The 57,671-nt window shown below is 61.1% G+C and carries 44 protein-coding genes (2 of these 44 cut by a window edge); 7 read left to right on the top strand and 37 right to left on the bottom strand.

Features of this window, described 5'->3' with window-relative positions; translation table 11 throughout:
• A protein-coding gene (argS, locus tag CRI94_RS05350) for an arginine--tRNA ligase (RefSeq protein WP_098074629.1) crosses the window boundary here: on the top strand, positions 1-1,372 show its 3' portion. 317 nt of this gene lie to the left of the window's left edge; 1,372 of the gene's 1,689 nt are visible here — the last part of the coding sequence; its start codon lies off the left edge, out of view; it ends in the stop codon at positions 1,370-1,372.
• 306 nt (positions 1,373-1,678) lie between these two features.
• Here argS and CRI94_RS05345 read toward each other — a convergent pair whose 3' ends face one another.
• A complete protein-coding gene (locus tag CRI94_RS05345) occupies positions 1,679-2,032 on the bottom strand; it encodes a citrate synthase (RefSeq protein WP_098074628.1) in 354 nt (117 codons plus the stop codon).
• Between the two features lie 207 nt (positions 2,033-2,239).
• Between CRI94_RS05345 and lgt the strand changes: the two genes are divergently transcribed.
• Positions 2,240-3,070 carry a prolipoprotein diacylglyceryl transferase gene (lgt, locus tag CRI94_RS05340; RefSeq protein WP_098074627.1) on the top strand — a complete coding sequence of 277 codons (831 nt, stop codon included), beginning with the start codon at positions 2,240-2,242 and terminating at the stop codon, positions 3,068-3,070.
• A gap of 32 nt (positions 3,071-3,102) precedes the next feature.
• On the opposite strand, the gene CRI94_RS05335 is transcribed toward lgt, so the two are convergent.
• Together CRI94_RS05335 and CRI94_RS17625 are read right to left on the bottom strand one after the other, a co-directional pair.
• Entirely contained in the window at positions 3,103-6,453 is a 3,351-nt protein-coding gene (locus CRI94_RS05335) for a right-handed parallel beta-helix repeat-containing protein (protein WP_098074626.1), read from the bottom strand.
• A gap of 347 nt (positions 6,454-6,800) precedes the next feature.
• Positions 6,801-7,022: a hypothetical protein gene (locus CRI94_RS17625; protein ID WP_098074625.1), complete on the bottom strand. Its 222-nt coding sequence runs from the start codon at positions 7,020-7,022 to the stop codon at positions 6,801-6,803.
• Between the two features lie 315 nt (positions 7,023-7,337).
• Here CRI94_RS17625 and CRI94_RS05325 point away from each other — a divergent pair, with 315 nt between their 5' ends.
• Complete coding sequence (locus CRI94_RS05325; RefSeq protein WP_143815309.1) at positions 7,338-7,721, top strand: hypothetical protein; 384 nt, start codon at positions 7,338-7,340, stop codon at positions 7,719-7,721.
• A 159-nt stretch (positions 7,722-7,880) separates the two neighbouring features.
• On the top strand, positions 7,881-10,307 hold the full coding sequence (locus CRI94_RS05320; protein WP_098074623.1) for a TonB-dependent receptor: 2,427 nt from the start codon (positions 7,881-7,883) through the stop codon (positions 10,305-10,307).
• A 160-nt stretch (positions 10,308-10,467) separates the two neighbouring features.
• On the opposite strand, the gene CRI94_RS05315 is transcribed toward CRI94_RS05320, so the two are convergent.
• The 6 genes from CRI94_RS05315 to CRI94_RS05290 form a co-directional block, all read right to left on the bottom strand.
• Positions 10,468-11,235, bottom strand: a complete 768-nt coding sequence (locus CRI94_RS05315) for a cupin domain-containing protein (protein ID WP_143815308.1) — start codon at positions 11,233-11,235, stop codon at positions 10,468-10,470.
• 291 nt (positions 11,236-11,526) lie between these two features.
• Entirely contained in the window at positions 11,527-13,950 is a 2,424-nt protein-coding gene (locus tag CRI94_RS05310; protein ID WP_098074621.1) for a TonB-dependent receptor, read from the bottom strand.
• A gap of 207 nt (positions 13,951-14,157) precedes the next feature.
• Positions 14,158-14,778, bottom strand: coding sequence for a hypothetical protein (locus CRI94_RS05305; protein WP_098074620.1), 621 nt, complete (start codon positions 14,776-14,778; stop codon positions 14,158-14,160).
• A 169-nt stretch (positions 14,779-14,947) separates the two neighbouring features.
• Positions 14,948-17,317 carry a TonB-dependent receptor gene (locus CRI94_RS05300; RefSeq protein WP_098074619.1) on the bottom strand — a complete coding sequence of 790 codons (2,370 nt, stop codon included), beginning with the start codon at positions 17,315-17,317 and terminating at the stop codon, positions 14,948-14,950.
• Between the two features lie 323 nt (positions 17,318-17,640).
• A complete protein-coding gene (locus CRI94_RS05295) occupies positions 17,641-18,012 on the bottom strand; it encodes a hypothetical protein (protein ID WP_098074618.1) in 372 nt (123 codons plus the stop codon).
• A 216-nt stretch (positions 18,013-18,228) separates the two neighbouring features.
• Positions 18,229-19,008 carry an alpha/beta fold hydrolase gene (locus tag CRI94_RS05290; RefSeq protein ID WP_098074617.1) on the bottom strand — a complete coding sequence of 260 codons (780 nt, stop codon included), beginning with the start codon at positions 19,006-19,008 and terminating at the stop codon, positions 18,229-18,231.
• A gap of 355 nt (positions 19,009-19,363) precedes the next feature.
• Between CRI94_RS05290 and CRI94_RS05285 the strand changes: the two genes are divergently transcribed.
• Positions 19,364-22,018 carry a S9 family peptidase gene (locus CRI94_RS05285; protein ID WP_179862172.1) on the top strand — a complete coding sequence of 885 codons (2,655 nt, stop codon included), beginning with the start codon at positions 19,364-19,366 and terminating at the stop codon, positions 22,016-22,018.
• Positions 22,019-22,078: 60 nt separating this feature from the next.
• Here the strand turns inward: CRI94_RS05285 and CRI94_RS05280 are convergent, their stop codons facing one another.
• The 28 genes from CRI94_RS05280 to CRI94_RS05145 all read right to left on the bottom strand — a co-directional run bounded on the left by CRI94_RS05280 (position 22,079) and on the right by CRI94_RS05145 (position 54,810).
• Positions 22,079-24,181, bottom strand: coding sequence for a heavy metal translocating P-type ATPase (locus tag CRI94_RS05280; protein ID WP_098074615.1), 2,103 nt, complete (start codon positions 24,179-24,181; stop codon positions 22,079-22,081).
• Positions 24,182-24,257: 76 nt separating this feature from the next.
• A complete protein-coding gene (locus CRI94_RS05275; protein WP_218919352.1) occupies positions 24,258-25,058 on the bottom strand; it encodes a metal ABC transporter permease in 801 nt (266 codons plus the stop codon).
• Positions 25,051-25,803 carry a metal ABC transporter ATP-binding protein gene (locus CRI94_RS05270; protein ID WP_098074614.1) on the bottom strand — a complete coding sequence of 251 codons (753 nt, stop codon included), beginning with the start codon at positions 25,801-25,803 and terminating at the stop codon, positions 25,051-25,053. The genes CRI94_RS05275 and CRI94_RS05270 overlap by 8 nt, the downstream gene beginning before the upstream one ends.
• Before the next feature lie 60 nt (positions 25,804-25,863).
• The gene (locus CRI94_RS05265; RefSeq protein ID WP_098074613.1) at positions 25,864-26,841 is read right to left on the bottom strand and encodes a metal ABC transporter substrate-binding protein; all 978 of its coding nucleotides are present in this window, start codon (positions 26,839-26,841) and stop codon (positions 25,864-25,866) included.
• 30 nt (positions 26,842-26,871) lie between these two features.
• Positions 26,872-27,531 (bottom strand): class I SAM-dependent methyltransferase, encoded by a 660-nt coding sequence (locus CRI94_RS05260; protein ID WP_098074612.1) that lies wholly within the window; start codon positions 27,529-27,531, stop codon positions 26,872-26,874.
• Positions 27,532-27,567: 36 nt separating this feature from the next.
• Positions 27,568-28,146: a peptide deformylase gene (gene def, locus CRI94_RS05255; protein ID WP_098074611.1), complete on the bottom strand. Its 579-nt coding sequence runs from the start codon at positions 28,144-28,146 to the stop codon at positions 27,568-27,570.
• Between the two features lie 203 nt (positions 28,147-28,349).
• Positions 28,350-28,697: a phosphomannose isomerase type II C-terminal cupin domain gene (locus CRI94_RS05250; protein WP_098074610.1), complete on the bottom strand. Its 348-nt coding sequence runs from the start codon at positions 28,695-28,697 to the stop codon at positions 28,350-28,352.
• 284 nt (positions 28,698-28,981) lie between these two features.
• The gene (locus tag CRI94_RS05245) at positions 28,982-29,503 is read right to left on the bottom strand and encodes a hypothetical protein (protein ID WP_098074609.1); all 522 of its coding nucleotides are present in this window, start codon (positions 29,501-29,503) and stop codon (positions 28,982-28,984) included.
• Positions 29,504-29,673: 170 nt separating this feature from the next.
• On the bottom strand, positions 29,674-31,632 hold the full coding sequence (locus CRI94_RS05240) for a Na+/H+ antiporter NhaC family protein (RefSeq protein WP_098074608.1): 1,959 nt from the start codon (positions 31,630-31,632) through the stop codon (positions 29,674-29,676).
• A 160-nt stretch (positions 31,633-31,792) separates the two neighbouring features.
• Entirely contained in the window at positions 31,793-32,422 is a 630-nt protein-coding gene (gene upp / locus CRI94_RS05235; protein ID WP_098074607.1) for a uracil phosphoribosyltransferase, read from the bottom strand.
• A 116-nt stretch (positions 32,423-32,538) separates the two neighbouring features.
• A complete protein-coding gene (locus tag CRI94_RS05230) occupies positions 32,539-34,359 on the bottom strand; it encodes an alanine/glycine:cation symporter family protein (protein ID WP_245846081.1) in 1,821 nt (606 codons plus the stop codon).
• A 596-nt stretch (positions 34,360-34,955) separates the two neighbouring features.
• Positions 34,956-35,990: a hypothetical protein gene (locus CRI94_RS05225; RefSeq protein WP_179862171.1), complete on the bottom strand. Its 1,035-nt coding sequence runs from the start codon at positions 35,988-35,990 to the stop codon at positions 34,956-34,958.
• 155 nt (positions 35,991-36,145) lie between these two features.
• On the bottom strand, positions 36,146-36,829 hold the full coding sequence (locus CRI94_RS05220) for a cell division ATP-binding protein FtsE (protein WP_098074606.1): 684 nt from the start codon (positions 36,827-36,829) through the stop codon (positions 36,146-36,148).
• Positions 36,830-37,029: 200 nt separating this feature from the next.
• The gene (locus tag CRI94_RS05215) at positions 37,030-37,785 is read right to left on the bottom strand and encodes a class I SAM-dependent DNA methyltransferase (RefSeq protein ID WP_098074605.1); all 756 of its coding nucleotides are present in this window, start codon (positions 37,783-37,785) and stop codon (positions 37,030-37,032) included.
• Positions 37,786-37,859: 74 nt separating this feature from the next.
• The gene (locus CRI94_RS05210; RefSeq protein ID WP_098074604.1) at positions 37,860-38,390 is read right to left on the bottom strand and encodes a hypothetical protein; all 531 of its coding nucleotides are present in this window, start codon (positions 38,388-38,390) and stop codon (positions 37,860-37,862) included.
• A 309-nt stretch (positions 38,391-38,699) separates the two neighbouring features.
• A complete protein-coding gene (gene pdxA / locus CRI94_RS05205; protein ID WP_098074845.1) occupies positions 38,700-39,767 on the bottom strand; it encodes a 4-hydroxythreonine-4-phosphate dehydrogenase PdxA in 1,068 nt (355 codons plus the stop codon).
• 207 nt (positions 39,768-39,974) lie between these two features.
• Positions 39,975-41,504 carry a leucyl aminopeptidase gene (locus CRI94_RS05200; RefSeq protein ID WP_098074603.1) on the bottom strand — a complete coding sequence of 510 codons (1,530 nt, stop codon included), beginning with the start codon at positions 41,502-41,504 and terminating at the stop codon, positions 39,975-39,977.
• Between the two features lie 42 nt (positions 41,505-41,546).
• Positions 41,547-42,620 carry a DHH family phosphoesterase gene (locus CRI94_RS05195; protein WP_098074602.1) on the bottom strand — a complete coding sequence of 358 codons (1,074 nt, stop codon included), beginning with the start codon at positions 42,618-42,620 and terminating at the stop codon, positions 41,547-41,549.
• Between the two features lie 363 nt (positions 42,621-42,983).
• Positions 42,984-44,330, bottom strand: a complete 1,347-nt coding sequence (argH, locus tag CRI94_RS05190) for an argininosuccinate lyase (protein WP_098074601.1) — start codon at positions 44,328-44,330, stop codon at positions 42,984-42,986.
• A 51-nt stretch (positions 44,331-44,381) separates the two neighbouring features.
• Positions 44,382-45,515 (bottom strand): M20/M25/M40 family metallo-hydrolase, encoded by a 1,134-nt coding sequence (locus CRI94_RS05185; protein WP_098074600.1) that lies wholly within the window; start codon positions 45,513-45,515, stop codon positions 44,382-44,384.
• A 47-nt stretch (positions 45,516-45,562) separates the two neighbouring features.
• A complete protein-coding gene (gene argB / locus CRI94_RS05180) occupies positions 45,563-46,381 on the bottom strand; it encodes an acetylglutamate kinase (protein ID WP_098074599.1) in 819 nt (272 codons plus the stop codon).
• A 51-nt stretch (positions 46,382-46,432) separates the two neighbouring features.
• Complete coding sequence (locus tag CRI94_RS05175) at positions 46,433-47,527, bottom strand: N-acetylornithine carbamoyltransferase (protein ID WP_098074598.1); 1,095 nt, start codon at positions 47,525-47,527, stop codon at positions 46,433-46,435.
• Positions 47,528-47,581: 54 nt separating this feature from the next.
• A complete protein-coding gene (locus CRI94_RS05170; protein ID WP_098074844.1) occupies positions 47,582-48,766 on the bottom strand; it encodes an aspartate aminotransferase family protein in 1,185 nt (394 codons plus the stop codon).
• 50 nt (positions 48,767-48,816) lie between these two features.
• Entirely contained in the window at positions 48,817-49,866 is a 1,050-nt protein-coding gene (gene argC / locus CRI94_RS05165; protein WP_245846080.1) for an N-acetyl-gamma-glutamyl-phosphate reductase, read from the bottom strand.
• A 53-nt stretch (positions 49,867-49,919) separates the two neighbouring features.
• Positions 49,920-51,044 carry a hypothetical protein gene (locus CRI94_RS05160; RefSeq protein ID WP_098074597.1) on the bottom strand — a complete coding sequence of 375 codons (1,125 nt, stop codon included), beginning with the start codon at positions 51,042-51,044 and terminating at the stop codon, positions 49,920-49,922.
• A 54-nt stretch (positions 51,045-51,098) separates the two neighbouring features.
• The gene (argG, locus tag CRI94_RS05155; RefSeq protein ID WP_098074596.1) at positions 51,099-52,367 is read right to left on the bottom strand and encodes an argininosuccinate synthase; all 1,269 of its coding nucleotides are present in this window, start codon (positions 52,365-52,367) and stop codon (positions 51,099-51,101) included.
• Positions 52,368-52,743: 376 nt separating this feature from the next.
• Positions 52,744-53,268: a hypothetical protein gene (locus CRI94_RS05150; RefSeq protein ID WP_098074595.1), complete on the bottom strand. Its 525-nt coding sequence runs from the start codon at positions 53,266-53,268 to the stop codon at positions 52,744-52,746.
• Between the two features lie 132 nt (positions 53,269-53,400).
• A complete protein-coding gene (locus tag CRI94_RS05145; RefSeq protein WP_098074594.1) occupies positions 53,401-54,810 on the bottom strand; it encodes an NAD(P)/FAD-dependent oxidoreductase in 1,410 nt (469 codons plus the stop codon).
• Positions 54,811-55,196: 386 nt separating this feature from the next.
• Here CRI94_RS05145 and CRI94_RS05140 point away from each other — a divergent pair, with 386 nt between their 5' ends.
• Positions 55,197-56,807 carry an alpha-amylase family glycosyl hydrolase gene (locus CRI94_RS05140; protein ID WP_098074593.1) on the top strand — a complete coding sequence of 537 codons (1,611 nt, stop codon included), beginning with the start codon at positions 55,197-55,199 and terminating at the stop codon, positions 56,805-56,807.
• A 46-nt stretch (positions 56,808-56,853) separates the two neighbouring features.
• Positions 56,854-57,671 carry the 5' portion of a serine/threonine protein kinase gene (locus tag CRI94_RS05135; protein WP_143815307.1) on the top strand. Its footprint extends 649 nt past the window's final position, so only the first 818 of its 1,467 coding nucleotides appear in the window; the start codon lies at positions 56,854-56,856; its stop codon lies beyond the right edge, outside the window.

Raw genomic sequence — 57,671 nt, 5'->3', positions numbered from 1 at the left:
CAACTACGGACGCACAGATCTTGGAGCCGGCGAATCGGCACTTGTTGAGTACGTCAGCGCCAACCCCACCGGACCGCTCACGGTCGGCCACGGCCGCAACGCGGTGCTCGGGGATACGATCGCCAACCTGCTCGACTGGGCCGGCTACGAGGTCGATCGCGAGTACTACTTTAATGACGCCGGTCGGCAGATGCGCGTCCTGGCGCAGTCGGTCCGCGCCCGCTACGAAGAGGTCGCCGGCGATGTCGACATGAAGACGCTGGACCTGGGCGACGGCGAAACGGCGGACGTGCCGGTGAGCTTTCCCGACGACGGCTACCTCGGCGAGTACATCAAGAACGTTGCGGAGGCGCTGTACGAGGAGCACGGCGACGCGCTTCTCGACGAGGAAAGCCTCGACCCGTTCCAGGCCAAGGCGGAGGAGATTATCTTCGCCGATATCGAGTCGACACTGGAACGCATCAACGTCCACATGGAGACGTTCTTCAATGAGAAGAAGCTCTACGAGGACGACAGGGTCGAGAAAACGGTCGATGCCCTCAAGGACGCCGGCGTCACGTACGAGAAGGACGACGCCCTCTGGTTTAAGACGACCGACTTTGGCAAAGACAAGGACACGGTCCTGATCAAAAGCAGCGGCGAGCCCACCTACCGGACGCCCGACATGGCGTACCACGTGGACAAGTTCGAGCGCGGCTACGACGTCATCATCGACGTGCTCGGTGCCGACCACATCGCGACCTATCCCGACGTCTTGAGCGCTCTCGATGTCCTTGGCTACGACAGCAAAAAGGTCGAGATCATCCTCTACCAGTTCGTCACGCTCGTCCGCGGCGGTGAACCGGTGAAGATGAGCACGCGGCGCGCCAACTACGTCACCCTCGACGACCTGATCGACGAGGTCGGTGCCGACGTGACGCGCTTTTTCTTCCTCATGCGCTCCGCCGACACGCATCTCAACTTTGACCTTGAGCTCGCCAAGGAGGCCAGCGACAAAAATCCGGTCTTCTACCTGCAGTACGCCCACGCGCGCATCTGCTCGATCGTCGACAAGGCAGAAGACGTCGGCTTCACCTTCGAGGACGAGGTCGACCTCTCGCTCCTCACGCACGAGGACGAAACCTCACTCATCAAGGAGCTGCTCCGCTTCCCGACCGTCATTGACCAGGCCGCGAAAGCCCGTGCCCCGCACTTCATCCCGACGTACCTCCGCGAGGTCGCGTCGGCGTTCTCCCAGTTCTACGGATCGTGCCGGATCATCGGCGAAGACAAGGAGCTCGCCACCGCCCGAATGAATCTCGCTCGCGCCACGCAAACGGTCATCCACAACGGACTCACCGTTCTCGGCATCGACGCCCCGCGTGAAATGTAGATGCTGGTCCCCGTACGCGGAGTAGGGATGGAGTTGGGAAACTTCGGCCGCCACGTAGCTTCGCCGTGCCCGTCCTGATCGTTCTGCCAGCGCGTCCGCATCCACGGGGCACGTCTATCGACAACGGCAACCCTCGGACCGGAATGCCCCAAGTCCCCGCGGCGCGGTACGCTGCACGAAATACAGGGTGCCAAACCCGCGTACCAAAGCATTGAGACAAAGGAAAAGCGTCGCTGCCATCCGGACGCGACGCTTTTTCTAATCTGCCAACGTGGACCGCGAAAGAACCTACGCGACCGACGGGCTCTACCTGACGTCGATCGCTGTCTCCTCCAGAATCGCGTTCAGTTCCATCATCGCACTCGCGCCGGACACGAGGTCGTCGAGGGCCAGCACATCCTCAGACGTAAGCACGATGACCATTCGCTGATCTGCCTGAGGCACCCGTAATTGCCACCGGCAGTCCGACCCGCACCGGCGAACATCCGCCGCGAGCGACCGAGCCGAGTCTCGCAACTCGTTGATGGCAGGCGTCGGTAGGGTGATCGCCAGGTCATTAAAAGTCAACGTCACGCGATCATCATCTCGCTGCACCGCCGATCCGGCCCCCGTCGAGTATAGCACGACGGCGTCTGAGGAGGCAGAAGGGGACGTAATCATTGTTTCCGGTCGCTTCCAGATGGTCGTGAGCCGCTGTCACAGCGTCGAGGCACACTATTTAGATCGAATACAAACAACACGGTTTCACTCGGACGCCCCCTCCGTGTTAAGGTTAAACGAAGCCCGAACGGTATCCACTCGCATTGCGTGCCTGCATGTCGAAGGTTCGTTGCACCATCGGATTCTCGACTCTACAAACACTCGCCCATGAGCCCCAGCCTGTCCCTCGTCGCCTCCGGCCTCGCCGTGATCCGGTGGAACGTCGACCCCGTGATGTTTCGGCTTGGTTCGCTCGCCCCAAGGTGGTACGGCCTTCTGTTCGGGATCGGCTTCCTCCTGAGCTTCTACGCGATGCGGTCCATCTTTTTGCGCGAGGGGAAGCCCGAGCACGATGTGGACACCCTACTCTACTGGATTCTCGGCGGCACGGTGATCGGCGCTCGGCTCGGGCACGTCCTGTTCTACGACCCCGGCTACTACCTCACGCATCCGGGCCAAATCCTACAGGTCTGGGAGGGCGGACTTGCGAGCCACGGCGGGTTCATCGGCGTCCTCACCGCGCTGTACCTCTACGCCCGTTCGCGCCCCGGCCAGCCGTTCCTGTGGCTCCTCGACCGCATCGCGATGCCCGCGGCCCTCACGGGCGGACTCATCCGCCTCGGCAACCTGTTTAACTCGGAGATTCTCGGCACCCCGACCGACGTGCCATGGGCGTTCATCTTCGAGCTTCGCGATATGACGCCGCGTCACCCAGCGCAACTCTACGAATCGCTGTCCTACTTTGCCATCTGCGGTATCCTGGTGTGGCTCTACCGCCGCTCCGACTCGTCCCCGCGCTTCGGCACGCTCTCCGGCGCATTTATGGTGCTCGTGTTTGGGTCCCGCTTCATGATCGAGTTCGTCAAGGCCCAACAGGCCCACTTCGAACTCGGGCTCTCGCTCACGATGGGACAGCTGCTGAGCATCCCCGTCGTAGCGTTTGGCATCTGGCTTCTGTGGTCGAGCCGGTCGCGCCCGTCCCAGCCGCCGGAAGCGTAAGAACGGGGGTGTCGGCCCTGCACTCGCCGGTTCTACCGGACGACCGCGATGCGCTGCGTGTCGACGAATGTCTCTCCGCTGACACGAACCACGTATGTCCCGCTCGCGAGGTCGAGTTCTCCTGCATCAATCTCGACTTGCTGCGGTCGGCTTCCATCCATCGAGTCGCGGAACAGCGTGACAATGCGGCGACCGAGTACGTCGAAGAGCTCAACGCGCACCTCCTGCGGATCCCGAACGGTGACGGTCATCGTCGACCTTTGCGATACGGGATTCGGTGCCACGGGCTCGATTCGAACGGCCTCGGACATCGTGATGTCGACCGTAACCACTTCGCTGTACGCGACCGTACCCTCTACATCCGCCTTCAGCCGAAACTCGTGGCGGCCGGGCTCCAGATCAGAGAGAACGACGCGCAACCGATTGGAACCGGCTTCACCTTCCGGGCGCGTCTCGATCGTCGTCCACGGGCTCTCCTCATGGGACTGTTCGATGACGATGTTCGCGGGTAGGTCGTCGGGCCAGGACAGGATCGCCCGACCACCTTCCGCTCGCGCCTGAATGCCCCACGCTCCACGCCCGGATTCTCCCGGGGCGATCACGAGCACGAAATCGCTGCTTGTCAGCGATCCACCGTCCCTCCCCCGCTTTAACTCACGAGGGGTGCGCACGACGGCCGGTAGTCCCACAGACCCGTGCGCTCCGGCCTCCTTCGCATCCTCGTTGTCCACTTCAAAGGTATAGCCGCCCCCGTCTGGCTCAAGCTCCGTCTCAACATCATCGTCCTGCGACGGCGTCCCTTTCGTGTCAATCAACCGCACGGTCCAGGCCTTAGGTATATTCGTCCACCTCGGCGCATCGATTCGCATCGTCCCGCTCCAGCCCATGGGTCGGACGGAGAGCGGAATGCGAACGCCGTAGCGAAGCGGAAGAGGTCGGCTTTCGTGGGCTTTTTCCACCCAGCGATCTGCGCGCTCTCCTTTGAACGCAAGAAGAGGCCGCGCCCGTTCTCCAGAGGGTCCGATCGGTCGCGTTGCATCCCAAACGTCCCAGTCGTTTTGCGCATCCCGTCGAAAACTGACTTCCGGAAGATCGTCACTGAACACAACGGAGTCTTCCTCGACCGCCTGCAGGCGCAATCCAATGCGCGCGATCTCACCTGTGCGTCCCCGTTTTCCGACGAACGGAACCTCCGAAATGCGTCCACTCGCGTTGAAGGTGACCGAGGTCGCCGAACTGCCGACGCTCCGCTCGATGAAAAAGCCCTGCCACGAAGCCACCTCATCTCCAGCGGTCCCCTGCTCGCGACGGATGTAGGACTCCGTCGCGGGATCCCAGACCCAGACGAACGCCTGAAAGCCACTGGTCCCGCCGATCGTCAATCCGCTGACATCAAACGCCTGCGGATAGGGATTTCCGATGAGGTGATAGAGGGCTGTCGTACTCAGATTTTCCACTACCACGTCCTGGATCGGTCGCTCACCCGGCACATCAAATTCGAGCGGCGAGGACGGGCGAATGGGGTCGCGGTCATCATCGAAGAAGTACAGGATGAATCCTTCTCCGGATGCGATCGGCGTACTCAGGGAGGAAAGTCCATCCCAGACGCCTGTGTACTCGGAGGTGTCATTCTCGACGGAATCGTTCCACTTGTAGATCATCGCCGTTGGTGGCGAGCCCGAGAGACCAAAGGGCCCGAAGAAGATGTCGTCATCGATGTCTCCCACGGTCGACGGAGCCGGCATCGCCATCATTCGCCATCCGCTATCCTCGCCCCGATCGCTATCCTCGGGCGGATCGTCCGCCGTGCCCGGAATGACAAGAATGGTCGGCGTCTCATACGCGCCGAGATCCGGGCCACCGCTGTCCCCGTCCGCCAGGTGACTGTCCTCCACACGAGCGGTCTCGTCAAGGTCAAGCGGCAGAAATTCCGTCGTGTTTCCATCCTCGTCCAGGTCGCTATCATCGGGCGGAAGCGCGCTGAAGAGCCCGTACCCGACGGCGGGAGAGGCCTCTGAAAGCCGCACGTCGTCGTCAAGCGTTCCCTGCACACCGTCCGATCCACCAGCATCCGTGTAATCGGGGTTCGCGTCCAATACGGGCGGCGCGCCATCAATTAACGTCGCAGCCGTCGGCAGGCCACCATCGATTAACGCGGCTCCCACCGAAACGGTACCGGACAGAGTTGTGGCGATGACTGGACCCGTCTGCGGCCAGAGGATGATGTTTTGAAGAGTGGCCGTACCTCCATCCCCCGCATGTACTGCACTCCCGTCTGGCGAATCGTTCGAAAGCGCCGTGATGTGCGTCGCGGTGAGGTCAGCCCCCTCGAGGAAGATGGCACCTCCGCGAGCCTCGGTAGCCGCATTTCCGGTAAAAACGCTGTTGAAGATTGACGCCGAACTTCCCTCCGCTGCGTGGATCGCTCCGCCGGGGACCGTACCCGTCGTCGTATTTCCAGCGAACACTGTATTGGTAATGCGAGACGACCCCGTTACCTGATAAATTGCGCCACCACCGCCCGTCGTCCCCGATGTCGTATTCTGGTCGAAGATCGACCGCGTGATGGTGAGGTCTCCCGTGTCAGCGAAGATTGCGCCGCCTCCGTCGGCCGACGTGTTCTGAGTAAACTCCGAGTTGTCGATGTCGACCGTGCCGGCACTGATATTCAGCGCGCCTCCGGATAGCCCCTGGTTGCCAACAAAGGTACTCTGGCGGATCGTCAAGGGGTCTGCCTCGATCACATACACAGCTCCGCCTCCGACCGTGGCTGTCGCTGTGTTCTGATCGAACACAACCGATTCAAAGGTCGGACTGCCTCCCTGGATGAGCACGGCACCTCCCCCAACGATCGCCTGATTGTTGCGGAACGTGACATTACGGACAGTAGGCGACGATTGGTCGACGAACAGTCCGGCTCCTGCATCACTTCCACCCAGCTGTGAGGCATTGCCCCCGCTGATGACCAGTCCGTCCAGCGTAGCGGAACTCGCGAGAGTTGAGGGAGAGACGACGACGCGATACGTGTTTCCGCTGGACGTGCCATCCTGGTCAATGTCGCCGCCCAGCACCGTAATGAAGGTCGATGGATCGCGCGTGCTGAAGTCCGACGCATATCCTCCCAAGATCGTGACACCGTCCGTAAGCACGAACGAGGCCGATTGATCGGAGGAGGACGGAACGTACGTACCCTCCGCGACACGGATTTCGTTGCTCGACCCGTCAGCCAGCGCGTCTTGCAACGAGCCATAGGGGTCGCTGGCGGTCCCCGTGCCGGATGCCCCCTCACGAACAAAGATCTGGGCCTGAGCCGGGGCGACGGCAAGGGCTGCGACAACAGCCAGAGCGAGGACGAACGAAGCGCTACATAACAATCGATTCATGGCGCAGGGGCTGAAGCGGACAGAGCACGATCGCCGGCGACGATCATGTTCTCGACCTCCAACCAGAACGCTACTCAAGCTAAACCGTCTCCCGATCGGTGGCGTCCATGAAGTCTACGTCCCCAGGCGATAAATTTCGACGCTCACCGGTTCTATTGTTTCCGGGCTCGACGGCCGTTTTTCGCCCGAAGCCAGTGTTTGATCCATCGGCGCATAGTCGACCACGCTTTACGCTCTGCACCCGTCCGTCGACTCAGAATCAACTGAGAGGGCATAAAACAGAAACAGCGGGGGCCGCCATTCGACCCCCGCCGTGCAACGAGACAAAATCGTTGTACTACATCCGCCTAGTCTTCCTCGTCTTCATCGAAGAAGTCTTCTTCGAAGTCGTCAAAGACGCTCTCGTCATCCCACGGGGCTTCGTCCTCCCACTCGTCGTAATCGTCATATTCGTCGTCTTCGTCGAGGAGCTCCTCCTCATCCTCGTCGTCAATGTCCCAGTCGTCGTCATACTCGATCTCCTCGTCTTCGGGATCGAGCTCAGCATGGAGACCAAAATCTTCGGGCATAGGGGAGAAAATATCGAATGTAGAAAAACGGTCTAACATCACGAAAGCGCGAGATGCCACCGGACCATATTGGGCTGATCCGATGCCTATATCATCAACGCTGTCGGCGGGTACCGGTGCAAGCGTCTACCCAATTCGGAGTTCCTTTTTGCAGGCAATGGATTTGTAAAGACGAGATCGGTATCCAGATCGATTATCAAACACAGAGCCGTCCCGAGGCCACTGTCTTTGTCATTTGTTCGTGCATTCGTGCAACAAGCGCGAATCCTAGATACTGCGACAGAGTTGTTACATGGACTAATGTCGCACGGTGCCATGATGCCTCGACTTCGAAAGCTTATCCGAATCAGTCTTATCCTGGTCGTCTGTGCCGGGATGCAGGGGACGATTCTGGTTGAGGCACTTTTCCTGATTCATCAGGACCATATCGCAGAGCACCACTGCGTCAACCGGAATAACCCGGATGTACAGTGCGACGGGATGTGCTTTCTCGTGAAGCGCATCGAAGATGCTCACGGGTCGCATGATCACGCGTCTCTATCGATGCGCGCCGCAGATGTCGACATTCGCGCGATCGCGTTCAGCTATACGATGATACCGGTCGCCGCGTCCACGTCCAACGAGTACGGGCCGTACCACACAGGTCCCGTCCCGGACCCTCCCCCGGTAGACATTTTCCGACCACCCTGGATGTCGTGATCCATCACGCGTGTAGCGTACCCCTCGTTTTTTGCGGTATGTCGCTACCTCGCGGTGAACACGATAGCATCTGCACGACAGGCCAATGACTGTATCCACGTGGTCGAAGAGCCTACACGTGCCTGCATTTCCCCGTCTTCTTCCAGGGTTTCATGTCCCATGTCTACACATACAATTTCCCCAACCGATCGAAGCGGTCCATCTGCCTCGGTCCGACGTCTAATCAGCCTCTTCCTCTTACTTGCAGCCGCGATATCCACTGCGACCTCCCCCGCTTACGCCCAGTCGACCGGAACGCTCATAGCGACGGTTACGGACGGCGCGAATGAGTCCCCATTGCCCGGAGCCAACGTGTTCGTCGAGCAGACGAGACGGGGCACAGCGACCAACCTGGACGGAATCGCCCGTCTTACGAAGATCTCGACCGGCACACAGACGATCATCACCAAGCACATCGGCTACTCCACGGACAGGCGAACGGTCGAGATCGTCGCCGGAGACACGATTCGCATCAATATCACGCTCCACCCCTCGACGATCGGGCTGGACGGTGTCGAAGTGTCCGCGCTTTCGCCGGGCCTCAACCCATCGGCCGGTATCGACGCCACACGTGTTCGCGAAATTGAAGCCGACGATAGCGGACAATACCTTCGATCTGTTCCTGGCATCAACGTCGCCCGGCGTGGCCCGATCGGATTCGACCCCAACGTCCGGGGATTGACGGAAACATCGGTGGGCGTCTACATCGGCGGCATGCGCACCTTTCCCGCCGGCCCGCTCCGCATGGACTCGCCGCTGAGTCACGTCGATCCGAGCACAATCGCCTCCATCGAGGTAGTCAAAGGCCCGTACGCTCTGACGTGGGGGCCCGGTAATATGAGCGCGATTCGAGCGATCCCTCGCGGCCAGTCGCCACCACCGACGACCCTCACGGGCACGCTCCGGACCGGATACGATACGAATACCGAATCCGTCGAGACCAGCGCCTTCGCCATGGGCCGACAGGGACGCGTCTTTTACTCGGCAAATGGCGCCTGGCGAACGGGCAACGACTACGAAACGGGAGCCGGTCGGACCATCGCGGCAGACTACACGTCGAGCGAGGCGCGTGGGCACATCGGCATCCACCTCACCCCCGCGACGACACTTGAAGTACGCGGCGGCTACCAAGAGCAAACCGATATCGACTACCCTGGTCGTCTGCTGAACGCCGACTACTTCAAGACCGGCATGGGCAAAGTTGACCTGTCGTACGCTCCTGAAGCGGTCGGAGATGGACTGTCTTTGACCGGGATCGAGGTCCAGCTTCATGCGCAGCAAACGACGCACGGCATGACAAACGAGGGCAAGCCGACCTATGAAGCCGGGCAGTTTCCCAACGGGAACCCGCGCCCGCCCCTTCGCATCGGCGTCGATGCCGAGGTGCAGAACTTCGGGGCTCGAGCGTCCACATCGCTTGAAACGAACGCCTGGTCGTTCGAGGTGGGAGCGGATTTGCTGTCCACCTATCGGGATGCGCGGCGGCCGCTTGCAGCCGTGATGCCGAATGGCATGCAGATGACACCGCCATTCTACACGAGCGACCGCGTGTGGCCCGGCGTTCGCATGATGCACGAAGGTGCGTTCCTAAATGTGCAACGGAGCCTCGGTGTGCTTGAGATTGCCGCGACGGGTCGCCTCGACCTGGTGCAATCCGATCCGGATGATCCGAGCACTGTCTTCCTGAACAATGCCTCCACGGTCCGCGGAGCGACGGTCACGGAGGCGGACCTCGACCGATCGTTTACGATGGGAAGCGGCGCGGTGACTGCCTCGGTCCCGCTGACGAACGTCTGGAGCGTAAGCGCCGGGCTCGGGTCCGTTGCCCGATCGCCACAGGCACTTGAGCTGTACTCCGACCGGATTCCGGCGTCCCGCGCGCAGACATCGGCGGAGTTTCAAGGCAACCCGTTCCTCGAACCGGAGCGGAGCACGCAGGCCGACCTCTGGATCGAGGGGTACGCAGACACGTGGACGCTTCGAGCCAGCACATTTACACGTCGGCTGGACAACTACGTGACGCTTGAGGCTACGAGCATCAACCCGCTCCTTCCGCTCAGCCCCTCCACCGTGTACGGGTACGTGAACGGTGAAGCCACGTTTTACGGGGCGGAACTCCAGGGCAACGTTCGCCCGGTGGAATACATCGAGCTGCGCGCAGCCGGAAGCTACCTCTGGGGCCAGGATGAGACGCTGGATGAGCCGGCCCTGGGCGTCTCTCCCGCCTCGGCGTCGGCCGGCGCTCGGTGGACGCTCCCGATCGAAGGCTCAACCGTGCAGCGGTTCTACCTGGACGGATCGGTCACGATGACGGCGGAGCAGGATCGTGTCGCGACCACCCGCGGCGAGCGCGTCACACCTGGATACACCGTCGTCGACCTGCAAACCGGCGTTCGCCTCTTTCAGCGCGTCGACCTCCGGGTCACGGCTGAGAACGTATTCGACGTCAGCTACACGAATCACCTGAGCGCGAGCAACCCGTTTTCGGGAGCACGCATTGCCGAACCCGGCCGGGTGATCGCATTCACCGCGGCGATCGGGTTCTGAGCACGGATCGATTCATCTCAATGAACAACAGAGCAGCCCCGACCGGTCATCCCGGCGGGGCTGTTCGTTGTTGTATCGAATGATTCAGGATCTCACGGAGCTGTCGTGGGCAGGCGACGATGGGACCTCTGCCGAGCCCGCCCCGGCCCCGGCATCCCGATTACGGCTTGAAGGCGACAACCAGATAGTCAGCCGGTGTTGACCCCGTGTTCTCGACCCGGTGGAGGCCGGCTTCATGGTCGTGCACATCTCCAGCCTCGTAGGATCGCTCCATCGACGACCCGTCTTCGGGATTGGTGAGCGTGACGGTGTAGTCCGAAAGCGCGAACACAACGCGGTCATAGCCGAAGTGCTCGGGCAATTCGTCACCCGGTACGAGTGAGATTCTGTGAACGGTGAATGCATCGTTCGTTAGCAGCACCTCGTGCACCGAGCGATCCGGGATGTCAACCTCGTCCAGGGTCGATGCATCCCCTGAATCCACCGAATCCACCTCGCCAATCCGCTCGAAGACGACGTACGAGGCAAGAGAATCACTCATGTTCGATACAGAGTGGACACCGGCATCGTGCGCATGGACGGCCCCACCCTCAAACGAACGCTCGGATGCCTCCCCGTTTGTCTCGAACGCGAGCGAGTAGGTGCCCATCGAGTACACGACTCGCGGGCCGGCGTCATGTGCCAAAATGGAGTCCCCGGGCGGGAGATCGATCCGATAGACGCGGGCGAAGGCATTTTCGAACGGGATCTGGACAAACTCACTGTCCAGTGCGGAAAGGTTCTCCGCGGCTTCCACGTCGTTCTCCGTGGGCTCGTCGCCCGTTTCTGCATCGGCACACCCGGCAAGAACGACGACACAGATTAGCCCGAGCATGAGAATTCGAGAGACGCGTCCCGGAAAGGACGTGTATCTGTTCAAAGCGTTCATGGTTGTGGATTGCGTTTGAGAAGAAAGATGACCTGGTCTGGGAGATCGTTTTCCGCAACTACTCCCCCGCCACTGTTGAACGGCCGTTCGAGGGTGGCGGGAAGGTGACGCTCTGGCGATGCACGCCTCAAACATTCGAGAAAGTTCGTAGGGTACCAAACGACGTCCGCGGGTGAGAAGGAGACCTTCGGACAGTCCCCTTTTCACCCGCGGACAATTTCATTCAGAGATTGTACGACGCCGATACGACCTCACGGTCGCAAGAAGCCGTACAACATCGTACGACCAGACTTAAAAGCGTGTCGAAAGCGTAAACCGCACATCTCGACCCGGCGAGAGCGCGTAGCCCTTGTACGTATCGAGGAAGTCGCGATAGCTCTCGTCAAATAGGTTGCGTACCTCGACCGACAGCGTCAGCGGTGCGCCCAGATCGATCGTGGTGCCCGCTTCTGCGTTGACGAGCGTGTACGCCTGCGTCGATGCCGTGCCGAAGGGCGGGCCGAACCCGCCGTCGAACTGCGAAAACGGCTCAAAGCGGCCGGCGGCATCCTTCGAGTTTGCGTGCTTCGCCGAGAACTCGACGTACGGATTGGACAGGATGCCGGGACCGGTCGGCACCCATTTCACAAAGCCCCCGAGATTGTTCGCGGGAAGCAGCGGGAGCTGTCCGTCACTACCACCGCTGCCGAGGCCTTCTCCGGTGCCGTCCAGAAAGGCAGCGTTCATCCCAACCTGCATCCATGGAAGCACACTCGCTTCGACTTTGGCTTCGACGCCGGGGATGATAGCATCCGTTTGAGCGGCAGCGTACACCGGGAGACCCGACCCGTCCGGATTCTGGTTTTCGCCTGTATTCGCGAGGTAGATGTAATTCGAGATCGCATTCACGTAGGCCGTCACCTCCGCGGTGAGGCGATCCTGACGGACGCGCAGCGAGAGGTCGGCGCTGTAGGAGCGCTCCGGGTCCAGGTTCGGGTCGCCGACCTGAAACGCGGCGACGCCACCGTGCACACCACTAGCGTACAGTTCGAAGACAGACGGTGCCCGGAAACCGGTGCTGGCGTTGGTCGCGACCGCGTATCCGTCAGCAAACTCGTACGATGCCCCGACCGAGCCGGACAGGACGAAGTAATCATTCTCCAGCGCATCGGTGTCCGACGTGCGCTCGTTCGGCACGGCCTCAACCGTTCGGTAGTCTGCACGACCACCGAAGGATACCGTGACCGGGTCGAGGTCCACGTCCTCGAAGAAGAAGACCCCGGCATTCCAGGTGCGGGCGGAGGGCTGCAATTCGGCCGGACCGCGCGTGTCTGCATCCTGGTGTTGAACCTCTGCGCCGATGGTACCGCTCATGGAACCGATTTCTGGATGCGCCGCCTCAAGGCGCGCTGTGTAGATATCGGTCTTAAGATCCAGCGGATAGTCGAAGCCGCCGAGACCGCCGTTCGCCCGAATCGTCGAGAGCGTAACATCGCCCGATGGCGGCGCCGACTGACGAATCGATCGTTGCCAACTCACGCGCGGCTTCAGCACGAAGCCGTCCGCGACGATATTTCCTTTCAACAGGACGTTACTGTGTTCGAGGTTCTGCCCGAGGCCATCCGGCGGATTGCCGGCATTGCCCACGGGTCCACCGGTCGGTAGGACGAAGTTGTGCGCGTTTGCCCAGTAGTCGCCGTAGAGCTGCAGCGTACCGAAGTCGCCCTGAACACCCGTTTGCGCGTAGGCACTCCACTGCTCGAAGTTGGTGAAGGGGATTTCACCTGTATACTTCGGATCGCCATACGTACCGCCGCTGCCCGTTTCGAAGAATGTGGGATCCTCCGGGGTGTGGAAATTGCCACCGATCCGACGCTCCGCGCCGGCTCGCCAGCCAACATTTCCATCGGCCACGCTGAGGTCGACCGACACCGCGCGCTCGTTGTTGTTCGAAAAGTACTGCGTGCTGGCCGCACCGCCAACGTCGAGTTCGCCGCTAGCACTCGTCGGCGCGGTCTTCGTGATGACGTTGACCGCTCCGCCCAGCGCGTCGGAGCCGTACAGGATGCTGCTGGCCCCGCGCACCACCTCGACCCGCTCTGCTTCACTGGCATTGGTGCTTGGAAAGTGGCGGACGCCGAACTGATAGTACTCCTGCGCGATACCGTCTTTCAGGAGCACGACCCGATTGCCGCTGAGACCGCGAAGCACCGGCTTGCCGGCCTGTGATCCCGTCTGAATGGACGATACACCACTCACGTTCTCTCGGAGCAGGTCGCCCAGCGCAGCGTTTCGGTTCACGGACAGGTCCTCGGCCGCAATCACGTCCACGTCCTGCGGCGCCCGGAGCGTGGAGCGCGCCCGTGCTGTGCCCGTCACGGTTACGCCTTCGGACTCAAGAACCCGCGACTTGAGCGTGACTTCAATGGAAACGGTCTCTCCCGCCTCGAGCGTCACGGTACGAACAGCGGTCTGGTACCCGATGAAACGAATCTCCAGTTTGTGCTGCCCGACCGGGAGCTTATCCAGGCGAAACGTCCCATCAGGACCGGTGGTCGTTCCCCGTTGAAGGGCCGGATCGACGACCTCTGCGCCGGGCAACGGCTCACCATCGGTCGCATACACGGTGCCTTTCACCGTGCCGCGGGTTTGGGACCAGGCGTCCGGACTTGAAGCTGCGATGAGTAGAAAAGCGAAGAAAAGAGGTAGGAATCGTACGCGAGTGCGACGAATCATCAGATGCAGTTTATTGGGAAAAGGAAAATCGTCCGTTCACGGGCGGTGGTTGCCCGCGAGGATAAAGCGTCGAGCGGTCGTTCGAAACGAGATCCCGCCCGCTATAACAGGAGAGCTCTCGTCCCCAACCACCGAGGGCGGGAGAGGGCCACGGTCGACCCGGACGATACGTCGTTGTCCGGGCCGTGCGGCAGGAAATCAGCAGCGTCAGTTCACTGTCAGCGGATAGGTGAAGTCCACATCGTTCTCCACGATCTCCGGCTCTTCGGGCGCCTCGATGGTGTCGTTGCGCTTGTCCTCCGGAAGCGTGGCGTTTTCTTCGTAATGCCGAAGCTTGACGCGGAGATAGACGGTCCCCGACGTTGCCGAAAGTGTCTCGGCAGCGAAGGTCAGACCGAGATCGTCGCCATTCGCATCGGCGTCCAGCCCCGAGATGTCGAGAATGCCATTGACGGGGCTGCCGCCGGATTCAGCATCTTCCACGCGGTAGAAGAAGCGGTGCTCTTCGTCTTCCTCCTCGATTTCCGCGGTGATATCTTCGTCGTTGAAGCGGTCGCGCAGCTCGATCGACACGTCGTAGCTAATACCGTTCGTGAGCGGGATCGGCTCGACGGACTGAAGGTCGCCTCCGGAGCCGAACACCGCTTCTGCCGTCACATCAGGTGCCGTGGTCGTCGCCGGGTCATCGAAAGAAAGCGTGACATTAGAAATCACTTCCTGCTCACCGGCGTTGTCGCTCGGCTCGTTGCTATCGCAGGCGGTGAAAAGACCGATAGCGAGAACCACGGTCAGGACAGGTCGAAGGAGCGATAGAAAATTTGTTGGCATGGTCGCTACGAAGGAAGAGGGTTGTTAAGGACGTAATGGCAGACTGAACATCCGCTGCCGGTTGCGGCGGATCGGTCTCTGCCCACGGAAAGCTTCGACGGCCAATATTTGCCGTGCTCTCTGTGGCCAGAGACAGCTCAGACGGGGCTCGGAGGCTTCGACTCAGACGTCATACCTTCACGTGAAGTCGAAGAATGACGGTTCGCCCGGAGGCATCGGTGAAATATCGCATCCGGTCCAGGTAGTCCCGATAGCGCGTGTCGAACACGTTTTCTGTTGCGAGCTGGAGCGACATTGGAACGCCGCTCACCCGCCAGTCGCTGTGCAATGACACGTCGAGAAGCGCATATCCGGCAGGAGGCGGCGCGAAGTCGACGTTCTCCGGGTACCGTGTCTGGCGCGTGACTCGGTGTCCGTCGATGCGAAGGCGCACGGTACGAAGCGAACGGGCCACCGGACGATGGAAGACGCGCAGGTCAGCGAACAGACTGCCCCGATCGGACGGCATGTCTGCGAGGGGTTCGCTGGACAATCGGTCTGTGCCTCGAACGATTGAGGCCGTCAGTCCGAGCGTCACAGGCTCTGCGACGTCGATCTCCGCCCAGCCGTCAACGCCTCGGAGTATGGCGTCACGCTGCTCGTAGCGAAAGAGCGGGAAGACCCCGCGGATCGTCACCTTGGGCTGCCCCGAAGGAACGAGGTTGATAAAATCGTCGACGCGGGTTTCATACACGCCCAGTTGAAGGCGTGTGCGCTCCCCGTGATGACGGAGCGTGGCGTCGAGAGCCCACGCTCGTTCTGCTCCGAGGTCCGCCCGCCCCTCTTCGTACTGTGCGCTGCCATGGTGGACACCGTCGCTGTACAGTTCGCTGAAACCAGGGGGACGCCACGCCGTCGACGCAGCCAGGCTCACCTCCCATGCTGGGTCCAGCTCCGACGTCACGCTAAACACCCCGCTTCCGCCCCAAAACGACTGCGTGCGATTGAGAAACGTTGTCCCGCCGTTGTCCCGCGGAAAGGATCGCGACCACTGATGATCGAGACGAGCACCAGCATCGACCGTCCACCGATCACGACTCCATGTCGAGCGCGTGAAGACGCCGCCGGAAAGAGCGCGATAGTTGGGAATGAGATAGCTGGCGCGGCCGTTTTCATTCCCCTGGTTCATGCCTGCAAGCCCCGCGCTCCAGATCAACGCCCCTCCAGCGGCATCTATCGCGGGCGACCGGAGCGATGCATCGACCGAGTGGGTCATCAGCGTCAACTCGACGCCCGGCGCGGAGGGCGGCCCGCCTCCTGGACTGTGCGCATCGAATTCGCGGCGCAGATTTCTCTGAATGCCGTACTTCGCTTCGACCCGGTACCCATTTGTCATTCGGTGCTCGACGCCGAGCGTGGCAAGGTCGTGCCTCACCTCCTGCTTCGGCGCGTCGATGTCATAGCTGAAATTGTAGTCGATCGCGGGTCGAGATCGTTCGACGATGTTCTCCCAGGCTTCCACGGTGTTGACATGGGCACCGGAAAAAATGCCGAGCTCGCTGTCGAAGCGGCTGGCCGTGGCCTCGACTGTCCAATGCCCTCGCCGGTAGGTCGTCGCTACGCTCAGATTGTTTTCTCGAAATGCCGTGTTTCCGATCACGTAGTCGGGCGTTTGCGATGCTCCGGCGACCCGGAGGCTTCCCTGCGTTCTCCAGCTCCACAGTCCGCCGGCCACAGCACGCGCCCCCTCCAGGAGAAGGGACCCGGCCCCTTGTCCGTTGTTGGAGAATGCATCCAGATCCAGGCTACCTCCAACACCGGTCGAATCGGGAAGCGGAAGAGGCGTTAAACGAAGAACGCCTCCGATCGCGCCCGCGCCGTACTCGACTCCCGCCGCGCCTTTTAGGATCGAGACCTCGACCGGCGCAAACGGGTCGACCTCGGGTGCGTGCTCGCGCCCCCACTGCTGCCCCTCCTGACGGACGCCGTTATTCACCAGAACGACGCGCTCGCTGTGCATACCACGAACGATGGGCTTGTCGATGCTGGGTCCGGTGCTGAGCGTCGTGACACCTGCGATGTGCTGCAAAGCGTCTCCAAGTGTCTGCCCCCGGTCCGCGCGCAACTCGCCCGTATCCAGCGTTTCAACCGACCGAGCCGCATCGGCGGCAGCAAGGGCTCGTGCCTGAACAATGACCTCCTCCGCTCCAATCACGACCGGTTCAAGCTCGACATCGACCCGAATGCGTTCGTCAAATCGAACGGTCACCGTTCGGCTCTGGGTTTGAAAACCGAGGTGCCGGAAGACGAGGACGTGCGTGCCGGGCACGGGAAGCCGCAGGGAAAACTCGCCTCGCTGATTGGTGGCGACGCCGGTCGACGTCCCACGAAGGACGACGCTCACGTTTGCAAGCGGCGCGCTATCGACGGCATCCGTGACGCGACCGTGCACGGATTGACCGAACACGGCACCGGGCATGGCAATCATCAAAATCCACGGGAGAAGCTGCGACCAGCGTCGACAGACCACTTCCCCGGCCCAACCGAAAGAACCAGGCATAATTGCTAAAATCGAGATAGCTCAGGTCTGGCGCAGACAAAGCGTCCGCACACGCAGACCAACAAGGGAATCGAATTGAGCTCACCCGACGATTCTCCGCCCATCACGCGGATGGGACCGGAAGCGCAGCGATTCGACAGACTTCTCCGTCGACAGAAATCTCCTGAACGATCAGGTTCGGTCGACGAAGACGCCGTTTGGACGACTTGACCGCCATATCCCCGCACAGATCGTGCGGTTACGTAAACGGGCGAAAGCCGAGTTCAGACACACTGGACATGCATCTGATTACCAAGCGACGCTGCAATGCATCCTCGAATGAGTTACGCGATTCCAGCCGGCGGGCCGCGTATATCGAGGCCGGACGTTCGAATCAGCGGGACATGCTGATTCGGAAAAAGGGACAACGCCTTCGTAACGAGCGCGGTGGCTACACCGACGTCCGCTACTACGGCAGAAAAGAAATGGGTCGTCGCGCACAGGACACAGTCCGGCACGTCGACAACATGAAAGTGCGCCGTAGCGACCGGCGCTGTCGCATCATGCGAGGCATCCTGACAGTGAATCGCCTCCTGCGCGGCCGTCGTGCTCTCGACCGCATGCTGTGCCGTATGCACATGGGGCGCCACGACTCCGCCCAACCCGAAGGCCAGGAGAAGGATGCATGCACCAAATGTACGAAGACGGGAGAGCATAGTCAGGACACACGTTTACATTTCGACAGTCGCTAAATGCAAAGATCTTTGTTTAGGTTCCTTTGGAACGAGAGGTCTTATTTCTGAGCAACGGGCCAGACAATCAAAAAAGGCGACCGACCCGTGCTTCTAGGACTCGCCGCTGCCTTCGGTAGCGCCGGTCAAGACTGAGTGTTCAGCCGGTGTCCTCATCTCCTTCTCATGCTGGCTATGTCACTACGCCGTCTGATTGATAAAAGACTCAACGGCATCTGCCAGTTCTGTTGGCTTTTCCGCGTGGACCCAGTGTCCCGCCCCCTCAACCGTCACTAGTTCGGCTTGTGGAAAGAGCTCGTTGATCCGGTCCATGTCCTCATCCTGCACGTAGGACGAAGTGCCTCCGCGAATGAAGAGGGCCGGTTTATCGAAGGGCTGATCTGCCTGTACCGGCTTGTTGACCTGTCCGTAGTTTGCTGCGATCACAGGCAGATTCATTTTCCAGCGATAGTGCTCCGCATCCCGGTCATAATCCAGATTCTTGAGAAGAAACTGGCGGATGCTAAACGAGGGGACATCCTTCGCTAAAACGTCGTCAATCGCGGACCGGTCGTTATAGTCGGTCGGGTCGATCCTCTGGAGCGCGTTGAGGAGCGGCTCGTGCGAGGGCGGGTACGAACGAGGTGACATGTCGACGACGATCAAGCGGTCGACGATGTCGGGATAAGTGAGGGCCGTCTGCATCGCCGTCTTCCCTCCCATCGAGTGACCCAGGAGTGTCGCGGTGCCGAGGTGATGCTGTTCGATAAAATCGCGCGTGTCGACCGCCATCACATCGTAGTCAAACTGATCCGAGTGTGGACTCTCACCATGATTCCGCTGATCGACGGCGTAAACCTGAGAATGCTCGCTGAACCGTGTCCGGCTGAGCGTGTGCCAGTTTCCGTGCGCACCGAGAAGCCCGTGGAGAATGATGAGTGCGGGTCCTTCGTCACCGTATTCAGCGTAATGGAGGTCCATGCAAGCGTGCGTATGTCTAGTAAGCGAACGGGATCGTGTATGGAAAAAGCTGCCCGTCTAACCGATATCGAAACGCAGCGTTCAAACCAATCAACATCACCCGAAAGGTGAGACCGGCAAAACGATTTCAACGATCCCATTCCCTGAATACCGTACCCCTCGACTCAACCAAGGACGCCAGACATAAATCCAACCCACGATCCACAATCGACATTTCGAACTTCGCATTTCAAATTTCGCCCTCGCCCCACTCTTCCCGTATCCTTCCATTCAGCGGGTACCATTCCTCCGGTCTGGGTCATAGGTTTGTTCGATGCTGACTCATTACGTCCGACCGTTTCTGCTTTTTTCGCTGATGACGTACGCTGCTACCCCTTCGCTCTCGCCTTATCGACGGTTCACCGAACGTATTGATCGGTGGTGTGCCGTTCTTTTTTCCCTCCTTGTCGCTCTGGCCCCGCTTGCAGCGACGGCTCAACCGACGGAGGCTCCCGGTCCCTCTGCCATCACGGCGATGGACCTGTTGAACATCCATCAGATCTCTGACGTGACGCTGTCGCCAGACGGTCGAACGGCTGCCTACGTCGTAAAAACCGTTGAGGAGACGCCAAGCGAGGATCGGCCATACGCCTACCGTCAACGCATTTATGTTGTCCCGGCGAACGGTCGGTCGGCCCCGCACGTCCTGACGCGGTCCCCCGCCGGTGCGACGAACCCGGCGTGGCATCCGGAAAGCGACCGCCTCGCCTTTGTTCGCCCCGTCGACGGCACGCCGCAGGTGTTCATCCTGCCGATTTTCGGCGGCGAGCCCTACCAACTGACGGACGCGCCGAATGGAGCGACCTCTCCGCAGTGGAGCCCGAACGGCGAGCACCTGATGTACGCCTCTTCTCTTTCTCGGAGCGAGGTTGCAAAGCAGCTCGCGTTTGGAGCCACGTTTGGCGAGGAACGGTGGAACCGGAGCCCGTCGGACACGCTCGGATCTGAGCAAAGCCGACAACTGGTCGTGCTGCGCGACTCCATCACGCTCGACCCGATCGATACGCTGGCGGTTAACAGCGACCGTATCGCCGTTCTTGCCGACTCATTGAACGCACTTCGGGACACGATCTCACAGCCCATTCCCAGCGCGACAGCGTCTAATCCGGATGGCTCCCTACTCCAGATCCGAAAATGGCTCGGCGAGCGTCGCTCTGCGGATGATCCGAGAGTCATCACGCGCCTCGACTTCCAGGGCGAGCATGAACTCGACCCCGAAGTCTCCTTCCGGCACTTCTTTATTGTCGACGTTCCCGGAAACGTGATGTCGGCAACGCCAGAGCGCCCCGCGGCACGCCCCGTGACATCCGGATTCCGGAGCTACGGCGGCGCCGAGTGGCTTCCTTCTGGCACACAGATCGTCCTTAGTGGTGCTCCCGCGGTAGCCACCCACCCGGACCGCGTACGCCAGCGCGATCTCTACGTCGCGGAAGTCCCCGACGCGGGCGACACGCCGGACCTGCAGCGCCTCCTTCGCCTGGAGCGATACGCCCTCTCCAACCCACGCGTCACGAGCGATGGCACGACAATAGCCTTCACCGCCAGCAGCCTCAACCAGAGTGGCTACGCGCAAACTGAAGTCGGGCTCTTCGCGCTGGATGGCCGCACGAAGCCGCGTCTGATCAGCATGGACTACGACCGATCCGTCTCCCAGATCAAGTGGTCGCCTGACGGCTGGTACCTCTACGGTGTGTCGGCCTCCGAAGGCGCGTTCCCGCTGATACGGTTTGCCCCTTTCGCGCGACCGGACGCAGACTCTGAAGAAGGAGAACGACCAGACGCCCCAGCAGCTGCCCCCGAAGCGGAGACGAGTACTGCCGTCTTCGCTGTTGACTCGACGATGATCACGCCGGTCGAACCGGAGATTCTGACAGGCCCCGAGACGGGCGTCCGGAGCTACGACGCGACCGACGCCACCCTCGTGTATGCCGCCACAACGGTCCAGAACCCGTACGAGCTGTACACCAGCACCGTCGGCGGAGACAACGAGCGGCGAATTTCGTCGCACAACGCCAGCTGGCTCACCGACAAAACGGTGGCGACGCACCGCAAGATCGAGGTCGAAAACGATGGACGAACCATCGACGCCTGGGTCATCCGACCGCCGGGCCTGAGTGAGGGAGAAACCGCCCCGCTTCTCGTCGAGATGCATGGCGGACCCTCGGCTATGTGGGGACCGGGCGAGGCCACGATGTGGCACGAGTTTCAGATGCTCGCCGCCCGCGGATTCGCCATCGTATACGCCAATCCGCGCGGCTCCGGAGGTTACGGGTTCGACTTCAAAACGGCGAATTTCCAGGACTGGGGCACCGGCCCAATGAACGATGTCCTCGCGGCCGCCGACGCAGCCGCCGACCTAGAGTGGACCAATGCAGAGCAGCAGGTTCTAACCGGCGGGTCGTACGCAGGCTACCTGACGGCATGGATCATCTCGCAGACGGATCGCTTCGACGCGGCGGTGGCGCAGCGTGGGGTATACGACCTCAGCGTGTTCTTCGGCGAGGGCAACGCCTGGCGCCTCGTCCCGACCCACTTCGGCGGTTATCCGTGGGAGGGTGCATACCCCGTTCCGGCGCAAGACAGTGCCCGCGCCGACGGCATCCCGATGCCTGTGGACAGCACATATTTCGTCGAGGAGCAGGCCAGTGGCTTCGGGCTCGACAGTCTCGCCGTGGACTCACTGCGGATGCCGCCACGGGAGGCGCTCCTCCGCAACTCGCCGCAGACGTTCGTTCGCGACATCGAAACGCCGCTGCTCATCATGCACGCGGACAATGACCTGCGAACCGGCGTCATTCAGAGCGAACTTCTGTACCGGAGCCTGAAGGTGCTTGACCGTCCGGTCGAATACGTGCGCTACCCGAACGCAGGACACGACCTTAGCCGCTCGGGCGATCCACAGCACCGAATCGATCGTCTACTGCGCATCTACGAGTTCCTTACACGCGGCATCACAGACCCGCAGGAGTAAGGCCGGAAACGCTGATGAGACCGATCCGAATGTCGCTCGGGTCGGTCCTCCGGCACCACCTCAAGAGCGGTTTCGGAGGAGCCTTGACGAGTTGGCGAGAATGCCGAGATCCGGGATGCTGTGCATGGCCGCCGCGACGACAGGCGGCAAGAAGCCGGTTGCGGCAAGACCGAGCGCGGCGAGGTTGTAGAGCCCGGTGAACCAGAAGTTACCCTTCACAACGTTCATCGTGCGGTTCGCCGTTCGCAGAAGATCTGGAACGAGTGACCAGTCCTCTCGAAGCAGCACGACCGGTGCCGCATCCACCGCGATGTCCGTTCCCACGTCGCCCATCGCGATCCCGACGTCCGCCTGGGCCAGCGCCGGTGCATCGTTCACGCCGTCGCCGATCATAGCGACCGTCTTTCCGGCACGCTGATATTCGCGCACAATCTCAATTTTGTCCTCGGGCAGAAGTTCGCTCTGGACATCAAGACCGAGCCGCTTAGCCAGCGCCTGGGCCGCCTCCTCGCGGTCGCCCGTCAGCACTTCGATGGTTTCGATGCCCTGCTGCCGGACTGCATCCAGCGCCTCGGCGATCCCTTTTCGCGCCCGGTCGGCCGTCACGATTACACCGGCCAAGGTACCGTTCGCGGCGACGTAGAGATACGTTTCACCCGCAGCAGGCGTTGAGTCCCCAATGTCGATGGCCACCGCCTGCCCGTCCCCTCCCGCGGCCTCCTCTATCATCCGTCGGTTTCCGACAATAACCGTTTCCTCGCCTACGATAGCACGGATGCCCCGTCCCGGCACGGCGTCAAAGTCGTCGGGCGTGTCCAGCGTAATCGCCCGAGCGCCGGCCGCTTCACGCACGGCTCCGGCCAGGGGATGCTCGGCGTACTGCTCCGCACTCGCCGCAAGGCGCAAAACCTCGTCTTCACTCCACCCTTCTCGCGGACGAATCTCCGTCACCTCCGGCCGCCCCACTGTTAGAGTGCCCGTCTTATCGATGAGGAGCGTGTCGACCTGAGACAGCGTCTCCAGGTACCGTCCTCCCTTGACGAGCAGCCCACGACGAGCAGATACACCAATCGATGCCAGCATAGCGACCGGCGTCGCCAGAGCGAAAGCACACGAGCAGGCCACAACCAGCACGGCAACGGACGACATCGCATCTCCCGTAGCGAAGTACGTTACGGCTGCGACGCCTACCACAACAGGCAAGTAGTATCCCGAAAATTTGTCGGCCCATTGCTCTGTCTCGCCCCGGTGCGCTTCGGCTGTTTCGACCATCGTCACGACGCGGCCGAAGGTCGTCTCGGAGCCCGCCTCCTCCGTTTGGATGCGCAGCGCCCCTCCCTCCGCGATGGTCGCGGCGTACACGTCGTCCCCGTCCATCACCTCCACCGGAACGGGCTCCCCGGTGACCGCGCTCTGGTCGATTACGGCTCGCCCACTGACGACCCTGCCGTCAACCGGAATCTTTTCGCCCGGACGCACCACGACAATCTCTCCACGCTCTACCTGATCGGCCGGCACATCCACCTCCTCGCCATCGCGTTCCACGCGGGCCGTCTGCGGTGCGGCTTTCATCAGGCCAGAAATGGCGTCGCGCGCACGCTCGGTCGTCGCATGCTCGACGTAGTCTCCCAAACGCATAAAGATGACGATCACAAACGCCGTCACCCAGGCGCCGACGACGGCGGCTGCCACAACCCCTGCGGTCATGAGCGTGTGGGCGGTCACGCGAAGCTTCACGGCCGCGCGCCCGACACTCTTGAACACAGGGTACCCGAGCGCCAGGACACCGGCCAGTCCGGCCCACCAGGGCGTTCGCGCCTCCAGCCACTCGACGTAGCCCAGTCCATGTCCAACCGCGGCCAGTCCTAAAACTAGCACGACGGTACCCGCGAGCAGAAGGAGCGACCTCCGTTCGGTATGTTCTCTTCCTGTGGACCGACGTGTATCGAGTTCATCCACGTCGTATCCAGCCGCTTCGACAGCACGCACCAGTGCCTCGCGCGAGGCGGGCGCGTCATCGTCCAGCATAACGGATGCTCGTTCCGCCATCAGACGTACGTCCGCAGATGCCACACCCGGAATGTCCTCCAAAGCACCCTGCACATGGCGGGCGCATCCCGCGCAGTCCATACCGCGAACGGAAAGCTCACACTGTTTCGCCATACCCTTTTCTCAATGCCATTCGGCAAGTTACATCAAATCGTACTTCGATCGCTTCGACGAGTTTTCCTTGCCCGAGCTATCGATTCGCTATGAACGCACCGAAGAACAGCATCGCCTGAACGAGCACGATCGTCGCTCCGCTTGGAACGTCGAGTACGTACGACAGCACAAGGCCAATCGCAGCGGTGAGACTCCCGATCCCAACGGACACCGCCGTCATCGTCCGAAACCGCGAAGCGAGAAGCCGTGCGGTGGCGGCAGGGATCACCAAAAACGCTGCGATAAGAATGATGCCGGCAATTTTGACGGACGCGACGATCGTCACGGCTAAGAGCACGGAGAGCAGCAGGTCATCGCGCTGCACCGGCACCCGTCCCGCTTGAGCCAGGTCCCGGTCAAACGACGCGTACGCCCATCGGCCCCACATTGGAAGCAGAAGGAGTGTCGTCGCCGCCACGATCGCCACCAGCCATACGTCTGACGTCTGAACGGCCAGAATCGACCCGAAGAGGTACGCGAACGCGTCGGACGTGTAGCGAGGCGTGAGCGCAAGAAAAACGACGCCAAGAGCGATCGCCACGGCGAAGAAGATACCGATGGCTGTATCACCCGCAATATCGCCACGCTGCGTCACGACATTAATTCCGAGTGCGACGACAACCGTGAACGGTAATGCGACCCACATCGGATCGACCTGAAGCAATAGGCCCAGAGCAACTCCGCCAAACGCGGCGTGCGAGAGACCCACGCCGAGGAAACTGAGGCGCCGCTGCACGACAAACACGCCAAAGTAGCTCGCCAGCGCCCCAATGAGAACGCTCGCGATCATGGCGCGCTGCATAAAAGCAAGTTGGAATGCGTCGATCAGTTCACTCATGTCGGTCCCCGATCATCATGGCGTGCGCGTGTCCGATATGGCCGAAGGCTTCCCGAAGGCATTCTTCCTTCAGTGCAGCTTCGGGCGGGCCGTAGGCGACCTGCCGCCCGTCTAGCAACAGGACGTGCGTCGCATGATGAAAGGCAGCATTCCAGTCATGCGTCACCATCAAAACGGTGGCCTGATGTTCTTCCTGGTAGTTGTCGAGCAGTTCGTACAGGTCCGTCGCCCCGACGACGTCCACGCCGGTAGCCGGTTCGTCGAGGATAATGACGCGCGGCGTGCGGATCAGGCTTCGTGCCAGATAGACACGTTGTAGTTCTCCACCGGAGAGGGCGGACAGAGAGCGGTCCGCTAGTTTCTCAGCGTGAACGTGCTCGAGTGCATCGATCGCCAGTTCCCGTTCTTCCTGCGATATGCGAAACGGCCAGTGTTCGTAGAGCCCGGACACGACCAATTCAATCGCGAGGGCAGGAAAGGATCGGTCGAGCGTTTTGATCTGCGGCACGTACCCGACGATGCCTGGATCTACCTGCTGCGGGTGCTGCCCAAAGATTCGCGCAATGCCATTTTCGGGCACATCGAGCCCAAGGAGCACTTTCATCAACGTCGTTTTTCCGGCACCGTTGGGCCCCACAATGGCAACGAAATCGCCTCCCTGAGCTTCGAACGTGATCCCGTCCAGCACACGGTGGTCGCCAAAGCGGACCAGAAGATCGCTGACGCTAACGGCGGGAGAAGACATAGAGTCGTGGCTGCGTGCGGTCGGTTCGATGCACGGGAAGAACCCCCGTGCAAGTCCTGCTTAACGTGACGGTGACGATGTGGGTTCGGGTCCGAGTGCGTTCAAAATCTGCGTCGCGTTGTATTCGAGTAGTTCTGCATAACTCGCCCGTCCCTCAACGCCACCGATCGGATCTAAATTAACCGTCGCAATCTCCGCTGCATCCGCTACGGCACGAGCCGACCGATCGGGAAGCTGCGCCTGCGTAAAAATGACGCGGACATCTGCGCCCTGAAGCTGTCGAATCTGTCGAGATAGCTGTTGGGGTGATGGTTCCTTCGCAGGCCGAGGCTCGATAATTTCTGCGACGTGGAGCCCGTATCGCTGGAGAAAGTAGCGGAAGAACGGCTGCGACAATCCGACGTGCATGCCTTCAACCGGCTTCAGCATCGTCGAAATTCGAACATCCAGTGCCTCAAGCTGCGTCCCGAGCGAATCTGCGTTCATCTGATAGGTGGCGCAGCCGCCGGGATCGGCCGTGCATAATGTGTCCACGAGTGCGGGCAACAGACTATGCACGGCTCGCGGCGACGTCCAAAAGTGGGGGTCGACTTCGCCATGCTCATGCCCTCCGTTGGATTCCTCTGCGTGCGCGTGGTCCTTCGACGCTGCAGGAGGCATTTGTAGACGCTGAGCTTCCGGCAGCAGCGGAACGAGCGCAACAGTTTGCTTTGCCGGAAGGGATGCGACCCAGCCATCCAGATGTTCGTCCGCATGCACGAGCATTAGGCTACCGGAAAGCTCTCGCACGGCGGACGGCGTGGGCTCATACGTGTGAGGCGATTGGCCGGGATCGAGCAGGACACGCACCTCGGCGCGCCCCTCCACGAGCGGGCGCAGAATCATCCCGAGCGGCGGGATGGTCGTCGTAATGGACGGTTTTGCATCTGCACCGGGTGGAAGCTCCGACGAGGCCTCATCATCGGTACATCCGACAAACAAAAGGCAGATAAGAAGAAGCGTGCACCGTCCACGCCACGGCGAGAGCAAGATGCGCATTCAGGTCGGAGTCCAGAAGAAGAAAAATGGTTAGACAGTGTCGGGTCGCGGCGTAGCAACCAGAACCTCGGACGGCACGCCCCACGGTGCCACGTGATCGTGGTGGTGTACGCGCCAACTGCGACCCAGCAGGGGTCGAACCTCAAGCGGTCGGCATCCGCCGACGAGCGTTGGCCGCAATGCGAAAACGCTCCGCCAAAGCCACTCGACGGCGCGACTCATCGGTCCAATTCCCGGCGCGAGCCCACATGCGCACAGCCGTCCGCCCGGCTTCAACACCCGGCGCGCTTCGCTGAGTAACGTGCGCACCTCCGGGCGGGGAAGCAGGTCGAACACGTATGCCACGACCACACGATCCACCGATCGGCTGGGGTTGTCGATTGGTGGGGCACCGTCAGTCCAACGAACCGTTACCCGATCCGCCCACGGCTCGAGTCGTGCGCGGGCTATTGACGCCATCGTGCAGCTCAACTCAATGGCCTCGTAGGTCGTCGTTTCCGGACACTCCCCCGCCAGAAGTCGCTCGGCAAATGCCCCCGTACCACATCCGATCTCGAGAACCGTCTCCGCGGAACCGAAAGCCCCGTACCGTACCAGGAGGTCCAGCGCAGGAGCTTCGTAGAACGACTGCGAATCCTGCCTCGAGCCCACCCTGTCGTATACCTCGCGGAGTCTATCCCGAGACAGCATGGAAACGTGTGGTTACAAGCTGGACGTAGACGAGGCTTACACGCGCTCTCCTTCGGCCGTTACGAGCGGATAGTTGGCCTCAACCTCTCCATCCGCGATTTTGCGAAGCGAACGACGGACCATGCGCTTACGAAAACTACCCAGGTAGTCCGTGAAGAGCACCCCGAAGAGGTGATCGAACTCGTGTTGAATGACGCGGGCGAGGAAGCTGCTCACCTCCCGTTCACGTTGTTCGAAGTCACGATCTAGATAGCGAATCCGAACCGCTTCAGGCCGTGTCACGGTTTCGCGGACGTCCGGAATAGAGAGACAGCCCTCTTCGTAATCACACGTAACCTCGCTTTCCGCGACGATCTCGGGATTGATGAAGACCATCGGCTGCGGCGGGATCTCCTGGCCTTCCTCTCGGATTTCGTCGGCCATCGGCGTTACGTCGATCACGAACAGACGCTCACCTCGACCGACCTGGGGAGCGGCCAAACCGATGCCAGCGGCTGCATACATCGTGTCGACCATATCGTCGATGAGCGACTGCAGCTCCTCAGAGTTTTCCTCGACCGGTTCGGTCTCCTCGCGGAGTTTCTCATGACCGAACGTGTAAATCGGCAATACCATGGGCGAAAAGGAATATGGGTATCCTCGGCGTAGAACGTTATAACGCCGTTCACCCTGGCAAGTGCCCTCCTCTGCATGAACGCAGTGTCAAGCAAATTCTGCCTTCCCACGTGTGCAAATGGAGCGGCGGCAGCCGAGTCGGACCACCGCTACGCCGTCATGGATTGAGCGACCGCCACGCAATGCGTCAAAAGGGCAGAGCGTTATCCCGCCCGACCATAGTCATCCTCGAGCCGAATGATGTCGTCCTCCACGCAAAGCCCCATCTGGGTCTCGATGAACACGAGGTAGTCGTCGCCATCGTTTTCGATACGATGCACATCGCCGATGTCGATAAAGCACGTGTCGCCTTCACTGACGCGAATCTTGTCATCGTTCCGAGTGAATACACCCGAGCCGCGAACGACGACCCAGTGCTCCTTGCGGTGTTCGTGCTTCTGAAGAGAAAGGCGCGAACCGGGGTTCACGACGATGCGCTTGACGCGGTAGCCGGGCTCGTTCAGATATTCTTCCCAGCGACCCCACGGGCGGTTATCGGCATCGAGAAGCATAAAATTCAGGGAGTTGGTCAAATGAGATCGATCGGACGCATGTCGTCCGTTGACCTAGAAGGATAGACGACACGCGATAGACCTACAACGGCGGAATCGCTAGCCGATAGTGAACTTCGAGCGGATTGATCGAACACTTCTGGCGTCATTCCGCCTCTACGTACTGAACGGCGAGCGCGCGAAACGAGTGCATCCTCTTCGCATCGGTCCATACGCTTCTCCGACGACCATGTGGCTAGACTCGCTGGATAACTATACGGCGAACGGACTGTCTGAAAGCGATTCTACTTGACGCGCATCTGCTTGAGATCGATTCGATCCACCTCCCTGTCGATCGCGCGCTTATAGGCGACGAGTTGTGCGGCCGGCATGACCTTGGCCGTTACATCCCCGATTGAACAGACCGTGCTGTTTTCAAAGTCGATCTGAGCCTCTTTCCACATTCCCCGTTTTCGGGCGAAGTATGATGTGGACGACGCATCGGCGACCTCGACAACAACGCTCAAGTAGCGAGCTTTGAGATAAGACAGCCGCCACACCTCACCGTGTTGCCGCACGGGTCCGTAGGTCACATATGGCTCGACGGTTTCACGGACGGTGTCGAGACACCCCGCAGGGACGTAGAAATCAAGATCGTGGATCGGGCGCGTTGCCCCGTGGACACGGGCCGCCGCCCCACCGACGAGCTGGTACTGCATGTCGGCCTCGTCGAACCGGGAAATCATCCACCGGAGCGCATCTTGATGAACCCGGTCAAAGGGGACGACCTGTTTGTATGTAGACGATGCGGTTCCTACGTCGGACATACGGACAGAAAAGCACGGAGCGCGGTCTTTGTTGGCGAAACACCCGGCACGCGAGAGATGCCCACCGCGTGACAAGGATGCCGCCCACAAGCTCGTGCGGCATCCCAGACATTTCGCACCCACAACACGTGCGGGAGACCGTATCCGTTACAGCCCTTCGACACCAATCGTTAGCTGCTCGCTACACGAGCTGGCTCGATGTCCGGATCGGCGATGTCGACTTCTTCCCCGAAGACGCGCAGCAGGCCCGATAGAATCGCCATACCGAGGACGAGTCCAACCCACCACGGTAGACCAAACCCTGCGGGCAGTGTGCCTACGAGAAGAGCGACGAGCCCCACGCTCATAGCGTACGGTAGCTGCGTGCGGACGTGATCGATGTGATCACAGCCGCTCGCCATTGAGGAAAGGATTGTGGTGTCGGAAATCGGTGAGCAGTGATCACCCCACACGGAGCCCGCCAGGACGCAGGATACCGACGAGTACAGGATGTGGTAGTGTGCAGGATCGTTCATGCCGTTCGCCGCAAGAACCGCCCACGTGAGCGGGACCACAAGCGGCATCAAAATGCCCATCGTTCCCCAGCTCGACCCCGTCGCGAACGCCGTGGCTGCTGCGAGCAGAAAGACGACCGCGGGCACCGCACCGGCCGGCAGCCAGTCACCAAGCACGCTGGTGAGGTACTCCGCCGTGTGGAGGACCGCCGTGATCTCCGACAACGCCCAGGCAAGCACGAGGATAATCATCGCAAAGAGCATCGACTTAAGGCCCGAGTACCACGCCTCGACCGTCTCCTCAAGTGTAAGGATGCGCTGGCCAACCGAGAGCGCAGCGGCCACGAGCACGCCCAGGAGCGATCCCCACATCAGCGCCTTGTACGAATCAGCTTCTCCGATAATCTGACTCAAGGTCGCTGTTTCGGGGTTCGACACCGCCTGCAGACCAGTGTAGTAGAGCCCCCCGAGGACGCTCACAACCAAGACGATGACGGGAATGATCGCGTTGTACGCAAAGCGCGGTGTTCCATCCTTCGGCTTCAACTCTTCGCCTTCCCCCGCTGCCTCGTCAACGTTTGCTCCGGAGGCAAGGACCTGGCCGGTCTGCCGTGCACGCCGTTCGGCCCGCGCCATGGGACCAAAGTCACGCTTCGAGTTCGCCACTACAAAAACGAAATACAAAGCGAGGAGCGGATAGAAGCTGTAGAGAATGGAGTTGAGAAAGATCGAGTAGGCAGACATCGTTAGCCCTTCGATGTTCGCGACGGCTGTGCCGACGATTCCAACCTCGTACCCGATCCACGTCGTCACGAACGCAAGGCATGCGACAGGGGCTGCGGTAGAGTCAACGATGTACGCGAGCTTCTCCCGCGAAATCCGCAACTTGTCCGTGACCGGCCGCATCGTGTTGCCAACGACCAGGGTGTTGGCGTAGTCATCAAAGAAGATGCCGAGGCCGAGCAGTCCCGTCACCACCTGTCCCCGACGCGAGTCGCTGGCATACGAGGTAATCCGATCAACGATGCCAAGCGTACCGCCGTTTTTCGAGATAATGCCGACCATCCCACCGATCATCAGCGAAAACAGAATGATCGACGAATGGCCTTCATCGGCAAGCGCCTGCAGCACATACACCTGCATGGTATCGAGGAGGCCCTGTGCGACGCCCCCTAGCGACACTTCGACTGCAAGAACTGCCCCGACAAACACGCCAAAGAATAGCGCAGGAACAACGCGTTTGAAGGCGAGGGCGATCGCGATCGCGAGAAGCGGAGGAAGGATCGAGATCCAGCCTGGAAGCGCACGAGACGTCGTCTCCGCGAGAACGGCGCCCTGGCCATTGATCACGGAGATCTCCACCGCGCCGCTGGATGGCACCTTGAGCCCTTCGCCTCTCCACTGCGGTTCCTCTTCGGCCTGCTCCAGCGAGAAGGTCTCTTCTCCCAGTCGCACCTGCAGACCTGCCGAGTCGCCTGGCGCATCGACGGTGACATCGAACGCAACCCCCGTCAGGATAAGTGAGGGCGCCGTGATTTCGGCTTCCGGATTCTCCTGACCGGCTATAGCCGGAGAGGTTAACCCAAGACCGAGAAGGGCGAGTAAAACAACTGCGAGGTACCGAGAGAGGTGCATGGTGCAGACAAGTGTGGGAGGGGCTAGTGAGGCGTGGCGACGACATCCAGCCACGAGATCTGCGCGAATTCAGGCTCGCTACACCGCCGACGGAGGGCGTGAAATGAGATGCGTCGGTGCGGGCGCAGACCGTCGACTCTACTCCGCAACGGGAGTCGGCCTACCCGGTCGTTCCGAAGATACGGTCCCCGGCATCACCGAGTCCCGGGCGGATGAACGCGTTGTCATCGAGCTCCCGGTCGACCGTCGCCGTGACGATCGGCACATCGGAATGATCGCTCTGAAGACGCTCGATTCCTTCTGGTGCAGCGACGAGACAGGCGAAGTGAATCCGCTCGGCTCCGCGTTGCTTCAAATGCTCGATGGCAAAAGAGGCGCTGCCGCCCGTGGCGAGCATCGGGTCGACGACAAACACGCGAGCCTCACTGATTGTGTCGGGAATGTTGCTGTAGTAATCCACCGGGTCGTACGTCTCTTCGTCCCGCTGCATGCCCAGGTGACCGACGCGGGCCTCCGGGATGAAGCGCACAAATCCGTCGACCATCCCGAGACCCGCCCGCATGATCGGCACGACGATAACCTCGTCGGCAATTTCGTATCCGGTAGTCGACTCCAGCGGCGTCTCGATGGTCTTGTCCTTCAGATCAACCTCTTGCATCGCTTCGTACGCGAGAATAGCCGCGGCATCGGAGACCGTCTTGCGAAAGGCCCCGTGCGGCGTCTCGCGACTGCGCAGGATGGTCAGATCGCGTTTGAGAAGCGGATGGTCGACGACGGTGAGCGAAGACATAGTGCGCCTGTTTGATAACGAAAACGTAGGAACGAACAGAATCCGCGTCCGCCCGGTGACTCCGTTTCTATGAGAAAACGGCGACCGGGCGGAGCGCAGCCGACGAAGCGAGAACGTTACTGGTCGGACTTACCCTGTTTTGCTGCCTTGCGCGCTTCTTTCGCGCGGCGAGCCGGTTCCACGTTTGAGAGCCAGGCTTCTCGATCGAAGTAGCTGTCCGTGATGTTCTTGAGCTTGCCGGAGAGCACCACGAGGGCGATCAAGTTCGGCACGACCACGAGGCCGAGCGCGATGTCGCCAATCGTCCAGACCGTCGCCAGCGGAGCAATGGCGCCGACGAAGTTCATTCCGACAAAGACCACCTTGTACGGAATAATGGCTTTCGGACCGAAGAGGTAGTTAGCGCAGCGGTCGCCGTAGTAGCTCCACGAGATCGACGTCGAGATCGCGAACAGGAGTACGCTGAGTACAACGATGCCACCGCCCCAGTCGCCGAGCGGCGAGAGACCGCGCTGAAACGCAAGCTGCGTGAGCGGAGCGCCGGTTTCGACCCCCGGGCCGTAGAGCGCCGTGTACTCGGTTCCATCCCTCGACACCGCCACCTCCCGTTCCGGATAGATCGTTCCATCGAAGGCCTCGCCGAAGTCGTCCGTGGTTTCGCAGTCGTTGGCGCAGGAGACGTAGAAGCGCGCCACGATCGCCTCATTCCAGGCGAGCTGCGAGGTGCCCATCGGGACCTGTGGCGTACCATTTACGACAGGAACTTCGGCAGGCGGTTCTCCTCCCGCCATCACGCCACTTTCTCCCTGAACGCGGTAGCTGATTGCGCCGGCGTTGAGGTCCATGCGCGTCGGAACGGCATCGTCCCACACACCCGTCACGATGATGACGAGACCCGTGATCGAGCAAACGATAATCGTATCGATGAACGGTTCGAGGAGCGCAACCACACCTTCACTCACCGGCTCGTCGGTTTTTGCGGCCGAGTGAGCAATGGGGGCCGATCCCTGTCCAGCCTCGTTCGAGAAGAGACCGCGCCGAACGCCGTACATCATCGTCAGAAGGAAGACGCCGGCTCCCGTTCCGGCGACACCGGAGCTCGGGTTAAAGGCCTCGGTGAAGATGGCACCGAACGCCGCTGGGACATCGGATGCGTTGAGGGCGAGAATGACGAGGCCGCCCAGCACGTAGATACCGGCCATAACCGGTGCAACAATACTCGTCACGCGGCCAATTCGCGTTACGCCACCGATGATGACGACGGCAACGATCGCAGCGACAATGGCACCGACGACGTACTTGAACGACACCGGGTCCATAGCGAACCAGTCGCTGTACTCCATCATCGTGTCCGTCACAGTGTTCGCCTGAGCGGCATTACCGGTCAGGAACGACGTAATCATCAGCATGACAGCGAAGAAAATCGCCATCCACGTCCAGTTGGAGCCGAGTCCCTTTTCGATGTAATACATTGGCCCGCCAGACACCGTCCCGAGCCAGCTCTTCGTTTCGCCTTCGCCACCGATGTTGACGTCTCGGAAGTACTGGGCGAGGGTCACCTCACTGTATTTCGTCGCCATTCCGAGGAGAGCGGTGATCCACATCCAGAACAGCGCACCCGGACCACCCCAGTGAATCGCAAGCGCAACACCCGCGATATTTCCGATGCCGACCGTTGCCGATAGCGCCGTCGTCAGCGCCTGGAAGTGCGGGACATCGCCCGGTTCGTCGGGATCGTCGTACTTACCGGACGTAACTGCGAAACCGTGCCAGAGGCGGCGAAACTGGATAAAGCCAAGACGGAACGTGAGGTAGAGGCCGGCGCCGAGAAGAAGAATGACAACCCACGGAATGTCGTTGCCGGTGCCAGTCGGGATCCCTTCATTCCAAACATACTGTTCCAGGACGCCGATGACCATTTCGAGTGACTCAAGCATAAAGGTTGACGTGGCGAGAATACCTTGGGTGATGGTGCGTGCGACCCGTGTCGGCGACATCGACAACCGCGCGCAAAAACTCACATCGGGTCACAGGACGATCTGACGAATTCAGATGCGTCGAGGGCAGAAAGAGAACGTGTTATACCAAATCCAAATTCTAATGTCGGGGTCTGCTTCGTTCGCCCGGGTGATTCAAACCGCAGAAACAAGCATGGATCGTTCCCAGCGACGCCTTTTTACCCTTTCTCGACCGAACCATCCCCTGCGGCCGAGACACAGCATCCGGACAACGTCATTTGGATTCAGTATTATTATAGACGGCTCGAATCGTGGAACGATCGGGGAAGACCTCGCCCACAAACATGTGTCGACAAAGAACCGCCAGTAGACTCATAACAAGACGTTCGTTGATAAGGCGGGCGTGAGAGCGCTCGCCGATTACATCTTTGTAATGTAGGAAACGGAGAGGGTTGGTGCAAGCGTCGCGTCACACCGAGTCATTTGCGGTGGCCCAGCCTTGCCGGGGCAGAACCCGGCTAGATCAATCAACAGCCCGTCGGGGAATCCCGGTGACCTCGCACGGGTCGCGGCGATCATGAATCGAGCGACTCCTCGCCGCCATGGCCCTGCAGATCGGGCTCGGTTATGTCATCTTTCGTACCGGACGTAGCTTCGTGCTCCAGCTCTCCCGGAGGCGGTGGCGCCCCCGTCTCTTCGCCGAGCCCTTTTCGGGCCACATTCCGCTTGCGAGATTGCTCGAGTGCGGGTGCAACTCGGTTGTACGCTGCCGTGAGCCCAACAGCAAAGCCTGCAGCGATAATTCCCAGCGCGGCATCTACAACGCGCGGCCCGGCTAGAGCAAGCCGAATCATGACGGTAGCGGCGGCAAAGGCCGAATTCCGGAAGACCACGTGGTACGTTGCGCTGTAGCGCAGCGAGATCAACACGATCAACACGTCACTGAAGATGAGGATCGTATAGAACGTGTCGAAGAACGCCAGAGCGCGTCCGTGGATCACGAAGTCGACCGCAGTCACCACGACAAGTCCCCCAAGGATCGCGAGAAGGGTGACGGAGAGCAGCTTCTTCGCCGCCACGAAGCGAGCCTGCTCCGCCTCGGTGTCTGTGATCGGACGGTGCTGCTGCATCCGGTAATAGACCGAGATGATCGCAAAGATGAGCAGCGCTCCGGTCGCATCGACAACCACGTAAAGGACCGCCTCAGGCAGGCCCAGGAACCCGGTAGTGGAGTCGAGCCCCCACTGGATCGGCTCAGAGAAATGAACGAGCTCTTTGAACGACTGCCGCAGCAAGATCAGCGAGAAGATCTCAAACTGTTTGCCGAGCGCGTCCGCGACGCTGGTCGCAAGTCCGAACACAAGCCCCACCACCTCGACGACGAGGAAGAGCGTGAACGCGACATCAATCGCGTAGAAATGATTTGTGGGAATCCGCGTCCCCATTACGCCAGGGACAAGCCCCTGCCGGCTCAGCTCGATCACGATCAGCGAGACAAAAAAGCTGAGCAAAAGAACATTCCCCACACTCCGACGAGTCCGCGCGCCCTCCCAGCGCTGATCCATCCAGTCGTACAGCCGCACGGCCGGATCCAGGATTCGATTCATCATCGTCTACCGCTACCGTCTTGTAAATGACGTCGGGCGCACATACGGCTTCTGTTAGGCAACGAAGCAACACCTGCATGACGCATGCTCGCGTTAAGACGCAGGATCATACCGGTCCGGTGCCACGAACATCGACCGATTGGAAATGCAGTACGATGCTACAGCGACTCCGGATCGATCTCGATGAGTTGCCGATTCATCAAGGCAAACGTTCGCGCCGGATATTTCTTCACGAGGCGATAATCGTGGGTTGCCATCATCAGCGTCATCCCTTGCCGATGAAGGCTAACGAGCAGTTCCTGGATTTCGTCGGCAACCACCGGATCGAGATTCCCGGTTGGCTCATCCGCCAGCAGAACCCACGGATCGTTTGCAATGGCCCGTGCGATGACGACTCTTTGCTGTTCTCCACCAGAAAGCTCGTGGGGAAAGTTGCTGCGCTTGTGATTCAGGCCGACACGTGTTAGAGCCTTCATCGTGCGCGACTTCACTTCGGATCGTTTCTTCCCGGTCGCATAGAGCGCGAACGCGACGTTATCGTAGGCGCTTCGATCCGGGAGGAGTTGGAAGTCCTGAAATACGACGCCGATCGAGCGACGCAGATACGGGATTTCGCTGCGATCGATCAAATCCGACCGATAATCGCCAATCTGCGCGACGCCCTCGTCAGGGAACCGGTCCATGTACAGCAGGCGGAGAAGGGTGCTCTTGCCGCTGCCGGTGGGCCCAATCAGGTACGCCATGTCGGACCGATCGAGATCCATCGACACATTCTCGACGACGGTTCGGGACTCTCCGTTCGGAAGATCGAACGACACGGAGACATTATTAAAACTAATCATCGAACGGGGTGGGGAGCCGGACGGCAGGAAAAAACGAACTGCTTCGAGGAGGCGCTAACGTAGCGGCATTGGATCAGCGCCACCAAGGTCGGGATTTTCCGTTCCACGATCAAGCCTGACACACGAAAGCTCAATTCGAATCTGGATCGTCTCATTCGACGGTGTCGACCAGACCGTCGGCTCGCGTCCGGATGCGCGTGTCACGTCCCCTTTCGCAATACCCAATGGACCCGGTGACTGCGATCATGAGCCGAGTCGAAGCTGAATGCGTCGTAGGCGGCTTCTACCTTGAGATCACTGCCTGAAATCAGATCCGCGATCGTATGCGGCGCGTAGGTCCGCTGAACGTGCTCCTCGTGAAAGTGGCGGCCTTGCTTAACGACGTCGAATGTCGTCCGGTGAAGCCCTGTGTCTGCGTCGTATTCGGAGTGGCGCGAGTAGGTCATTCCGTGCACGGTACCTCGATCGAAGAACTCCCGCTCGTGGTCCTCGGAGTTCGCCGGCGTCGCATGGTCGATCACTGCAATGCCTCCCTCGCGGAGAAGGCCTTTCACACGCTCAAGACAGGCTCGAACCTCCTCCGTTTCCGTGAGGTAGTTCAGGCCATCGTAGACAAGTACGACAGCATCAAACGGTTCTCGCCGCTCCAGTCCAGCGAGCGTAACAGTCGTAAACCCCGCCGTCGCACACGTCGCCGGCATGTTCGCTGCGTCCAGCTTTGCCCGTGCCTGCTCGACCATGGCCGCTGCCCCGTCCGTAAGAACGTACTCGTAGTTGCCGAGCGGCTGAAGTCGTCGTGCTAGCGAGCCGGTCCCACCTCCCAGCTCGAGCACGGAGATCACCTCGTCCCCGTGTACCTGCAGGCATTGATGAACGTAGCGCGCCCATCTATCATAGTCGACGTGTGCCATGGCTGCGTCGTATACCTCAGCAAGTGCGTCGTACGGGTTAGCCACGATCCAGCGCCAGTCGTTCGATGTACATGATCACGTGCGAATCGGGCGGCAGTGGACGGGGTGCCCGACTCCGCCTATTCCAGATAGTCCTCGACCGGCCACCTGTACACCGTCTGCACGTCGTCGTCCACGGCATTGCCAATGATCGCGCCGACGCCGAGCCCGATGACGGCGAGTCCAATGCCGATCGCCTGCCCCATCGCGGTCGAGATACCACAGTAAATTGTTTCGCATTCCCGCCCGGCCGCCGCGGCGTCAAGAGCAAGAAAGGCCCCCGGTACCGTCCCTACGAGTCCTCCGACAACGCCTCCGCCTCCGGCATATTTGATCCGCAGGGAGTCCACGCGTCCGATGGCGATCTGCTCCATGGGCCGATCATGACCACCGCGCATGTACTGCGGACCGTCGACGAAGTACATCGAGTCGGCCGAAAGGGTTACTTGAGACACCTTCCTGTACGTCTGGGTCCCTGATTTATAGAGTCGGACGGTCTCGCCTGCCATGGCATCGTTCACGTCCGCAAGCATCGGGGCAGATACGGTCAGCGGTCCCGTGGAGCGGCAGCCCACTCCCGCGACGGCGAACAGTATAAAAAGAAGCGTCATCCATCGTGAAAGCGTCAGCAACCGGGTGGTCAACATTGATAAACATGTCTGAGGATCTACAACCGAAACCGAAGCTCCACCGAGTGGCGGTAAGAAAGGCAGGATGAGTCGTTTTCTTCAGCACCTGCATGTATTTACGCCGCTATTTCCCCCAGAAAGGTAACGCAGAAGCACCGACCACGCCATATGTTCAGACCGTGCGGCCAGGACCATTTCGTCGTCCACTCTCTCCGCTCCACCATATAAAAACGGGAGCTCCCGATGGAGGAGCTCCCGGTGTCGATGCTAACATGTTGTATGTCTGACGTGTCAAACCGTCATTTTCGCTGCGCGATGGCGAGCAATTGCGACGGCTTCCTCGATGGCGCTTCGCATGGAGCCGGGCAGGGCCATACCGCGCCCGGCGATACCGTACGCCGTGCCGTGATCCGGCGAGGTCCGCACAATCGGAAGTCCCGCCGTGTAGTTGACGCCCCGGTCGAACGCCAGCGCCTTGAACGGCACCAGACCCTGATCGTGGTACATCGCCAGCACGGCATCGTACCCCTGGTTGAGCTGCGTGGCAAAGTACCCGTCTGCCGCCAGCGGGCCGTGGACGTTCAACCCATCCGCACGAGCCGCATTCACGGTCGGCTCGACGATTTCCTGTTCCTCCGAGCCCAGGACGCCGCCGTCACCGGCATGTGGGTTCAGCCCCAGCACCGCCACGCGCGGTTCGGGAATAGCAAAGTCCTGAACCAGCGACTCCACCATCACGTCGAGCTTCGTGCGAATGGCTTTCTGGGTGATACCCTCCGCGACCTGTGAAATCGGAATGTGAGCGGTAACCAGACCGACGCGAAGCGTTCCGGCTACCATCATCATCGTGGGTTCGTACCCGCCGACTTTTTGCGAGATAAACTCCGTGTGCCCCGGCACGTCATATCCAGCCTGAGCAATGGCGTCCTTTGAAATCGGCGCGGTCACCATGGCCGCAACGTCCCCGCTCATGCAGGCGTCCACGGCGCGGTCGACCGCTTTCATCGCAAGGGTTCCTCCCTGTTCGGTAACCTCACCAAACTGCACCTCCGACGGTTCGCCCTCGGTCACATCAAGAACCGTAACGCCGGTTTCCGGGACGTCCTCTGGAATCTCAGTGACTGAATGAATCGGGAGATCAGAATAGCCGAGCGTGTCCGCATGTACACGCAGTACGTGGGGCGACCCGATCACGATCGGCGCCATGGTTGTGGTCAGTTCCGGGTCATGCAGACATTTAAGCAACACCTCCGGGCCGATGCCATTGGGGTCCCCCAGCGTAATCGCCAGGCGAGTCCGCTCCCCGTTGGGAGCATCCGAGGGGTCGGGGCGCTGATACGTTGGTCGCTGTATCGGCATAGAGAAAAGGGTCGTTCGAGGTGCAAACACGAGGTCAGAGAACGCCGGAGCGGTGGAATACAGACCGATGCCGGTCGCCGAGCAGAGAGCAGGATCACTCAGAGCTGCGCGGGCGGATATGTCGTGCAAGCGCCGTGCCCACCCGATCGTAGCCCAATGTATGCCCGATAACGCATACGATTTGCATGGCGCGGTAGAATTGAACCGTCAGCCGCGCGTCGTCGCGTATTGTTCGAGGTACGATAGCAGCAAGCGGACGCCGAATCCGGTCCCTCCCACAGGGCGGTACGATTTCGCGGAAGAAAGAAATGCAGGACCGGCAAGGTCGATGTGCATCCAGGGGTAGTCGACAAAGTGCTCAAGGAATTTTCCTGCCGTGATGCATCCTGCTTCCCGGCCGCCGACGTTCTTGATATCGGCAACGGAAGATTCCAGTTGCTTTTTATAGGACGCGTACATCGGTAGTGGATGGACCCGTTCGCCGCTCCGCTCTCCCGCGCGCTGTATGGCGTAGAGATGCTCGGCCGAACCGTCGGTTTCGCTGGTCATGACCGCTGCAGCCTCGCCCCCCAGAGCAACGACTTGCGCTCCGGTCAAGGTGGCAAGATCGATCACGAGTTCAGGGTCGAATCGTTTCGCGTATGAGAGTCCGTCCGCAAGCAAGAGACGACCCTCCGCGTCGGTATTCAGGACCTCGACGCTCGTTCCAGAATGCATCGTGATCACGTCGCCCGGGACATAAGCATTCTCTCCGGGACGGTTATCGGTCGCCGGGATTAAGCCAATCACGTGCAGCTGCACATCTAGATCGGCGAGTGCTTCGAAGGCTCCCACGACCGCTGCTGCGCCGGCCATATCGGACTTCATGAGGTCCATCGAGCCTTTCGTGTCCTTGAGCGAGAGCCCGCCCGTATCGAATACGACTCCTTTGCCGACGAGGACGACTGGTTTCTCGTTCGTCGCGTCATCGGGTTTGTGTTCGAGAACGGAGAACGTTGGCGGCTCGATCGAACCGAGATTGACGGCCAGCAGCCCCCCGAAGCCTTCCTTCTGGATGCGCTCGAGGTCCCAGATCTCAACGCTGTATCCGTGTTCCTCGCCGGACGCCGCAATCCGATCGGCGAAAAGCGGCGCGGTCTTGTCGTTCGGGGAGAGGTTGACCAGGTCGCGAGCAAAACAGGTCGCATCGGCCAGATGCACGCCACGCGTCGCCCCCTGCTGAACGCTGTCCGCATCGTCCGTCGATGACACGTGAAACGTTAAATTTGAAATGCTCGGTGCCTTCTCGTCATCGGTCTTGTACTGCGTGAACCGGTACGAGCCAAGCGTGAAGCCTTCTGCCATCGCCTGCGCGGCCCGAAACTCAGAAAAGGCGGGGGCTGCCTTGGCATCTCCAAACACGTGCGGAAGCAGGACCGCAACCCTTTCGGCTTTCAGGCTCTGTGCCTCAGCGGCTCCTGCTGCCGCAGCCTGACGGAGCGTCTCCGTCACCTCGTCTTCGTCGGCCACAGCATCCCCGGTCCCGATGAACACGACGCGACCCGCCGCCACATCGGCGTAAACCCGGAGAGATTCTCCTGCCTTCCCGTCAAAGTCATCCGCGGCGCGGCGTGCGGCCTGTCCCAGATGAGATTCCAGTTCGCTCAGCACCTCGTCGGATCGCTCCGACGGAAGAGGAACCAGAAGAAGGTCAGCAGATAATTCGGCCGGAGAATCAGTCGCGACGGTAACGGTCATGCGAACGGGTCGGGTGCGTGAGAGAGTATGTCGAAACAGCGGCTACTTATCGCCAGACCGGGCCTTCATCATGGTTTCCAGGTAGGACGCGTCTTCCGCTGACAGGCCATCGCCGAGATTGTGGGGCGGATCGATATCGATGTACCGATCGGCCACGTCCATCACGTCTTCGATGACGTCCTCAAACGACGGACGCTTGACGTATGCGCCGGATGCGTTTCGGTGCCCCCCTCCGTCGAAGGCGCGCGCCCACTCATCGACGCGCGTGTCGGCCTCAGATCGGAAGCTTATCTTCGCCCCATCGCTTACCTCAGAGAAGAGAAGAGCCGCCTTCACGCCGTCGATCGACAAGATATAGTTGACAAAGCCGTCCTTGTCGTCCCAGCTTGCTCCCGTGTCATCCACCATCCGCTGCGTCACGACGGAGTAGGCAACTTGCCCGTTGTGGCGCGTGCGAATCCGATTGAGCATCCGACCGAGCAGGCGCAGCCCCGGCATTGACTTCCGGTCGAAAATATTCTCGTGGATCGGTGCGGGTTCGATCTCTCCGCGCTCCAGAATGTCAGCGATCATGCGGTGCAGGTCGGGCGTGACGTGACTGTAGCGGAACGAACCGGTGTCCGTCATGATCGCTGTGTACAACGCCGTGGCGATATCCGCGTCGATGAGCGACGGGTCCAGCGCATCAATAATTTCGTAGACCAACGACCCCGTTGCTGCTGCCGTGTTGCGGACAAACGGCACATCGAACCACTTCTCCGGCTCCATGTGGTGATCGATCAGCACCTTGACGGCGTCGGTCTTCCGAACGGTCGACCCGAGATGTCCCAGCCGATCTTCATCATTGGTGTCGAGCACGAACGCGACATCCGCCTCGAGAATCGCTTCTCGTTGAGACAGCGCCCCGTCGTATACCTCCACCTTCTCCGAGCCCGGAAGCCAATCAAGGTTGTACGGTGGGGAATCGCTGTTAATCATCGCGACCTGCTTCCCCATTTTCTCGAGAAAGAGACCGAGCGCGATCTGCGATCCCAATGCATCGCCGTCCGGGCGGATGTGGGTGATGATAAAGAACCGGTCGTGCTCACGGATGAGCGGAAGGATTTCGTTGACCATGCGTCGCCTCCGACACACAAATGAAAGGGCTGGCAAAAGAATGCATCCAGAGAGCAGCGCGGACTCGACATCGGCCCGCACTGGCGGGGCAATGTGTCGAAACCGTGGTCACTCACAGGGGACGCAAAGCTACTCCCGTGCAAAGACCTCTGCAGGTAATAGCTTTTCCGTTACGCAGCAGCTTTACAGTCGGTTCGCCTGCGGCAACACCCACCCGCGGGTTCAACGAAACTTTCTCCTCACGTTGAAACGCTGGCGATCCGATAGAGGCCCATGAATTTACCGGCGCACGGCCGTGCGCCGCTGTCACGGGAAGGCTTCTGCGCTCGCGCCCCCCATTCCGACCTTTACACTTTCATACCTTCACCCTTTCCCACTTTCAACCCTTTCCAGCCATTCCTGCTGGTCCAGCATCACCCGCACAACCTGCGGCCGCTCCCGCCCCAGGGAGCCGGGTGTCGCGTACGTCGCCAGCACGTCCGCGGGGTCGAGCGAGGCCGCTCCGTTCAGATCGACCGCCGCCTCCCGGTACGCCGTCCGGAACGAGACGCCCTCCGCGACCTGCTCCAGCGCACGGTGCGTTGCCATAAGGTCCGGCGTACACGCGGCTTCGGTTCGCTCCCTCTGGAACGTCACGCCCTCGACCACGGCGGTAACAGCATCGAGGACGTCCCGGCTCTGCTGCAAACTCCGCATCAGCGCGCCCTTCGTGCGCTGCAAATCACGGTGGTACCCGCCCGGCAGGTTCGCCGGCTGCACAGCCAGGCTCTGCAGTTCGCCCACGAGCCCCGCGTATGCCCCTCGCGACAGCTCCAGCACGTCCGGATTCTTCTTCTGCGGCATGATGCTCGACCCGGTGCAGTGCGCATCCGGAAGATCGACGAAGCCAAACTCGCTCGTCGCGTACAGGATGAGGTCCGACGCCAGTCGGTTGACGGTGCCGATCATCTGGACGAGGGCGTGAACCACTGCCATCTCGTGCTTCCCCCGGCTCAGCTGCACACTCGTCACGTGCGTCTGCACAGCGCGAAAGCCGAGGCGCTCGGCCACCTCTTCGCGCGGCAGGTCCAGATGCGGGACACCGTAGCCCGCCGCGCTTCCCAGCGGCGAGACGTTAACCTGTTCGCGTACGTGCCGCAACCCGTCGAGATCACTCACCAGCGTCTCAGCATAACCGAGCGCCCACAGCGCCACGGTCGACGGCATGGCGCGCTGCAGGTGCGTGTAGCCGGGCATCAGCGTATCCGGATGCCTCTCCGCCAGACCGCACAGCGCGTCCACCAGTCCCCCGACCTGCCGACCGATGTGCTGGATCGCATCCTGAAGGTACAGCCGGAGGGCCGCGAGCACCTGATCGTTTCGGGAGCGCCCCGCGTGAATCTTTTCCCCGACGCTGCCGAGCCTCTCCGTCAGTTCGTTTTCGATGACGGTGTGGCTGTCCTCGTCCGAAGGGGTGACGGTGATCGTGCCGGACTCAAACGCGGCCATCACGTCGTCGAGTGCGTCTTCGACATCAGCGTACTCCTTCTCCGATAGAACACCGATTTTCTTGAGCCCCCAGATGTGACCGCGCGTCGCCGTGACGTCATACGGCAGCAGCACACGATCCCACAGATAGTCGTCTCCCACGGTGAAGCGCATGACCCAGTCGTCGGGCGCGGTCGTCGCGGTAGCAGCATCGGTCGTGGACTTTTCCCACAGATTCGGCATGGTATGCGGTGCAGTAAAGAGGTTGGGACGCGGTTCGGCGGGGCAGTTGAGCTACGCTGCAGTCCGCTCGAAATACGTGCGGGCGAGATTGAGGTAGAGTCGCTGCGCGCTGTGGACATCCGACACGCGGATTCGCTCGTCCGCGGTGTGCGAACGGTTGCTGTCGCCCGGCCCCAGCTTGACGGCGGGAAGGTCTTGGACGAAGATCCAGTCGGAGGCGGTAGGCGACCCGAATGGGACGACCGCTTCTCCGTGCAGCGCCGAGGAGGCGTCGATCGCCACTTGCCGGATCGGAGCGTTCTCCGGCGTGGCGCACGGCACGAAACGGTTGCTGTAGACCTCGACCTCGACGCCGTCATACGGCTGCAGCGCCGACCGCACCCTGTCGATAATCTCCGTGTGCGTGTAAGCCGGTGTTGTACGGATGTCGACAGCAAACACGCAGTGCTCGGGAACGGCATTTCTCGCACTCCCGCCCTCGATCGTGGTCACGGTAACCGTCGGGGCGCCGAGATGAGGATCTTCCTTCTCCAGAATGAGCTGCTCGATCTCCTGAACCGCTGTTGCCGCTCGCGTGATTGCGTTGACGCCGAGGTGCGGCCGCCCGGCGTGAGCGGATGTCCCGTGCGCGTGGATTTTCAAAATGAGCAGGCCCTTCTGCGCCACGCACGGAATGAGGCCCGTCGGTTCGCCGATAACCACCGCGGCCGGCTCCGGCACGTCGGGGCGAATATCCTGGAGTCCGTTGTACATCCCTCCGCCCTCCTCGCAGGCCGTGAGTGCAACCATGAGTTGCCCATTTGCTGGCATCGATCCGGAGGAAGCCGCCTCTAGAAGAGCGGACATCATCGCTGCTCCGCTTGCCTTCGCGTCGACGCTGCCGCGCCCGAAGAGCCATCCGTCCTTCACCACCGGATCGAACGGCGCGTAGTGGTGCCCGTCGGACGGCGGCACCACGTCGAGGTGCGAGTTGAGAAGCAAGACGTTCTCCCCCTCGCCAACCGAAAGCACTACGTTGTCGTCTTTTCGCCAGACATCAACTCCGGCACTGCGCCCGACGTGCTCGATCAAGTCCGCAGCCGGGCCTTCCTCCCCGCTGAGCGAGGGAATGGCTATCAATGAGCGGAGCAGGTCGACGGGATCGGTCTGCTGATCCGTCGAAGATGGAACGGTGGGAAGAGGCATTGTCAGGTGAAATCAAGCGGGAAGGAGTGGCGTACCGAAATGGGGTTTCAAGCAACGACCTGAGTTGCATGCGAGCGGGCCAGAAGGTCGTTCGCGGCGCAGATAAATGCTTCCCGGACACCGCTGTCGAGAGCAGCGAGGGCGGTTTCAACTTTCACGCGCATGCCGCCCTCGATCCAGCCTTCCGCGATGCCCGTCGCCACCATGTCGGCGTCGCAGGTGTCGAGGTGTGTTTCCGCTGACTCGGCCTCGCGCCGGACGCCACCGGATGCTGTCACCAGAAGCAGCTTCGACGCCCCGAGCGCTGCGGCGATGTTCTGCGCGACGGTGTCCGCATTGACGTTGTAAACCTGACCGGCGTCATCGATACCGAGCGGAGCCACGACGGGCACGCGGCCAGACGCCACGAGATGATGCAGGACGTCGGGATCGACCCCGACGACATCGCCCACCCAGCCGAAGTCTACCTGCTCCCCGTCCACCGTCCAGGCCGGACGCTTCTCCACCTGAAGCATCGAGTCGTCGGCGCCGGAGAGGCCGACCGCACGCAGGCCGTGCTGCTTCGCGGCGGCGACCAGCTGGGTGTTGATTTTCCCGCAGAGCGCCCACTGCACGATGTCGAGGTCGAGGTCGGTGGTCACGCGACGCCCCTGCACCACCGTCGGCGTATGTCCCAGCCGTTCGGCGAGCGCCGTGGCCTGCTTTCCCCCGCCGTGCACGAGCACGAGCGGTCCGCTGTCCGCGAGATTTGCGACGGAACGCCAGAATGCGTCCAGGTCTGCCGGCTGATCCAGCAGGGTGCCGCTAATCTTTACGACGGTCACTCCGGCCTCCGAGGGGGAGGAATCTGAGTCATCTGCCTTCATGGTCACAACGTTCTATGGGGAAGAAAAACGCTCTCATCGCTCCGGCACGTGTCAGCAGTCGAACACGTGCTCCAGGAGCGCCTGCTGTGCGTGAAGACGATATTCCGCCTGATCGATGTGCATCGCCTGCGGCCCATCGAGCACGGCATCATCGACCACCACGTTGCGACGCACCGGCAGGCAGTGCATGAACCGACCGTTTCGCGTGGATGCCATGTGCTCGGCCGTGACCCGCCAGTCTGACAGCGACGTGCGGAGCGATGCCTCTTTCTCCGGGTCCGTGTAGGTCATCGGTCCGCCCCACGCTTTCGCGTAGACGACATCGGCTCCTTCGATCGCGGCGTCCATATCGCTACTCTCCATGACACTACCGCCGTGCGTTTCGGCGAGGGTCGATGCCGTGTCCATCACGGAGGACTCCAGCACATGGGAATCCGGCCGCGCGACCGTGACGTGCATGCCGGACCGCGCCGCAGCGAGGAGAGCCGAGTTCGGCACCGCCATCGGCAAGGCCTTCGGATGATGCGTCCAGGTGAGCACAAATTTCTTCCCGGCGGCCTTTCCGTCGAAGTGATCGGCCATCACGGCGGCGTCGGCGAGCGCCTGACACGGATGATGCATCGCGGACTCGAGGTTAATCACGGGCACCGTCGCGGCGTCGGCGATTTCCTTCATCATCACGTCGGCAACGTCCTTCTCATGATCCGTCCCCGAGGCAAACACCCGCACGCCGAGGGCATCCACATAGCGCGATAGCACGGCGAACGCATCGCGCACGTGCTCGGCCTCCACGCCGTCCATGACGACGCCGTCGCCGAAGGCCAGCTGCCAGGCGTCCTGTCCCGGCGTCAGCGTTGTGACGTTGGCCCCGAGGCGCTGGGCCGCGAGCTCCATCGACGTCCGCGTGCGTAGCGACGGATTCAGGAAAACCAGCCCGAGACTTTTCCCGCTCGCAATCGGCTTGCTCGGGACCCCTGCTTTCTTGTAGATGATCGCCGAATCGATGACATGGCGCCAGGTCGCATCGTCGAGGTCGCCGATGCTGAGGACATGTCGCTGCTTCTTGCTCTCGTGTAGCGAGTGAATGGTTGCAGGTGCCTCTTTGGAAAAGGCGGACGAATGGGACAATGCAGTGGAGGGAGTCATTTTGATCGTTCGATCGGAACGTGAAGAAGACCGGGGTCGCTTGACGAAGGGCGCTCAGGCGACCTCCAGATCGGCGACGGTGTCGAGGGCAGCGGTGAGGGCCGAGGCGAAGACCTCGATCTCGGCATCCGTCGTCGTGAGCGGCGGCATGAGACGCATCACGTGCGGGTCTACCGACCCTCCCACGAGAACACCGTGGTCGCGAAGGGCCTCGATCACCGGCGCGACCGGCTGATCCAGCTTGAGGCCGATCAAACAGCCTTTCCCTCGCAGCTCCGCGACGGATGAACCGAGCGCGTCGGCCAGACGGGAGTGGATCTCTTCGGCGCGCGACATCAGACGCTCGTCGACGATTTGATCCAGCGTGGCCTTCACGGCTGCCATCGCCAGCATTCCACCGCCGAACGTCGAACCCTGATCGCCGGACTCGACTGTCTCGGCGATGTCGTCATGCACGAGCACCGCACTGACCGGCACGCCGGCTCCCAGGCTCTTCGCCATGGTAATCAGGTCGGGGGTGATGCCATAGTGCTCGCTGATCGAGAACGTCCCGGTGCGACCGACGCCCGTCTGCACCTCGTCCAGAATCAGCATCGTGCCGTGCTCCGTGCACAGCTCGCGAAGCTCCTGCATGAAGGAAGTAGAGGCCATGCGCATGCCGGCGATGCTCTGGATGGCCTCGAGAATGACGGCCGCGATCTCTCCCGACGCGAGGAGATCGGCGATCGCATCGATATCGCCGTACGGTGCGAAGTGCGTCTCCGGCAGCACGTCGAGGTACGGCTCGCGGTACATAGACTTGTGGGTCGTCGCGAGCGCGCCGAGGGTTCGACCATGAAAGCCCCCGCTGATCGCCACGGCACCGGAGCGACCGGTGTATTTGCGCGCAAGCTTCAGGGCCGTCTCGTTTGCTTCCGAGCCGGAGTTGGCGAAAAAGACGTTGCCGAGTCCGTCGGGCGCGAGTTCGACGACGGACTGAGCCGCCGCCGCCCGAATCGGGCTATGCGCGACGTTCGAGTAAAACAGGAGCTCGCCCGCCTGCTTCTGGATGGCCTTCACCACGCGTGGAGGACAGTGACCGAGGATGCAGACGCAGTGGCCTCCGTAGAAGTCGAGGTAGGCGTTTCCCTCCGTGTCGTACACGTAAGAACCGTCGCCTCGCACCAGCGCCATCGGCATCTTGCTGTAAGTCGGAATTTCGAGCGCCTGTTCGACGGCAATCGTTTCGTCAGTCGTCATGAGTTCGGTCATCAAAATGAGATCTTGGGGGCCATTCGCACGGTGCGAGTTCACCCTGCAGAGACGGCGAGTTTGTGGGACGGCATCGCGGACGGTGAGGCAAGCAAGCCGGCAGTTTCCGGGAGTCCCAGGAGCAGATTCAGGTTCTGAATCGCCTGGCTCGCCGCCCCCTTCAGCAGATTGTCCAGCGCAAACCCGACGACCAGTTTCTCGCCCAAAACATGCCATCCGATGTCCATGAACGGGGTGCCGACCACCGGCCGCAGTTCGGGCAACGAACCAGCGGAGAGGCGGACGCAGGGCGCATCCGCGTAGGCCGCGGCGAACCACTCAGACACCTCAGCTTCCGCAGTCGCCGCCGGCCATGAGAGGTGAATCGTGCCCCAGATGCCGCGCGTCCACGGTCCGCTGACCGGCACGAACGACAGGTCGATGTGCTCGCCAACCGACTGCTGCACTTCGGCCGTGTGCCGGTGCGAGAGGACGCTGTACGCTCGAACGTTTCCGTCGCGATCGGGAAAGTGCGTGGCAGCGGAGGGAGACGCGCCGGACCCCGACGCCCCAGTGCATGCGGTGACGTGAGCGCTAAGCTTCACGTTCTGCGCTGCGAGCGGAGCGAGAGCCAGCGCGAGACCGGTCGCGTAGCATCCGGGGTTCGCGATGAGTTTGGTTTCGGACGCGTACGGCGCGTTGAGCTCCGGGAGGCCGTAGACGAAGGCGTCGATCAGGTCCGGCGCGACGTGGGTTTCCTCGTACCACTCGGTGTACATGGCGGGCGAGCTCAACCGGAAGTCCGCGCTGAGGTCAACGATGGGACCGGCAAACCCGGACGCCAGGAGCTGCGGCACGAGATGCATTCCGCGACCGTGCTCGGCTGCCACCACCACAGCATCCACGTCGCTCAGGTCGAGATCTGTAGGATCGGAGAACGACAGATTCACCTGTCCTCGCAGCGCCGGGTGCGCCTGATATACCGGCTCACCGGCGTAGGTGCGACTCGTTATCGCCGCGAGGTCGAGGTTCGGATGGGAATGGAGAAGCTTCACGAGTTCACCGCCGACGTAACCGGCGCCGTGAAGGAGGGCAATGGAATGCGACATGGAGATCAAAAACGTGGGGGAGCGGAATGTCCTGTGCGCGGTGCGACCGGAGGTCACGCTGCATCCTGGGCAACGTGCGCCGACCCGGCTACCACCGGGCTCGCGGCACCGTCGAGCGTGGCGCGGACGGCAGCAGTCAGCTTGTTCGGTTGCTGAAGGGCGTTCATGGCGGAAATGCCCAGCTGCGTCTGGATATAGCGGCGGCCGACGGCGTTATCAGTCACCGGACCTGTTATCGCCGTAATCGGCGCCCGGTAGCGCTCGAAGAACATGCGCTCTGCCGCCCACGCCCCGGCGAGATCCGTCGCGGCGACGACGTGTGCAGCCGTGTGATGCTGGAGTTCGCGATCCGAGAGCAGATCGTCGACGCCGTAGTATCCGATAAAACCGTCCCCCAACTCGAGCACGATGACGTCGGGCGCCGCCTGATTCAGGTGATGGACGATCCCCTTCGCCACCGGCGCCATGTCTCCCTTCGTCGAGCAGACGACCCCGGCATCGGTGAACGTGGCGACATTCGTCGCGCCGTGCGACTTCATCTTCCGCACATCTCGCATGAGCGAGGCGCCGGTCAGCTTCGCCGCCGCCACCGAGTAGCCGCTCTCCGTCAGGCCCTGCACGAGACGGCACGCGGCCATCGTCTTGCCGGTGTTCATCGCTGTTCCGCTGACCATCACCAGCGGCACCGAGTCCGTCAGCGTGTGCTTCGGCTCCAGTGCACCGTCCTGGATGCGGGCATGGACCGTTCGGTCGTTTCGGTGAACCACCGGGGCACCGAGCACCTCCACCCGCAGCGCCGGACCGAGATCGGGCAGCGCGGAGGCACAGTGCCCGATGATGCCACCCAGGTTGAGCACGTGCAGCGTGTCTCCCGCCTCCACATGCCGGGGAATCTCACCACTGTAGCCTTTCAGCGCCTGCCGCTCGCCGAGCACGCCGATGATGACGTCACCCTTTCGGATCGTTCGGAAGCTTCCGTCACAGCACTCGACCTGGTTGTAGTGCGTTTTTTCTTCCAGCGCCCGAACCGCCACGGTGTAACCGGCTTCGGCGACGACGTAGGGCGAGATTTCGATGTCGGGGCCAAGCTGGCATCGAGCTGTGCTGGAGGCAATCAGGTCCGGCTGAATGGAGGTTGTGCTGGTACGGGCAGCGTCGTTCATCGCGTGGAGGGGCATAACGGGAAAAGTCAGGCGTCGGGGAGGTATCAGTGCGGGCGGGCGGCTTCGAACCTATCGCGGCTCGGCCTTTGCGAGCGGCGCCAGCGCCCCGTCGCCACCCGAGGGCGATGTGGAAGACGAGTGGACCTCCGCCGCCAATAGCGACTGAACCCCGGCAAGTCGGGTGAACCCCTCCGCGTCGCGCCCATCCCAGAGCGCATTTTCCTCCCCGTACGTGGCGAGGGAGGCGTTGAAGAGCGAGTTCGAACTATCCGCCCCGAGGACGCGGGCAACGCCTTTGTAGAGTTCCAGAGTCACCGTCCCGTCGACGGTCTCTTGCGACGATGTGAGATGCGCCTCGATGTCGCGCATGACCGGATCGAAGTACTGCGCTTCGTGCAAAAGCATCCCGTAGAACTGCGCGAGCTCATCTTTCTTGACCTGCTGCCACTTCGAGAGCACGAGTTTCTCCAGCTCCCGGTGGGCGGTGATGAGGATCTCCGCGGCGGGTGCTTCGAATCCGACCCGCCCTTTGATGCCGAGAATGGTGTCGCCGACGTGGATGTCCCGCCCGACCCCGTGCTGACCTCCCACCTCGTTCAGATGCTCAACGAGCGAGACGCCGTCCATCGCTTCTCCATTGACGGCGACGGGCAACCCCTTCTCGAAAGAAATCTTCAGTGTGAGTGGCTCGTCCGGCGCGTCTTTCGGTGCCGTGGTGTCGGGATAGGCGCTGTCGGGTAGCGGTCCGTGCGTCGTGAGCGTCTCCGCCCCACCCACGGTCGTGCCCCAGAGCCCCCGGTTGATGGAATAGTCGGTCGTCGAGGAGGGAACGTCGAATCCCCGTTCCTCCAGGTAGGCCGTGGAAGCTTCCCGGGTGAGCCCGAGAGACCGAACGGGAGCGAGCACGTCGAGCTCTTTCCCCAGCATCGCCCGGCTCAGGATCTGCGTGGCGACGTCAAACCGGACCTGGTCGTTGCCGGCGCCGGTGGAGCCGTGCGCGATGGCGGTGGCACCGAGTTCAGCGGCGGCCTGCACCATCACCCGTGCCTGAACGACCCGCTCGGGTCCCACGCACAGAGGGTAGACGCCCCCGCGCTTGACATTGCCCTGAATGAGATAAGAGAGGTGATCCTCGTAGAGCGCCGCCTTACCATCGACAAGGGAGTGACTCGCTGCGCCGAGGTCTTCTGCACGCTGTACAATCGCCTCTGCATCGCCCGGTCGCAGCCCGCCGGTGTCCACCGTGACCGTGTGGACCGGCGTATCGTACGTTTCCTTCAGATATGGGACGCAGAAGGACGTGTCGAGTCCTCCGCTGAATGCGAGAATGATAGACATGAGAGCGTGCGGTTGCGTGGCGAGCGACAAGAAGGCCTGAGGAGCGCGAAACCTATAGGAGCCACACAAACGCAAAACGGCGTCGGCTCCTGTCGGAACCAACGCCTGTCTCAAAGAGGGAAGGGCGTTCCCTGGTCAGTACGTTTTGCTAACGTTTATGCCATGGTGCCCAGCGCGTCGATTCCGTCCATACGGGTGCGAATACGTCGCTCACGTCGAGCGCGTCGTCGGGCACGGGTGGTATGGACGGTTTGGGTCGTCATGGTGCTTTTAACGGTACGGGGAACGGACGTGGTTTGTCAAGTGCCCGAGGACATAAAATGCTCACTTACTGCTTCTACGCCCGCAATCGCCGAATGACAGACCACTTCTTCACCTAATCTACCAGCAACTGCGTCGCGGTCCATTCACCTTCCGCACGAATCGAGTGCGTGTCCTCGGGTACGCCTTCGCGGGATCCCTCCATCGTCAGACTCAATTTTCCTCCAATTGCCTCCTCTCCGGTGTACGTCACCTGGATGGTTCCATTCCTTGCCTCAAAGGCCGCGTCCGGGGTTTCGAGAAACGCCATGGCTCCCGGTGGACCGCCGGGTCGTTCCACCTGCATGAGTTGCCACTCCACCACCTGATACGTCTTGCGACGAATCGGCCCCTTTTCCACATCGATCGAAAGGCCGCTTGTGGAATCGATCACGAGTTCGAACCCCGCAAGATCACCATCTACCAGTCGATAGCGAGCCTCCCCTGTAAAGGTCCGATCCATCGCCCCTTCGACTCGGACCTCGAATCGACCGGTGGGCACGTCCGGCGGGGTCCCTTTTCCATCATCACACCCCGTCCCAAACAACGCGAAACCAAGGGCGCAAACGAATGCAAACGGAATCAGGTCGCGGGTAAACATCTAAGCGGTCGTTCAAAAGGCGGGAGGCGAGCGATGGAATATAATCGCACGTCCTGGATGCGGAGTCGATCCCGTCGTGAATTCCCCATCCGCTGAATAGCCTCCGCAATACCAATAAGCCGATCCCGCCGTCTACGCCTCAACCTCCTTGAGCCGTTGTCGGATTTTCTGGTCGACTTCTTCGACCTCCAGGGGAATGTCGTCGTCAATCGGGACCATGTCGAGGATGAGACGGGCCGAGCGGCTGTACGTAAAGTAGTTGTAGCCCCAGTTGATGAAGGCGCTGAGTCGATTTCGAAAGCCGACCAGCTTGGCGATATGGATGAAGACCCAGATGACCCAGGCCAGAAAGCCTTTAAGCTTGATTCCACCGGGCAACTCGGCGACCGCTGCATTGCGCCCGATCGTCGCCATCTGTCCGAGGTCGGTGTAGGAAAACGCTTCCGTCTCGCGCTCCCGAATTCGGTTCAGAATCTGCCGCGCCGCGTGCCGTCCGGATTGCATGGCCACCTGCGCGAGCTGGGGATAGAATGAGTCGCTGTCCTCTTCATCTTTCATTGCCGCCATGTCGCCGACGGCAAATACGTTCGGTCGGTCGGCCACGCTCAGGTCTGGATTCACGATGAGCCGCCCGTCGCGCGCATGCGCTGCATCGACAAAGCCAGCAACCGGGCTGGCCTGAACGCCCGCTGCCCAGACGAGCGTCTGCGTCGGAATGCGCGTCCCGTCCTTGAGCATCACAGCTTTCTCTGTCACGCGGTCCACGACGGTACCCGTCCGCACCTCCACGCCGCGACGCTCCAGCACTTTTCGCGTGTACTGCCGCAGTGATGGCTCATACGGCGGTAGAAGGTGATCTTCCATTTCAAGCAGGATGCAGCGAGCGACCTCGCGCGTGTCGAATGACTGAAAATCCTCGTTCAGCGTATCGAAAAGTTCGACGAGCGCGCCCGCCATCTCCACGCCGGTCGGCCCTCCGCCCACAATGACAAAGTTGAGAGCCCCCTCCTCCACCGCGTTCGGATTACGGTCATACCGTTCGAACTGCCGCAAAACGTGATTGCGGAGGCTCACCGCATCCGGGACGTTCTTGAGCGGAAAACCGTGCTCCTTCACGCCATCAATGCCGAAGTCATTGCTCACCGCTCCCGCCGCCATCACGAGGTAATCGTAGGCAATCGGATCGGAACCGCGGATCTCGACCCTTTGCCCGTCCGCATCAATTCCGCAGACCGTGCCGAGCCGAAAGGTGACGTTGTCAGCGTCCTGGAAAATGTGACGCACGTTGTGCGCGATGTCGTCCGGCTCTAGCCCCGCCATCGCGACTTCATACAACAGAGGCTGGAATTTGTGGTAGTTGTTTCGATCGACGAGCGTGACGTCGCACTCCGTGTCGGTCAGCTCTTTCGCAACATCCAACCCAGCGAATCCCGCACCGATGACGACAACGTGCGGCCGGCCGGTGTCGCCCGTCAGCGAATGTTCAGCTCTCTGAACATCACCGTTCACGTCTGGCAGATCGCCGTTGACTGTATTATTCATGGCGCAGAGTCATTTAGAAGGAAGAAGCCGTAGCCACCCAAGTGCTTTCACCAGGAAGCTAGCGGCGTATGACATTCAACCGTAGAACGACACCATTGCCTCATGGAAATATGGACGGAATCGTAATTGTTCAGGCCGTGCATGTGGCGCATGCTACATCTTCACATGTGGGCCAACGGGAAATGTCGACCGAAAAAGGCCGCCTAGACTTCGCGGCTACGTCTTCGTGATACAGGGAATCTGCGTCGCGTTCGCCATTTCTCTCGTCGCACATGTCGTTGCACTGTCCACGTTTCGTGACGACAACCTCGGCCTCTTTTTCTCGACGCCGTTTCTTCGTACGTTCGTGACTTCCGTCCATCCTAACACCCGACCTCAGAGACCACATGTCCGACTGGTGGAGACACGGCATCGTGTACCAGGTCTACCCGCGCAGCTTTCAGGACACCAATGGTGATGGCGTCGGAGATCTGCCCGGGATTACCGACCGGCTTCCGTACCTCGCTCAGCTTGGCGTGGATGCTGTCTGGATTTCGCCCATCTATCTATCCCCGATGGCGGATTTTGGGTACGACGTTGCCGACTACACCGATGTCCACGAACTCTTCGGTACGCTGGACGACGCGGACCGCTTGATCGAGACGGCGCACGACCTTGGCCTGAAGGTGATTCTCGACTATGTCGTGAACCACAGCTCGGATCAACATCCGTGGTTTCAAGAGTCGCGCAGCTCACGGGACAACCCGAAGCGAGACTGGTACTTCTGGAAAGACCCCGGCCCGGACGGTGGTCCCCCGACGAACTGGGTGAGTCGCTTCGGAGGGGGGTCAGCCTGGGAGTTCGACGAACCAACCGGGCAGTACTACCTGCACACCTACCTTGCGGAACAGCCCGACCTGAACTGGGGCAACGAGGATCTCCGGAATGCCATGCTCGACGTGCTCCGCTTCTGGATGGATCGTGGAGTCGACGGGTTCCGCGTCGACGTGGCGTATCGGGCAAAAGTGGCTCCGCAGTGGCGAGACAATCCGCCAAACCCGGAATGGAAGCCGGGAATGGATCCGTATGAGAAACTGCAGGAGACGTATACCAAGAATCTCCCCGATGCGCACGTCGTCGGTCGCATGCTGCGGGACGTCGTGGACGAGTACGATGACCGCGTGTTGATCGGTGAAGTCACCCTTCCCGTGGATCGGCTAACCGCGTTCTACGGGGAGGACGCAAACGAATATCACCTCCCGTTCAATTTCAACCTGATCCACTCGGAATGGACGGCCGAAGCCGTGCAGCAGCACGTCGACGCATACGAGCGGCACGTGCCGGAATCGGGGTGGCCGAACTATGTGCTCGGCAATCACGACCAGCACCGACTGGCCGCTCGCGTCGGGCCGGGCCAGGCTCGCGTCGGATACATGCTCCTGCTCACGCTCCGGGGAACGCCAACCCTTTACTACGGCGATGAACTCGGCATGCTGGATGGACGCATCCCGCCGGGGATGATCCAAGACCCGTGGGAGCTCAAAACTCCAGATATCGGCCTTGGCCGCGATCCCGCACGTACCCCGATGCAGTGGTCTCCGGCGCTCCATGCCGGGTTTTGCCCGCCGGACGCCGAACCATGGCTGCCCGTCGGGCCCAAGGAGGACGTTGTCAACGTGGAGGTCCAGCGAGATCAACCCGCGTCGATGCTGTCACTGACGAAGCGTTTGATTCGGCTTCGGCGGAAGCATCCGGCGCTCCACGCGGGCAGCTACCGGTCCTTCGACGCTCCAGACGGTGTGTTTGCCTACGCTCGCAGTGCCTCAACCGACGATGCCGATCGGTTCGTCGTCGTTCTGAATTTTACAGGCGAAACCCGCACCTGGTCGTTAGCAGAAGGTGTGCATGGTAAAATCAAGGTCAGCACACGATATGGACGACAGGACGAGGCGGTAAGCGGCATCGTCCCGTTGCGCCCGGATGAAGGCGTCCTTATCTGTGTCGACCGGTCGGCCTGATTTCGCATCCATTTGCGCTCGCCTTTTTCCTCGCAAAACGTCCGCCATGTACGCCGTTGTCGCCGTTCCGCTCAACCGCCCGGAGGTGCGAGACTTTCTTCAGTCGGCTGCCGACCACGAGGAGGCTCGAGGTACGCTCGTCGAGGTGATCGGGCAGCGACCGACGCGCGACGCGATGGATGCCTGGGCCCGCTCGCTAGACGAGCTACCGACGCACGTAGCCCCCGAAGACGCCATCGGTCCGCTGCTATCGATTGATTCGCCGCATACCCATCTCCGTCGCGTTCCCACCGACCGGTTGATCCCATCTCATTTTCTGGACGATCCCGACTTTATTTCGCTCAATCTCGGCGGCTGGACACCGATTTACTTTGGTGTGGTCGGTGTTGGTGATTCAAACATGTTGGGCAGCGATGCTCCGGACCCGTTCCTTCAGCATGCCGAAACCCTTACGCGATACGGAAAGAACATCGCCGCATTCGGGGCAGAGCGCGAGCATGTGGTCGAGCGAGTCCAGGAGGAACTAGATGCGCCTCTTACGGCCATCATTGGAGGGATCGTTCGTCTGAACGCTCTCGACCGAGAGACGGGCTTTGCTCCCGAGCAGCAGATTCCTCTCCTGGTAGCCGCAATCGACGATAGACAATCACTTCGAACCGCCGACGGCATACCGATTCCGCAACCGCTCCTATGCGACGCGCTCCTGGACCGACTCGTGCGTGTCGAACAATCCCGGCGCGACGTGGCGGCGCGAGGGGACGAAGATGCCGTCGAACGACACGCCGTGCAGCAACAAAAATGGGCTGCCGAATATGACGTGCACATCATTCTCAAGGGAGAGTATGTCGCAGGACGTCACCGCCG

The sequence above is a fragment of the Longibacter salinarum genome, from assembly GCF_002554795.1.
Classification (GTDB): domain Bacteria; phylum Bacteroidota; class Rhodothermia; order Rhodothermales; family Salinibacteraceae; genus Longibacter; species Longibacter salinarum.
Note: the sequence above shows the minus strand (reverse complement) of the source record. Positions and strands in the feature narration are given on the sequence as shown.

Bases quoted from the DNA above. Each gene is read 5' to 3' on its own strand.
- CRI94_RS05345 (WP_098074628.1), bottom strand. From the start codon at position 2,032: ATGATTACGTCCCCTTCTGCCTCCTCAGACGCCGTCGTGCTATACTCG.
- lgt (WP_098074627.1), top strand. From the start codon at position 2,240: ATGAGCCCCAGCCTGTCCCTCGTCGCCTCCGGCCTCGCCGTGATCCGG.
- CRI94_RS05335 (WP_098074626.1), bottom strand. From the start codon at position 6,453: ATGAATCGATTGTTATGTAGCGCTTCGTTCGTCCTCGCTCTGGCTGTT.
- CRI94_RS17625 (WP_098074625.1), bottom strand. From the start codon at position 7,022: ATGCCCGAAGATTTTGGTCTCCATGCTGAGCTCGATCCCGAAGACGAG.
- CRI94_RS05325 (WP_143815309.1), top strand. From the start codon at position 7,338: ATGATGCCTCGACTTCGAAAGCTTATCCGAATCAGTCTTATCCTGGTC.
- CRI94_RS05320 (WP_098074623.1), top strand. From the start codon at position 7,881: ATGTCTACACATACAATTTCCCCAACCGATCGAAGCGGTCCATCTGCC.
- CRI94_RS05315 (WP_143815308.1), bottom strand. From the start codon at position 11,235: ATGAACGCTTTGAACAGATACACGTCCTTTCCGGGACGCGTCTCTCGA.
- CRI94_RS05310 (WP_098074621.1), bottom strand. From the start codon at position 13,950: ATGATTCGTCGCACTCGCGTACGATTCCTACCTCTTTTCTTCGCTTTT.
- CRI94_RS05305 (WP_098074620.1), bottom strand. From the start codon at position 14,778: ATGCCAACAAATTTTCTATCGCTCCTTCGACCTGTCCTGACCGTGGTT.
- CRI94_RS05300 (WP_098074619.1), bottom strand. From the start codon at position 17,317: ATGCCTGGTTCTTTCGGTTGGGCCGGGGAAGTGGTCTGTCGACGCTGG.
- CRI94_RS05295 (WP_098074618.1), bottom strand. From the start codon at position 18,012: ATGCTCTCCCGTCTTCGTACATTTGGTGCATGCATCCTTCTCCTGGCC.
- CRI94_RS05290 (WP_098074617.1), bottom strand. From the start codon at position 19,008: ATGGACCTCCATTACGCTGAATACGGTGACGAAGGACCCGCACTCATC.
- CRI94_RS05285 (WP_179862172.1), top strand. From the start codon at position 19,364: ATGACGTACGCTGCTACCCCTTCGCTCTCGCCTTATCGACGGTTCACC.
- CRI94_RS05280 (WP_098074615.1), bottom strand. From the start codon at position 24,181: ATGGCGAAACAGTGTGAGCTTTCCGTTCGCGGTATGGACTGCGCGGGA.
- CRI94_RS05275 (WP_218919352.1), bottom strand. From the start codon at position 25,058: ATGAGTGAACTGATCGACGCATTCCAACTTGCTTTTATGCAGCGCGCC.
- CRI94_RS05270 (WP_098074614.1), bottom strand. From the start codon at position 25,803: ATGTCTTCTCCCGCCGTTAGCGTCAGCGATCTTCTGGTCCGCTTTGGC.
- CRI94_RS05265 (WP_098074613.1), bottom strand. From the start codon at position 26,841: ATGCGCATCTTGCTCTCGCCGTGGCGTGGACGGTGCACGCTTCTTCTT.
- CRI94_RS05260 (WP_098074612.1), bottom strand. From the start codon at position 27,531: ATGCTGTCTCGGGATAGACTCCGCGAGGTATACGACAGGGTGGGCTCG.
- def (WP_098074611.1), bottom strand. From the start codon at position 28,146: ATGGTATTGCCGATTTACACGTTCGGTCATGAGAAACTCCGCGAGGAG.
- CRI94_RS05250 (WP_098074610.1), bottom strand. From the start codon at position 28,697: ATGCTTCTCGATGCCGATAACCGCCCGTGGGGTCGCTGGGAAGAATAT.
- CRI94_RS05245 (WP_098074609.1), bottom strand. From the start codon at position 29,503: ATGTCCGACGTAGGAACCGCATCGTCTACATACAAACAGGTCGTCCCC.
- CRI94_RS05240 (WP_098074608.1), bottom strand. From the start codon at position 31,632: ATGCACCTCTCTCGGTACCTCGCAGTTGTTTTACTCGCCCTTCTCGGT.
- upp (WP_098074607.1), bottom strand. From the start codon at position 32,422: ATGTCTTCGCTCACCGTCGTCGACCATCCGCTTCTCAAACGCGATCTG.
- CRI94_RS05230 (WP_245846081.1), bottom strand. From the start codon at position 34,359: ATGCTTGAGTCACTCGAAATGGTCATCGGCGTCCTGGAACAGTATGTT.
- CRI94_RS05225 (WP_179862171.1), bottom strand. From the start codon at position 35,990: ATGATGAATCGAATCCTGGATCCGGCCGTGCGGCTGTACGACTGGATG.
- CRI94_RS05220 (WP_098074606.1), bottom strand. From the start codon at position 36,829: ATGATTAGTTTTAATAATGTCTCCGTGTCGTTCGATCTTCCGAACGGA.
- CRI94_RS05210 (WP_098074604.1), bottom strand. From the start codon at position 38,390: ATGACGCTTCTTTTTATACTGTTCGCCGTCGCGGGAGTGGGCTGCCGC.
- pdxA (WP_098074845.1), bottom strand. From the start codon at position 39,767: ATGCCGATACAGCGACCAACGTATCAGCGCCCCGACCCCTCGGATGCT.
- CRI94_RS05200 (WP_098074603.1), bottom strand. From the start codon at position 41,504: ATGACCGTTACCGTCGCGACTGATTCTCCGGCCGAATTATCTGCTGAC.
- CRI94_RS05195 (WP_098074602.1), bottom strand. From the start codon at position 42,620: ATGGTCAACGAAATCCTTCCGCTCATCCGTGAGCACGACCGGTTCTTT.
- argH (WP_098074601.1), bottom strand. From the start codon at position 44,330: ATGCCGAATCTGTGGGAAAAGTCCACGACCGATGCTGCTACCGCGACG.
- CRI94_RS05185 (WP_098074600.1), bottom strand. From the start codon at position 45,515: ATGCCTCTTCCCACCGTTCCATCTTCGACGGATCAGCAGACCGATCCC.
- argB (WP_098074599.1), bottom strand. From the start codon at position 46,381: ATGAAGGCAGATGACTCAGATTCCTCCCCCTCGGAGGCCGGAGTGACC.
- CRI94_RS05175 (WP_098074598.1), bottom strand. From the start codon at position 47,527: ATGACTCCCTCCACTGCATTGTCCCATTCGTCCGCCTTTTCCAAAGAG.
- CRI94_RS05170 (WP_098074844.1), bottom strand. From the start codon at position 48,766: ATGACGACTGACGAAACGATTGCCGTCGAACAGGCGCTCGAAATTCCG.
- argC (WP_245846080.1), bottom strand. From the start codon at position 49,866: ATGTCGCATTCCATTGCCCTCCTTCACGGCGCCGGTTACGTCGGCGGT.
- CRI94_RS05160 (WP_098074597.1), bottom strand. From the start codon at position 51,044: ATGCCCCTCCACGCGATGAACGACGCTGCCCGTACCAGCACAACCTCC.
- argG (WP_098074596.1), bottom strand. From the start codon at position 52,367: ATGTCTATCATTCTCGCATTCAGCGGAGGACTCGACACGTCCTTCTGC.
- CRI94_RS05150 (WP_098074595.1), bottom strand. From the start codon at position 53,268: ATGTTTACCCGCGACCTGATTCCGTTTGCATTCGTTTGCGCCCTTGGT.
- CRI94_RS05145 (WP_098074594.1), bottom strand. From the start codon at position 54,810: ATGAATAATACAGTCAACGGCGATCTGCCAGACGTGAACGGTGATGTT.
- CRI94_RS05140 (WP_098074593.1), top strand. From the start codon at position 55,197: ATGTCCGACTGGTGGAGACACGGCATCGTGTACCAGGTCTACCCGCGC.